Annotated in this window: 63 protein-coding genes and 1 tRNA gene (1 of these 64 cut by a window edge); 28 read left to right on the top strand and 36 right to left on the bottom strand. The window is 51.6% G+C overall.

The features are described 5' to 3' along the window. The 3 genes from cas10 to F7B33_RS02155 form a co-directional block, all read right to left on the bottom strand. Window positions 1–124, bottom strand: the 5' end (the start) of a protein-coding gene (cas10, locus tag F7B33_RS02165; RefSeq protein WP_297072855.1) for a type III-A CRISPR-associated protein Cas10/Csm1. The gene continues 2,228 nt to the left of window position 1, outside the view; the window shows 124 of its 2,352 coding nt (coding positions 1–124); it begins with the start codon at window positions 122–124; its stop codon lies off the left edge, out of view. Window positions 125–128: 4 nt separating this feature from the next. Then, on the bottom strand, window positions 129–842 hold the full coding sequence (cas6, locus tag F7B33_RS02160; RefSeq protein ID WP_297065169.1) for a CRISPR-associated endoribonuclease Cas6: 714 nt from the start codon (window positions 840–842) through the stop codon (window positions 129–131). 189 nt (window positions 843–1,031) lie between these two features. After that, the gene (locus F7B33_RS02155) at window positions 1,032–1,442 is read right to left on the bottom strand and encodes an OsmC family protein (RefSeq protein WP_297065167.1); all 411 of its coding nucleotides are present in this window, start codon (window positions 1,440–1,442) and stop codon (window positions 1,032–1,034) included. 56 nt (window positions 1,443–1,498) lie between these two features. Between F7B33_RS02155 and F7B33_RS02150 the strand changes: the two genes are divergently transcribed. After that, window positions 1,499–2,338, top strand: a complete 840-nt coding sequence (locus F7B33_RS02150; protein WP_297065164.1) for a radical SAM protein — start codon at window positions 1,499–1,501, stop codon at window positions 2,336–2,338. On the opposite strand, the gene F7B33_RS02145 is transcribed toward F7B33_RS02150, so the two are convergent. Further along, a complete protein-coding gene (locus F7B33_RS02145; protein ID WP_297065161.1) occupies window positions 2,268–3,107 on the bottom strand; it encodes a gamma-glutamyl-gamma-aminobutyrate hydrolase family protein in 840 nt (279 codons plus the stop codon). The two genes, F7B33_RS02150 and F7B33_RS02145, sit on opposite strands and share 71 nt — an antisense overlap. A gap of 45 nt (window positions 3,108–3,152) precedes the next feature. Next, a complete protein-coding gene (locus F7B33_RS02140) occupies window positions 3,153–4,409 on the bottom strand; it encodes a PLP-dependent aminotransferase family protein (RefSeq protein ID WP_297065158.1) in 1,257 nt (418 codons plus the stop codon). Window positions 4,410–4,671: 262 nt separating this feature from the next. On the opposite strand from F7B33_RS02140, the gene F7B33_RS02135 reads away from it, so the two are divergent. From F7B33_RS02135 to F7B33_RS02105, 7 genes are all read left to right on the top strand, one after another. Beyond that, window positions 4,672–5,640 (top strand): ribose 1,5-bisphosphate isomerase, encoded by a 969-nt coding sequence (locus F7B33_RS02135; RefSeq protein ID WP_297065155.1) that lies wholly within the window; start codon window positions 4,672–4,674, stop codon window positions 5,638–5,640. A 77-nt stretch (window positions 5,641–5,717) separates the two neighbouring features. Further along, complete coding sequence (locus F7B33_RS02130; protein ID WP_297065183.1) at window positions 5,718–6,977, top strand: C/D box methylation guide ribonucleoprotein complex aNOP56 subunit; 1,260 nt, start codon at window positions 5,718–5,720, stop codon at window positions 6,975–6,977. Between the two features lie 5 nt (window positions 6,978–6,982). Then, window positions 6,983–7,663, top strand: a complete 681-nt coding sequence (locus tag F7B33_RS02125) for a fibrillarin-like rRNA/tRNA 2'-O-methyltransferase (protein WP_297072853.1) — start codon at window positions 6,983–6,985, stop codon at window positions 7,661–7,663. A gap of 99 nt (window positions 7,664–7,762) precedes the next feature. Beyond that, window positions 7,763–8,815, top strand: coding sequence for a hydroxymethylglutaryl-CoA synthase (locus F7B33_RS02120; protein WP_297065180.1), 1,053 nt, complete (start codon window positions 7,763–7,765; stop codon window positions 8,813–8,815). A 10-nt stretch (window positions 8,816–8,825) separates the two neighbouring features. Continuing rightward, window positions 8,826–9,992, top strand: coding sequence for a thiolase domain-containing protein (locus F7B33_RS02115; RefSeq protein ID WP_297065150.1), 1,167 nt, complete (start codon window positions 8,826–8,828; stop codon window positions 9,990–9,992). Between the two features lie 2 nt (window positions 9,993–9,994). Further along, entirely contained in the window at window positions 9,995–10,399 is a 405-nt protein-coding gene (locus F7B33_RS02110; RefSeq protein ID WP_297065147.1) for a Zn-ribbon domain-containing OB-fold protein, read from the top strand. A 47-nt stretch (window positions 10,400–10,446) separates the two neighbouring features. After that, window positions 10,447–10,602 carry a hypothetical protein gene (locus F7B33_RS02105; RefSeq protein WP_297065144.1) on the top strand — a complete coding sequence of 52 codons (156 nt, stop codon included), beginning with the start codon at window positions 10,447–10,449 and terminating at the stop codon, window positions 10,600–10,602. 138 nt (window positions 10,603–10,740) lie between these two features. On the opposite strand, the gene F7B33_RS02100 is transcribed toward F7B33_RS02105, so the two are convergent. Together F7B33_RS02100 and F7B33_RS02095 are read right to left on the bottom strand one after the other, a co-directional pair. Continuing rightward, complete coding sequence (locus tag F7B33_RS02100; protein WP_297065177.1) at window positions 10,741–11,031, bottom strand: hypothetical protein; 291 nt, start codon at window positions 11,029–11,031, stop codon at window positions 10,741–10,743. Window positions 11,032–11,070: 39 nt separating this feature from the next. Continuing rightward, window positions 11,071–11,544 carry a GNAT family N-acetyltransferase gene (locus tag F7B33_RS02095; RefSeq protein WP_297065141.1) on the bottom strand — a complete coding sequence of 158 codons (474 nt, stop codon included), beginning with the start codon at window positions 11,542–11,544 and terminating at the stop codon, window positions 11,071–11,073. A 68-nt stretch (window positions 11,545–11,612) separates the two neighbouring features. On the opposite strand from F7B33_RS02095, the gene F7B33_RS02090 reads away from it, so the two are divergent. Continuing rightward, window positions 11,613–12,146 carry a multiprotein bridging factor aMBF1 gene (locus F7B33_RS02090; RefSeq protein ID WP_297065175.1) on the top strand — a complete coding sequence of 178 codons (534 nt, stop codon included), beginning with the start codon at window positions 11,613–11,615 and terminating at the stop codon, window positions 12,144–12,146. Between the two features lies 1 nt (window position 12,147). On the opposite strand, the gene F7B33_RS02085 is transcribed toward F7B33_RS02090, so the two are convergent. Beyond that, on the bottom strand, window positions 12,148–12,573 hold the full coding sequence (locus tag F7B33_RS02085; protein ID WP_297065139.1) for a DUF356 domain-containing protein: 426 nt from the start codon (window positions 12,571–12,573) through the stop codon (window positions 12,148–12,150). Window positions 12,574–12,710: 137 nt separating this feature from the next. On the opposite strand from F7B33_RS02085, the gene F7B33_RS02080 reads away from it, so the two are divergent. The 3 genes from F7B33_RS02080 (at window position 12,711) to F7B33_RS02070 (ending at window position 16,096) form a co-directional block, all read left to right on the top strand. Then, complete coding sequence (locus tag F7B33_RS02080; protein WP_297072851.1) at window positions 12,711–14,414, top strand: DUF505 family protein; 1,704 nt, start codon at window positions 12,711–12,713, stop codon at window positions 14,412–14,414. Between the two features lie 102 nt (window positions 14,415–14,516). After that, entirely contained in the window at window positions 14,517–15,089 is a 573-nt protein-coding gene (locus F7B33_RS02075; protein WP_042691874.1) for a TATA-box-binding protein, read from the top strand. Between the two features lie 5 nt (window positions 15,090–15,094). Next, window positions 15,095–16,096, top strand: a complete 1,002-nt coding sequence (locus F7B33_RS02070; RefSeq protein ID WP_297072876.1) for a histone deacetylase family protein — start codon at window positions 15,095–15,097, stop codon at window positions 16,094–16,096. A 1-nt stretch (window position 16,097) separates the two neighbouring features. Here the strand turns inward: F7B33_RS02070 and F7B33_RS02065 are convergent, their stop codons facing one another. From F7B33_RS02065 to F7B33_RS02030, 8 genes are all read right to left on the bottom strand, one after another. Beyond that, a complete protein-coding gene (locus tag F7B33_RS02065; protein WP_297072849.1) occupies window positions 16,098–17,204 on the bottom strand; it encodes an ATP-binding protein in 1,107 nt (368 codons plus the stop codon). 62 nt (window positions 17,205–17,266) lie between these two features. After that, the gene (locus tag F7B33_RS02060) at window positions 17,267–18,952 is read right to left on the bottom strand and encodes an AAA family ATPase (RefSeq protein WP_297072874.1); all 1,686 of its coding nucleotides are present in this window, start codon (window positions 18,950–18,952) and stop codon (window positions 17,267–17,269) included. A 43-nt stretch (window positions 18,953–18,995) separates the two neighbouring features. Beyond that, entirely contained in the window at window positions 18,996–20,642 is a 1,647-nt protein-coding gene (locus F7B33_RS02055; RefSeq protein WP_297063390.1) for a DUF2357 domain-containing protein, read from the bottom strand. 80 nt (window positions 20,643–20,722) lie between these two features. Beyond that, on the bottom strand, window positions 20,723–21,331 hold the full coding sequence (locus F7B33_RS02050; RefSeq protein ID WP_297064816.1) for an indolepyruvate oxidoreductase subunit beta: 609 nt from the start codon (window positions 21,329–21,331) through the stop codon (window positions 20,723–20,725). 1 nt (window position 21,332) lies between these two features. Then, window positions 21,333–23,276, bottom strand: a complete 1,944-nt coding sequence (gene iorA / locus F7B33_RS02045) for an indolepyruvate ferredoxin oxidoreductase subunit alpha (RefSeq protein ID WP_297064819.1) — start codon at window positions 23,274–23,276, stop codon at window positions 21,333–21,335. Then, window positions 23,277–23,738 (bottom strand): type II toxin-antitoxin system VapC family toxin, encoded by a 462-nt coding sequence (locus F7B33_RS02040; RefSeq protein WP_297064822.1) that lies wholly within the window; start codon window positions 23,736–23,738, stop codon window positions 23,277–23,279. After that, on the bottom strand, window positions 23,725–23,892 hold the full coding sequence (locus tag F7B33_RS02035; RefSeq protein WP_297064825.1) for a hypothetical protein: 168 nt from the start codon (window positions 23,890–23,892) through the stop codon (window positions 23,725–23,727). The genes F7B33_RS02040 and F7B33_RS02035 overlap by 14 nt, the downstream gene beginning before the upstream one ends. After that, window positions 23,885–25,261, bottom strand: a complete 1,377-nt coding sequence (locus F7B33_RS02030) for a CoA-binding protein (RefSeq protein ID WP_297064840.1) — start codon at window positions 25,259–25,261, stop codon at window positions 23,885–23,887. Before F7B33_RS02030 ends, F7B33_RS02035 begins: the two co-directional genes overlap by 8 nt. Before the next feature lie 165 nt (window positions 25,262–25,426). On the opposite strand from F7B33_RS02030, the gene F7B33_RS02025 reads away from it, so the two are divergent. Further along, on the top strand, window positions 25,427–26,104 hold the full coding sequence (locus F7B33_RS02025; protein ID WP_297064843.1) for a metal-dependent hydrolase: 678 nt from the start codon (window positions 25,427–25,429) through the stop codon (window positions 26,102–26,104). 45 nt (window positions 26,105–26,149) lie between these two features. Beyond that, window positions 26,150–27,157, top strand: coding sequence for a cell wall-binding repeat-containing protein (locus F7B33_RS02020; RefSeq protein ID WP_297072847.1), 1,008 nt, complete (start codon window positions 26,150–26,152; stop codon window positions 27,155–27,157). Window positions 27,158–27,231: 74 nt separating this feature from the next. Here the strand turns inward: F7B33_RS02020 and F7B33_RS02015 are convergent, their stop codons facing one another. From F7B33_RS02015 to speE, 5 genes are read right to left on the bottom strand one after another with little or no spacing between them, the layout of a single operon-like run. Continuing rightward, a complete protein-coding gene (locus F7B33_RS02015) occupies window positions 27,232–27,375 on the bottom strand; it encodes a C2H2-type zinc finger protein (protein WP_297072872.1) in 144 nt (47 codons plus the stop codon). Between the two features lie 46 nt (window positions 27,376–27,421). Then, window positions 27,422–28,234 (bottom strand): hypothetical protein, encoded by an 813-nt coding sequence (locus F7B33_RS02010; protein WP_297072845.1) that lies wholly within the window; start codon window positions 28,232–28,234, stop codon window positions 27,422–27,424. Then, entirely contained in the window at window positions 28,224–28,907 is a 684-nt protein-coding gene (locus tag F7B33_RS02005) for a hypothetical protein (RefSeq protein WP_297072870.1), read from the bottom strand. Before F7B33_RS02005 ends, F7B33_RS02010 begins: the two co-directional genes overlap by 11 nt. 46 nt (window positions 28,908–28,953) lie before the next feature. Further along, window positions 28,954–29,820 carry a lysylphosphatidylglycerol synthase domain-containing protein gene (locus tag F7B33_RS02000; RefSeq protein WP_297072844.1) on the bottom strand — a complete coding sequence of 289 codons (867 nt, stop codon included), beginning with the start codon at window positions 29,818–29,820 and terminating at the stop codon, window positions 28,954–28,956. 5 nt (window positions 29,821–29,825) lie between these two features. Next, entirely contained in the window at window positions 29,826–30,668 is an 843-nt protein-coding gene (gene speE, locus F7B33_RS01995) for a polyamine aminopropyltransferase (protein WP_297064848.1), read from the bottom strand. A 93-nt stretch (window positions 30,669–30,761) separates the two neighbouring features. On the opposite strand from speE, the gene F7B33_RS01990 reads away from it, so the two are divergent. Continuing rightward, window positions 30,762–31,235 carry a hypothetical protein gene (locus tag F7B33_RS01990; protein WP_297072841.1) on the top strand — a complete coding sequence of 158 codons (474 nt, stop codon included), beginning with the start codon at window positions 30,762–30,764 and terminating at the stop codon, window positions 31,233–31,235. Here F7B33_RS01990 and F7B33_RS01985 read toward each other — a convergent pair. Together F7B33_RS01985 and F7B33_RS01980 are read right to left on the bottom strand one after the other, a co-directional pair. Further along, the gene (locus F7B33_RS01985) at window positions 31,229–31,702 is read right to left on the bottom strand and encodes an arginine decarboxylase, pyruvoyl-dependent (protein WP_297064836.1); all 474 of its coding nucleotides are present in this window, start codon (window positions 31,700–31,702) and stop codon (window positions 31,229–31,231) included. The genes F7B33_RS01990 and F7B33_RS01985 overlap by 7 nt on opposite strands. A 72-nt stretch (window positions 31,703–31,774) precedes the next feature. Next, the gene (locus tag F7B33_RS01980) at window positions 31,775–32,899 is read right to left on the bottom strand and encodes a cation:proton antiporter (RefSeq protein WP_297072839.1); all 1,125 of its coding nucleotides are present in this window, start codon (window positions 32,897–32,899) and stop codon (window positions 31,775–31,777) included. Window positions 32,900–33,010: 111 nt separating this feature from the next. Here F7B33_RS01980 and gcvH point away from each other — a divergent pair, with 111 nt between their 5' ends. Beyond that, window positions 33,011–33,415: a glycine cleavage system protein GcvH gene (gcvH, locus tag F7B33_RS01975; protein ID WP_297072868.1), complete on the top strand. Its 405-nt coding sequence runs from the start codon at window positions 33,011–33,013 to the stop codon at window positions 33,413–33,415. A 47-nt stretch (window positions 33,416–33,462) separates the two neighbouring features. Beyond that, window positions 33,463–33,801, top strand: coding sequence for a hypothetical protein (locus F7B33_RS01970; protein ID WP_297072837.1), 339 nt, complete (start codon window positions 33,463–33,465; stop codon window positions 33,799–33,801). A 235-nt stretch (window positions 33,802–34,036) separates the two neighbouring features. Here the strand turns inward: F7B33_RS01970 and gltA are convergent, their stop codons facing one another. Continuing rightward, complete coding sequence (gene gltA, locus F7B33_RS01965) at window positions 34,037–35,485, bottom strand: NADPH-dependent glutamate synthase (RefSeq protein ID WP_297072835.1); 1,449 nt, start codon at window positions 35,483–35,485, stop codon at window positions 34,037–34,039. A 1-nt stretch (window position 35,486) separates the two neighbouring features. After that, window positions 35,487–36,347, bottom strand: coding sequence for a sulfide/dihydroorotate dehydrogenase-like FAD/NAD-binding protein (locus tag F7B33_RS01960; RefSeq protein WP_297072833.1), 861 nt, complete (start codon window positions 36,345–36,347; stop codon window positions 35,487–35,489). A 167-nt stretch (window positions 36,348–36,514) separates the two neighbouring features. On the opposite strand from F7B33_RS01960, the gene F7B33_RS01955 reads away from it, so the two are divergent. Next, on the top strand, window positions 36,515–36,742 hold the full coding sequence (locus F7B33_RS01955) for a hypothetical protein (RefSeq protein ID WP_297066313.1): 228 nt from the start codon (window positions 36,515–36,517) through the stop codon (window positions 36,740–36,742). Here the strand turns inward: F7B33_RS01955 and F7B33_RS01950 are convergent. Then, window positions 36,729–37,490 carry a tRNA (adenine-N1)-methyltransferase gene (locus tag F7B33_RS01950; RefSeq protein ID WP_297072831.1) on the bottom strand — a complete coding sequence of 254 codons (762 nt, stop codon included), beginning with the start codon at window positions 37,488–37,490 and terminating at the stop codon, window positions 36,729–36,731. The two genes, F7B33_RS01955 and F7B33_RS01950, sit on opposite strands and share 14 nt — an antisense overlap. After that, window positions 37,483–38,103 carry a DUF257 family protein gene (locus tag F7B33_RS01945; RefSeq protein WP_297072866.1) on the bottom strand — a complete coding sequence of 207 codons (621 nt, stop codon included), beginning with the start codon at window positions 38,101–38,103 and terminating at the stop codon, window positions 37,483–37,485. The genes F7B33_RS01950 and F7B33_RS01945 overlap by 8 nt, the downstream gene beginning before the upstream one ends. 57 nt (window positions 38,104–38,160) lie before the next feature. On the opposite strand from F7B33_RS01945, the gene F7B33_RS01940 reads away from it, so the two are divergent. Continuing rightward, on the top strand, window positions 38,161–38,493 hold the full coding sequence (locus F7B33_RS01940; protein ID WP_297066318.1) for a signal recognition particle protein Srp19: 333 nt from the start codon (window positions 38,161–38,163) through the stop codon (window positions 38,491–38,493). Here F7B33_RS01940 and F7B33_RS01935 read toward each other — a convergent pair whose 3' ends face one another. Then, window positions 38,494–38,736, bottom strand: coding sequence for an Lrp/AsnC ligand binding domain-containing protein (locus F7B33_RS01935; RefSeq protein ID WP_042691796.1), 243 nt, complete (start codon window positions 38,734–38,736; stop codon window positions 38,494–38,496). Window positions 38,737–38,931: 195 nt separating this feature from the next. Here F7B33_RS01935 and F7B33_RS01930 point away from each other — a divergent pair, with 195 nt between their 5' ends. Genes F7B33_RS01930 through F7B33_RS01910 form a run of 5 tightly spaced genes read left to right on the top strand, consistent with a single transcriptional unit; the run spans window position 38,932 to window position 45,360 of the window. Beyond that, on the top strand, window positions 38,932–41,136 hold the full coding sequence (locus F7B33_RS01930; RefSeq protein WP_297066321.1) for an ABC transporter substrate-binding protein: 2,205 nt from the start codon (window positions 38,932–38,934) through the stop codon (window positions 41,134–41,136). Window positions 41,137–41,192: 56 nt separating this feature from the next. After that, complete coding sequence (locus F7B33_RS01925) at window positions 41,193–42,194, top strand: ABC transporter permease (protein ID WP_366927512.1); 1,002 nt, start codon at window positions 41,193–41,195, stop codon at window positions 42,192–42,194. 11 nt (window positions 42,195–42,205) lie between these two features. Then, window positions 42,206–43,405 carry an ABC transporter permease gene (locus tag F7B33_RS01920; protein ID WP_297072864.1) on the top strand — a complete coding sequence of 400 codons (1,200 nt, stop codon included), beginning with the start codon at window positions 42,206–42,208 and terminating at the stop codon, window positions 43,403–43,405. Next, a complete protein-coding gene (locus tag F7B33_RS01915) occupies window positions 43,398–44,378 on the top strand; it encodes an ABC transporter ATP-binding protein (RefSeq protein ID WP_297066329.1) in 981 nt (326 codons plus the stop codon). Before F7B33_RS01920 ends, F7B33_RS01915 begins: the two co-directional genes overlap by 8 nt. A 10-nt stretch (window positions 44,379–44,388) precedes the next feature. Then, window positions 44,389–45,360, top strand: coding sequence for an ABC transporter ATP-binding protein (locus F7B33_RS01910; protein ID WP_297066339.1), 972 nt, complete (start codon window positions 44,389–44,391; stop codon window positions 45,358–45,360). Here the strand turns inward: F7B33_RS01910 and F7B33_RS01905 are convergent. Continuing rightward, entirely contained in the window at window positions 45,345–45,980 is a 636-nt protein-coding gene (locus F7B33_RS01905; RefSeq protein ID WP_297072827.1) for a hypothetical protein, read from the bottom strand. The two genes, F7B33_RS01910 and F7B33_RS01905, sit on opposite strands and share 16 nt — an antisense overlap. 44 nt (window positions 45,981–46,024) lie before the next feature. Between F7B33_RS01905 and F7B33_RS01900 the strand changes: the two genes are divergently transcribed. Next, entirely contained in the window at window positions 46,025–48,187 is a 2,163-nt protein-coding gene (locus tag F7B33_RS01900) for an ATP-dependent DNA helicase (RefSeq protein ID WP_297072824.1), read from the top strand. Here F7B33_RS01900 and F7B33_RS01895 read toward each other — a convergent pair. Continuing rightward, entirely contained in the window at window positions 48,180–48,512 is a 333-nt protein-coding gene (locus F7B33_RS01895; RefSeq protein ID WP_297064782.1) for a hypothetical protein, read from the bottom strand. The two genes, F7B33_RS01900 and F7B33_RS01895, sit on opposite strands and share 8 nt — an antisense overlap. Window positions 48,513–48,616: 104 nt before the next feature. Between F7B33_RS01895 and F7B33_RS01890 the strand changes: the two genes are divergently transcribed. Beyond that, entirely contained in the window at window positions 48,617–49,186 is a 570-nt protein-coding gene (locus F7B33_RS01890; RefSeq protein ID WP_297072822.1) for a dephospho-CoA kinase, read from the top strand. Here the strand turns inward: F7B33_RS01890 and F7B33_RS01885 are convergent. Then, window positions 49,155–49,964, bottom strand: coding sequence for a ZIP family metal transporter (locus F7B33_RS01885; RefSeq protein ID WP_297064785.1), 810 nt, complete (start codon window positions 49,962–49,964; stop codon window positions 49,155–49,157). The genes F7B33_RS01890 and F7B33_RS01885 overlap by 32 nt on opposite strands. Before the next feature lie 71 nt (window positions 49,965–50,035). Between F7B33_RS01885 and F7B33_RS01880 the strand changes: the two genes are divergently transcribed. Continuing rightward, on the top strand, window positions 50,036–50,452 hold the full coding sequence (locus tag F7B33_RS01880; RefSeq protein WP_297064788.1) for an RNA-binding domain-containing protein: 417 nt from the start codon (window positions 50,036–50,038) through the stop codon (window positions 50,450–50,452). 14 nt (window positions 50,453–50,466) lie between these two features. Here F7B33_RS01880 and F7B33_RS01875 read toward each other — a convergent pair whose 3' ends face one another. Genes F7B33_RS01875 through F7B33_RS01855 form a run of 5 tightly spaced genes read right to left on the bottom strand, consistent with a single transcriptional unit; the run spans window position 50,467 to window position 53,451 of the window. Next, window positions 50,467–51,744 carry an ABC transporter permease gene (locus F7B33_RS01875; protein ID WP_297064771.1) on the bottom strand — a complete coding sequence of 426 codons (1,278 nt, stop codon included), beginning with the start codon at window positions 51,742–51,744 and terminating at the stop codon, window positions 50,467–50,469. Then, window positions 51,741–52,499: an ABC transporter ATP-binding protein gene (locus F7B33_RS01870; protein ID WP_297064774.1), complete on the bottom strand. Its 759-nt coding sequence runs from the start codon at window positions 52,497–52,499 to the stop codon at window positions 51,741–51,743. Before F7B33_RS01870 ends, F7B33_RS01875 begins: the two co-directional genes overlap by 4 nt. Further along, entirely contained in the window at window positions 52,486–52,854 is a 369-nt protein-coding gene (locus tag F7B33_RS01865) for a hypothetical protein (protein ID WP_297072820.1), read from the bottom strand. The genes F7B33_RS01870 and F7B33_RS01865 overlap by 14 nt, the downstream gene beginning before the upstream one ends. Before the next feature lies 1 nt (window position 52,855). Continuing rightward, window positions 52,856–53,053 (bottom strand): helix-turn-helix transcriptional regulator, encoded by a 198-nt coding sequence (locus tag F7B33_RS01860; RefSeq protein ID WP_297064780.1) that lies wholly within the window; start codon window positions 53,051–53,053, stop codon window positions 52,856–52,858. 17 nt (window positions 53,054–53,070) lie between these two features. After that, on the bottom strand, window positions 53,071–53,451 hold the full coding sequence (locus tag F7B33_RS01855) for a DUF2178 domain-containing protein (protein WP_297072818.1): 381 nt from the start codon (window positions 53,449–53,451) through the stop codon (window positions 53,071–53,073). Window positions 53,452–53,553: 102 nt separating this feature from the next. Between F7B33_RS01855 and F7B33_RS01850 the strand changes: the two genes are divergently transcribed. Beyond that, window positions 53,554–53,641: transfer RNA gene (locus tag F7B33_RS01850), tRNA-Leu, on the top strand. Window positions 53,642–53,866: the final 225 nt, after the last annotated feature.

The following is a 53,866-nucleotide window of genomic DNA, read 5'->3' as shown; positions in this document are numbered from 1 at the left end:
CTAGTTGTCCCAAGAACTCCGCTCCCTGCTCCGAGTGGTCGCCCGAATACCGTTTTGCCCTCTGCACGGGCTTTCCGATGTCGTGGAGGAGCCCGCCGAGGGCGACAAGTTCATTGAGTTTCAACCTTTCACCTCCTTAGAGGGTTCAAAAAGCCGAAGCCGAGGCTGTTCTTCTCACCGAGGCCAGCGTCCATTATGAAGCGGTAGAAGCGCCTTTCCTCAGGTTTTATGCGCTCCTTCTCAAGGAGCTCCCAGTTCGAGCCTATCACCGGGAAGGGGATACCGTTTTTGACGACCTTGACGTAGACGTCGAGCTTTCCATTGGTTCTGAGCTTTGGAATCAGCCTGTCGAAGATGGGCCCTTCGAGGAAAAAGTCCTCGCCGTAAAAGGCCTCGTACTTCTTCTCCGCGTTCTCCTTGAGCCTCTGGAGGAAGAAGCGAAGGTCTCTGTGCTGGTGGAGCTTGAAGTACTCGTTTTTCTCGGCGTTTCGGTAGAGGACTATCGGAGAGCCCGTCTGGAATGCCCTTCGCAGAGGGAGTTTGAACTTCTTGAGTTCCACAATCTCCAGCTCCTGCCGGCCGATGTAAACGCTCTCCCTCTCCCTGATGGCACTGTAAAGGGTGTTTATGAACCCCTTCTCAGGGGAAGATATGAGAAGCGTCGGTCTCCCAGTGGAGTCCGTGAAGAAGTCCGAGAAGGTGAAAAACTTGAACCTCGGTTCATCATGCCTTTCACCGTATTCCGAGCCCTTCAGCAGGTTGTAGATAAACCCCTGAACTGCGTGTTTGTTGGGTTGCCTTGCGACATCGCCGTAGGGCTCGAAGGTTATTCTCAACCTCATGTACGAACACCCGATTGAACAGAACCACTTTGGTAAATATCATTTACATTTATAAGAATTGTGACTACTCAAATTTCTACCCGTTGGAGAGAGGAATTACATCCATCATTAAAGAATTAGGGATGGGAAAACTTAAGAATTGGACGGAGCTCAGCTAGTCGGTCCTTTCTTCATCTTTCCGCAACGGATTTACTCATCATCGTCCCCGATTATCTCAAGGGAGTAAGTCAACTCGGCACCGCTTAGCTTCACCTGGGCCGAGGCGGAGCAGTACTTGTTCTGACTGAGCTCTATAGCGCGCTTTGCCTTATCCTCTTTAACTTTTCCATAAATCTTGTAGTGGATGTGAACCCTAGTGTAAACCTTTGGGTATTCCTCTCTCCTCTCGCCCGAAATCTCAACTTCTAAACCTTCAATCGGCTCACGCATCTTCTTGAGAATCATGACCACGTCGTAGGCAGTACAGCCAGCGACGCTTAGAAGGAGGAGCTTCATAGGGCTGATTCCTCCGTCGCCGAGGATTATCGAACACCCGCCGTCCTCCAGAGAACCGACGAACTGCATGTTTTCAACCCACTTAACGCGCCCCTTTACGGTCATGCCATCACCGTAGTTCCTACCGTTTGGGTTTTAAAGCCCTTTTCATAACTCCTCGCATGTACATCCGTCCCTTCGACCCTTGGAAGTCAAAGCTCTGCACGTGTCCGTTCAAGTACACGCTAAACGTCTACACCGGTTGCGACCATGCGTGCGTCTACTGTTACATAACGAGTTATATCCCGAATGCATTCCGGGTGAGAACGAAGGAAAACCTTCTTCTAAAGCTCGAGCGAGAGCTGAGGAAGTTTGACCGGGGATACATAATAGCCCTCTCCTACTCCTCCGACCCGTATCCAACAATCGAGCGGGAGCTTGGAATAACGAGAAAAGTGCTCGAACTTTTCAAACGTTATGACGTGAGATGCCTCCTCCTGACGAAATCGGACATATTTGAAAGAGACCTGGATATTTTAAGCGAAATCCGCTGTGCCGTTGGAATAACTGTCACAACCGTCAACGAGCGGAAAGCCAGGCTCCTCGAGCCCAACGCACCCTCTCCAAAGGCCAGAATAATGGCCCTTAAGAAGGCAAAGAAAGCTGGAATCCCCGTTTACGCCAGGATAGACCCAATAATCCCTTTCTACACCTGGGAAGATTTTGAGGAAACGCTCGACACTTTAAGCTTCGTGAGTCACATCACGGTTTCGACGCTAAAGCTCAGACCTGACTCAAAGAAGAGAATGTTCGCCAAGTTTCAGGAGCTTATGGAGAAGCTATGGCCACTGTACGAGAGGGGCGAGAGGATTGGGGGCTACTACTACCTCCCAAGAGAAATCCGCTTTGAAATCCTCCGCGAGGCTGAGAAAAAGATAACGGAAAGGGGAATCACGTTTGGGTCGTGTCGGGAAGGTTATCGCTCGTTTCCGAGCTGTGATGGCTCTCACCTTGTTCCCTAGCTAGTTCCTCCCGGATTTCTGCCTCTATCTCGCGCCTCCTCATCTCGTCAGTTTCCTCGTGCCTCTTGATTGAAGCCTCGATGAGGGCCCTGTAAATGGACAACATCTCGGGCAGGTGCTCCGGTTGCCACTGGACGCCGATGATAAAGCGCTCCTTACTTTCGATGGCCTCAATCAGGCCATCAACGGCAAAGGCGACCTGTCTGAGGCCTTCACCGACGCGCTTTACGGCCTGGTGGTGGAAGCTGTTCACCCACGTCCAGGCCTCATTGGTTCCCTCAACGTTCAGGCTCTCCTTTAGAATTGAGTAGAGCATTGAATCTGCTTTTATTCTAACCGTGTGAAGCCTCTGCTCTGGCCTCGTGTTCCCAAAGCTCCAGTCGTGCTTTATGGCCTTCGGGATATCGTAGAGGTCCTGGTAAAGCGTTCCACCGAGGGCGACGTTGATTACGTGCATTCCCCTCCCGACACCGAGCACCGGAATGTTCGCATCAACGGCCAGCTTCACCAGCTCAATCTCGAACTCGTCCCGCAGAACGTCAACTTCTCTGAGACTTGGTGAGGGGTCTTCGCCGTAGAAACGCGGGTGAACGTCGGGCCCTTCTATGAGGAGAATTCCATCCGCCACGGCAACGACGTCCTCGGGTTCTATCTCCGGGCTGAAAACTGCTGGAAGCCCGCCAGCTTCTATAATGCGCCTTATGTGTGCCCTCCCGGCGGAAAGGCTTTCGCTCCAGGGGGAACCGATTATCGCTATCAGCGGTTTCATACCACCACCAATAACACAGAGAGAAAAGGAGTAAAAAACTTTCCCTCACTTCTTAAGAGCCTTTATCTCTTCCTCAATGACTTCTGCAAGTCTCCTGACACCCTCTCTAAGTGTCTCCTCAGGAACGTAGGTGAAGTTCAACCTGAGGGTGTTCTTGACGTCCCTGTGGGCAAAGAAGGCCTCACCGGGAACGTAGGCGACTCCCTTGGCAACGGCCTTCTCCATCATGAGCTTTGTGTCTATACCCTCCGGCAGGGTTACCCAGACGAACATTCCTCCATCTGGCTTGGTCCACTCGACTCCCTCCGGCATAAACTCCTCAAGAGCTTCTAGCATCGCATCCCTACGCGGCTTGTAGAACTCGATTATCTTCGGTATGTGCTTGTCGAGGTAGCCGTTCTCTACGTACTTCCATGCTATTACCTGAGCCAATGTATTGGCGCAGAGGTCAACAGCCTGCTTCGCTATTTCCATTTTCCTTATGAAGTGTGGATGAGCTGAAACCCAGCCAAGGCGGAACCCCGGAGCGAGTATTTTTGAGAACGTCCCAAGGTAGAGGACTCTACCCTCCTCGTCAAAGTGCTTTATCGGTGGAACAGGTTCGCCGGAGTATCGGAGTTCGCTGTAGGGGTTGTCTTCAACGATAAGGAAGTCGTACTCCCTTGCCAGCTCAACAAGTCTTTTCCTCCTCTCAAGGCTCATCGTAACGCCCATCGGGTTCTGGAAGGTTGAGACAGTGTAGACAAACTTAACGCGCTTTCCTTCTTTCTTGAGCTCCTCCAGCTTTTCCTCGAGGATATCAATCCTCATTCCGTCGTGATCCATTGGTATGCTCACAAATTCAGGCCCGTAATACTTGAAGGCATTGAGGGCGGCAAGGTAAGTTGGTGCCTCGACAATGACAACGTCCCCGGGGTTTATGAAGACCCTGCCGATTAAATCGAGGGCCTGCTGGCTCCCAGCGACCATCATTATCTCGACCTTGCTCATAGGAATTCCGTAGCGCTTCTCCATCCACCTCGCGAGCGCGAGGCGGAGAGGTGTGAATCCCTTGGTCGTTCCGTACTGCAGGGCCTTGTCGGCGTGTTCAGTAAGGACCTCTTGAGCGATTTTCTTTATAATTTCGACCGGGAAGGTCTCCGGCGCGGGGAGACCCCCTGCGAGGCTTATAACGTCGCTCGTCTCGACGAGCTTGAGAAGTTCCCTAATCTCAGAAGCCTTCATCTGCATGGCCTTCTCCGAAAAGAACGACTCAAAGTTGAGAGGCTCCGACGAAAGTTTTTTCATCAGCTTGTCTTCCATACCTATCACCCCAATGAACATGCCTGAGCACGTCACCAAATCTATACACTAAGAACTTCGGGTCTTTCGTTATAAACCTTTCCCAACGCCCAGATTTAGCCTTTACAAAGGTAAACACGGCTTCCTTCGGCAATTTAAGGACACCAAGGGACTTTTAGAAACATTAATGCACTGAAAATTTCCTGGGTATTTGATTCGTGTGTTCTTCAGAAAGAATATAAACCCTGCATCCAAAAGTTAAGTTTACCCGGGGGTGATAGCGATGCCAGTGGTGAAGGAAGTCCTGGAGATAGCGGAGAAAATAAAGAACATGGAGATACGTGGTGCAGGAAAGATAGCCCGTTCAGCGGCCTACGCGCTCCAGATACAGGCCGAGAAAAGCAGGGCAAAGGACGTTGACGAGTTCTGGAACGAGATGAAACAGGCGGCAAAGATACTCTATGAAACGAGGCCCACAGCGGTTTCCCTGCCCAACGCGCTACGTTACGTCATGCACCGCGGAAAAATAGCCTACTCTAGCGGGGCGGACCTTGAGCAGTTGAAGTTCATCATAATCAACGCCGCGAAGGAGTTCATACACAACTCCGAGAACGCAGTGAAGAGGATAGGCGAGATAGGGGCGAAGCGCATAGAGGACGGCGACGTCATAATGACCCACTGCCACAGCAAGGCCGCGATAAGCGTCATGAAAACAGCCTTTGACCAGGGCAAGGATATCAAGGTCATAGTAACGGAGACAAGACCCAAGTGGCAGGGCAAGATAACGGCCAAGGAACTGGCTTCATACGGCATTCCGGTCATTTACGTCGTTGACAGCGCGGCAAGGCATTATATGAAGATGACCGACAAGGTTGTCATGGGGGCCGACAGCATAACCGTGAACGGTGCGGTGATAAACAAGATTGGAACTGCTCTGATAGCTTTGACGGCCAAGGAGCACAGGGTCTGGACGATGATTGCTGCCGAAACCTACAAGTTCCACCCAGAGACTATGCTCGGCCAGCTGGTGGAGATAGAGATGCGCGACCCGACGGAGGTCATTCCGGAGGAAGAGCTCAAGACCTGGCCGAAGAACATCGAGGTCTGGAATCCAGCTTTTGACGTTACCCCGCCGGAGTACGTTGACGTCATCATAACGGAGCGCGGTGTCATCCCGCCGAGCGCCGCCATTGATATCCTCAAGGAGGAGTTCGGCTGGGCGTTGAAGTACCGCGAACCCTGGGAGGACTGACCTTTTCTCTTTTTCACCGATACCGTTTAAAACTCCTCACCCTTCTATACCTGAGGAAGGAATAGAAGGTGATGCTCATGAAGGCTTACATCGCTGAAAACGTTAGGGGTATTTACGCCTTCGACGAGAGCGGGAAGCTCATCGCGAGCAGACCCTTCGCTGGAAAGCCGGAGGTAAGCCTCGACAAACTCCTAAAAGGCGAGCCGAACGACGAGTTACTGGCTTTCCTCGACGAGCTCAAGGGTGAAGGCTACGACGAGTTCGTCGTTGAGGACACTGAGCTGAGCAGAAAACTAAGGGAGCTTAACTACAACGTCACCGCCGAGTTCCCGAACGTTGCTGGGGAAAAGCTCCGCTCAAATCCTGCTGAATTTCTCGGCAAGAACTGGTTCGACGAGTACTACTCAGTGGGCGTGGCATTGACCAGGCTCCGGATACAGGAGCAGAGCGGTGCAAGGGACAAGATGATAATACAGGCAATCGAAGCACTCGATGACATTGACAAGGTGATTAACCTACTCGTTTCAAGGCTCAGGGAATGGTACGGTCTCCACTTTCCCGAACTCGATGAAATCCTTCCAAAGCATCCACAGTACGTTGCCTTCGTTAAGGAAATCGGCCCGAGAGAGAACGTAACGAGAGAGAGGCTTGAGAAGCTCGGCTTTTCTGAAGGAAAAATCGAGAAGATTCTCAAGGCCTCAGAAAAGTCCATGGGCGCTCCGCTCGGCAAGTTCGACAGCGAAATCATAAGAAAGCTCGCCAGCGAGATAAGCGACCTCTACAAGCTCAGGGAGCAGATTGAGGACTACCTTGAAATGGCCATGGACGAGGTCGCTCCAAACCTCAAGGCACTAGTTGGGGCTAAACTCGCCGCGAGGCTCATGAGCCTTGCCGGAGGTCTCAAGGAGCTCGCCATGATGCCCGCCTCAACAATCCAGGTCCTCGGCGCTGAAAAGGCCCTCTTCAGGCACTTAAGGACGGGGGCAAAACCGCCCAAGCACGGTGTAATATTCCAGTACCCTGCAATAAACCGCTCGCCGTGGTGGCAGAGGGGTAAGATAGCGAGAGCTTTGGCCGGAAAGCTGGCTATAGCTGCAAGGGTTGACTACTTCTCAGGCGAATACATAGGCGAGGAACTCAAGAAGGAGCTCGAGCAGAGAATACAGGAGATTAAGGAGAAGTACCCGAACCCGCCGAAGAGAAAGGCCAAACCCGAGAAGAAAAAGAAGTTCAAGCCTAAGAAGTCCAAGAAAGAAAAGAGGGGTCAGAAGGAGAGAAGAGGTAAGGGCAAACCCAACAAGAAGAAAAAGAAGAAGTCCAAGGGCGGAAAGAGGTGAGGTAGATGAAGGTTAAGAAGCACAGGTTTCCGGGCGTTTACATCGTTATTGACGACGACGGGAGCGAGAAGATAGCAACCAAAAACCTCGTTCCCGGGCAGAGAGTTTACGGCGAGAGGGTTATCAAATTTGAGGGAGATGAATACAGGATTTGGAACCCGAGCAGGTCAAAACTTGGCGCGGCAATCCTCAATAGCCTTAAGAACTTCCCGATTAAGCCCGGTTCAACAGTCCTCTACCTCGGAATAGCGAGCGGAACTACAGCATCTCACGTCAGCGACATCGTCGGCTGGGAAGGTAAGATATTCGGAGTTGAGTTTTCACCGAGAGTTCTCAGGGAACTCGTCCCCATCGTGGAGGAGAGGAGGAACATAGTTCCCATACTCGGCGACGCGACGAAGCCAGAGGGCTACCGCGCGCTGGTTCCGAAGGTGGACGTTATCTTCGAGGATGTTGCACAGCCAACGCAGGCGAAAATCCTGATAGACAACGCGAAGGTATACCTCAAGAGCAGAGGCTACGGCATGATATCGGTCAAGAGTAGGAGCATAGATGTAACGAAAGAACCTGAGGAAGTATTTAAGGAGGTCGAGAGGGAGCTCTCTGAGTACTTCGAGGTCATCGAGAGGCTTTCGCTTGAACCCTATGAGAAGGACCACGCTCTCTTCGTTGTCAGAAAGCCGTGAGCTTTTCTCGGCAATTGTCTAAATTCTTTTTCACTTTTACCGAAAGGCTTTTATAAGGCCCAACCCAACCTCCGGCAGTCAGTTCTAAGGGTGATGCCCATGCGGAAGTTGCTGAAGCCAAAGAGGGAAGTAGGCATCATCGGCTACGGCGCCTACGTTCCGATGTATAGAATCAAGGCCGAAGAGATAGGCAGGGTTTGGGGAGTTTCAAGCTTTCCTATCCAGGAGAAGTCGGTTCCAGGCCTTGATGAGGACGCGATAACGATAGGTCTTGAAGCGGCTAGAAATGCCCTCAAGAGAGCCCAGATAGACCCCAAGCTTATTAGGGCCGTTTGGTTAGGAACCGAGAGCAAGCCCTACGCGGTAAAGCCAAGCGGTACTGTAATAGCGGAGGCCATAGGCGCGACTCCCGACGTTAGCGCGGCCGACTTCGAGTTCGCCTGTAAGGCTGGAACCGAGGCAATACAGGCTGCTATCGGCTTCGTTGGTTCGGGCATGGCAGATTACGCTATGGCCATAGGAGCCGACACCTCTCAGGGAAGACCTGGCGACCACCTTGAGTTCACCGCCGCGGCCGGGGGTGCGGCCTACATAATAGCCCCGAAGAGTTCAGAAACGGTCGCCTACTTCGAGGCGAGCTATTCCTATGTAACCGACACCCCCGACTTCTGGAGGAGGCAACATGAACACTACCCGAGGCACGGCAACCGCTTTACGGGTGAACCTGCATACTTCCACCAGATAATAAACGCCGCCAAGACACTCATGGAGGAGCTTGGCTACACTCCAAACGACTTTGATTATGCCGTCTTCCACCAGCCCAACGTCAAGTTTCCTCTCACCGCTGCAAAAATACTCGGTATCCCAAAGGAGAAGGTCCTTCCAGGACTGCTCAGCGGGATAATAGGAAACACCTACAGCGGGGCAACCCTAGTTGGCGTTTCCGCGGTCTTGGATATAGCCAAACCAGGCGACAGAATCCTGTGGGTGAGCTTTGGTTCTGGAGCCGGGAGTGATGCCTTCAGTCTCGTCGTTCAGGATGCCATAGAGGAGAAGCGCGATTTGGCTCCAAAGACCATGGACTACGTGAACAGGAAGAAGTACATTGACTATGCGCTCTATGCCAAGCATAGGGGCAAGTACATAATGTGAGGTGGTTGGTATGAGGAAGGCCGTCATAATCGGTGCCGGAATGGTTCCGGTTGGGGAACACTGGAGGCTCTCACTTAGGGATATAGCCGTTGAAGCCCTGCTCAACGCGATGAACGACGCTGGGATAGACAAAGTTGATTCCCTCTACGTGGGGAACATGGCTTCTGGTTCCTTCGTCGAGCAAGAAAACTTGGGAGCTCTGATAGCAGACTGGGCTGGCCTGGGTAACATTCCAGCTGTTAAGGTCGAGGCTGCCTGTGCCTCAGGCGGTGCGGCAGTTCAGGAGGGAGCTAAGGCAGTCCTCAGCGGGTTGGAAGATGTCGTTGCCGTCGTCGGTGTCGAGAAGATGACGGACGCCTGGCCGAGCGACGCTACGCGCTATCTGGCTTACGCCGCCGATGCAGAGTGGGAGCTCTTCCACGGCGCGAGCTTCGTCGCTTTAAACGCGCTCATAATGAGGCTCTACATGAAGACCTACGGCTACACCGAAGAGGACCTCGCTCTCTTCGCGGTCAACGCCCACGCGAATGGAGCTAAAAACCCCTACGCGATGTTCAAGAGGCCGATAACGGTTGAAACTGTAATGAAGAGTCCCTACGTAGCGGACCCGCTCAAGCTCTTCGATGCCTCGCCCGTCTGCGACGGGGCAGCGGCGGTGATAATCACGACACCGGAGAAAGCTAAGGAACTTGGCGTTCCCAGGGAGAAGTGGGTTGAGATAGCGGGAATTGGAAGGGCCACCGATACTATAAACCTCGCCAACAGGGAGGACTTCCTTACGCTCAAGGCGGCAAAGATTGCAGCGGAGAGGGCCTACAAAATGGCAGGGGTAACTCCAAAGGACATAGACTTCTTCGAGGTTCACGATGCGTTTACCGTTATGGCCGCTTTAAGCTTAGAAGCCCTGGGCGTAGCGGAGAAGGGCAAAGGTGCCCTCCTGGCTAAGGAAGGCCAGATAGCGATTGATGCTGACTATCCAATCCAGACGATGGGCGGACTAAAGAGCAGGGGGCACCCTGTTGGAGCAACGGGAGTTTACCAGACAGTTGAGGCCGTCTTACAGCTCCGGGGTGAAGCTCCTGAAGGAATACAGGTTCCAGATGCCGAAATCGGCCTGACCCAGAACATAGGTGGAACCGGCTCGAACATAACCGTTAACGTCCTCAGGAGGGTGTGAAGATGACCCGCCCGATGCAGGTTTCCCGCTACTGGAGGCACTTCCGCGAGAAATACAGGCTCATAGGCGGAAAGTGTGAGAACGGCCACGTCTTCTTCCCCTACAGGGAAGTCTGTCCCGTCTGTGGCTCAAGGAACGTCGAAGAATACGAGTTCAGCGGAAAAGGGAAGGTTCTCACGTGGACAATCGTTAGGAACCCGCCGAGCGGTTTTGAATACTACAAGCCCTATCCCTTGGCTTTGGTCCAGCTTGAAGAGGGACCGGTCGTTCTGGCACAGCTCACCGACGTTGAGCCCGAGGAGATACACGAGGGCATGGAGGTCGAGATGGTAACGAGAAAGGTCAGGGAGTTCGAGGAGGACGGAATAATCCTTTACGCCTACAAGTTCAGGCCCGTTTTGAAGTGAGGCGCAAGCCTTATCTACTTTTTCTTCTAACCTTCAGTGGTGGGGGAATGGAAGTCCTAGAAATTAAGCTTCCCCCCAGCGATGAAGAGCTTAGAAAAATACTGAAGGGAAAGGAAAAACGGGGAGTGTGGTCAAAACTGTTTGGAGTTGCCAAGAGCGCCCCAGAGTTTAAAGAGGACGACAGGGTGGATGCGAGGATATAATAGTTGTCCCAGACACATCAGCCCTTGTTGAACTGATTAGGAGTAGCGATGCTGGAAAAGTTGTCGGGGAAAATCTTGGGAAACGCGATTATACTGGAACGCTGAAATGCCAAACGAGAAGGCAGAAAAGCCGGAAGATTATGCCCTCTCAATCCTCATCCTGTCTCCGCTCTCAAACTCAAGTTCGAGCTTTCCTTTCTCCATCCTGACTTTTACCCCGTCCACAACGGCCTCTATCCTCTCCCCTTTCGGCTCAACGCCCAGCATCTCCGCTATTTCCTCCACGCTCTTCAGCCTTCCGTTAACGGTCGTCTCAAGAGTCTCGCTTCCCTCAATCGTAACCCTGAGCTTTCCTTTTCCTTCCTTGATGAAGCTCTCCTCCTTCATGTTCTTCACCTTGTCCGGGCTAGCTGGCTGAATGCACGGCATGGCAACCACCAATAAAGTTTACTCCTCCCTTGACTTTATCTAGCTTTCGGTTCGCCTAACCATCCTCACCCATATACCGTGCTTCCCGACTTCTCTGAATCCATACTCCCTGTAGAACCTCTTGGCCTTTTCGTTCTTTTCGCCGACCCAGAGCTCGACGTCCTTGTCTTTTAGATACTCCAAGCACTTCTCCATGAGTTTCCTCCCTATCCCGTGTCCCTGATACTCTTTGTCAACGGCAAACTCGTGGATTGCGCCCACAGTTCTGCCCTCGTACTTGCTATACCAGTCATTATCACAGACTATGAAGCCGACTATCCTATCGCCGATTTTTGCAACAAAAAAGCCATCTTTGGCCTTGCTCCAGCACCACCTCAAATAACGCTTTGCATAGCTCTCTCCCTCACCGCCGTATTCGCGCATCCCCTCGTAGGCGTTCATGTAAATCTCTATCAGCCTCTCAAGCGTTTCCTGGTCGAGTTCCTTTAGCTTCTCTATTCTAACTTCCGCCATCGGTCTAAGGTAGGAGTGGGGTTTAAAAAGCCTGACTCCGAGGTTTGAGAGGTGAAAAGGTGGTAGCTATGAGCAAGGCCAAGCCCCGCTACTGCGAGATATGTGGTGCCCCAATAAGGGGCCCGGGCCACAGGATAAGGCTGGAAGGTGCCGAGGTTCTCGTCTGCGACCGCTGTTATGAGAAGTACGGCAGGAAGAAGTCCGGGTTCAGCATAATGCCCACGAGAAGGGAACCAAGGAGGAGACCTACTCCCGCTCCTAGGCCAAGGAGAGAACCAAAACCCTACCGTGAGAGGCCCCTCTACACCGAGGAAATCGTCGAGGACTTCGCAGAGAGGGTTTACAAGGCCATACAGAGGAGTGGCAAAAGCTACGAGGAGTTATCGCACGAGATTGGGCTTTCCGTCAACGACCTTCGCGCCATAGCCCACGGTTACCGCGAGCCGACGATAAAGGAAGCTAAAAAGCTTGAGAAGTATTTCAAAATTACTCTCATAGAACGCGTCGAGGAAGAATTCGAGGAGAAAAAGACAATTCCAAAAGACTACGAGCCTACCCTGGGCGATATAGCCAACATCAGGATTAGGAAAAGGAAAAAGTAAGCTAAGGCTCTTCAATCTCCCAATCCTCCCTCCTTTTCTTCTCGGCTTTCCTCCTTACTTCTTCGGCCTTTGTCCTCTTCGGCGGGTGAAAACCGCGAAGCTTTTCAAAGGTCCCCCAGAGGCGCATGAGTTCCTCCCAGACTTCTGTATCAGGCGGGATAACGAGAACGTGGGCCGGCGGATGGATGTCCATGAGCCTCCCGATGGCTTTCCCCGGGGACAGGTCTATCTGGGCAACGACGTGGGCTTTAAACTTCTTCCTCGGCTTCTCACCGCTGATTTTCTCAAAGGCCCAGTCGGACAGAGCGGGAGGAATTATCCTTGGGTCACCGCGAATCTTCATTCCTCCGTACCTCACGAGGTCAGCCAAAGCCACACTCGCCTTCTGAAAGTTGTCGGCTCGTACCAAAACCATCGTGTTTCTCATGCTCTCACCTCCCTATCCTCAGCAGGTAACCTTTTAAAGGTTCGCCGATTTTAGTTACCGAAAGTTTTAAAAACTTTGCGTTTCTAAAAACCCCGGAGCCTTTTTAAAGGAGGATGAGGAGAAGGAGGGGTGATGGGATGTACCTGAAGAGGAGGCACCTTGAGATACTCAGGGAAATGAAGAAAACCGAAAGCCAGGCCGAGATTGAGGCCAAACTGCCGGAGGAGTTCCAGATAAGGGCCATAGAGCTTTACATACTCGGCTTTGCCGAGCTTGAGGGTGGAAGGATTAAGCTCACCGATGCTGGAAGGAAGCTTCTCGAGATTAGCGATTCACTCAACCTCGAGGAATTACCGGACGTTATAGCCGACACCGAGATTCTGAAGATGCTCGAACTCCTTGAGGAGACAGGAAAGATACCCGAAAGCTGGCTTGAAAAGCTCAAGGAGAGAAAGCTCGCAGATGAAAACGGCCTTACGAAGTTTGGAAGGGCCCTCCTCCAGCTCTACCGCGAGACCCACCCGGTTGTCTATTTAACCCCGGAGATAGCCTCGTTCCTGAGGGGAATGCCCAAGCTCGGAACACTCGATGAGCTCGTTACATTCAAGAACTCAAGGCTCTATGGAGACAACATCGTCAACGCCCTCCAAGCCATGCGCCTGCTCCTGATTTCACCGCCAACCGAGAAGGGCAGGGCCTTCACAACGACCCCGGCGGCGAGGCTCGCGCTTAAGGCTCTGAGCATGATTCCGGTTTTCGCCAGGGCGATAGTCCTCAGGAAAGAGGACTTCGAGGCCCTTAAGGCCGGAAGGAGCAATGCCGAGCTTGAGAGTATGGGACTCAGTGACGAGAAGGGAACGACCGAGTTTGGAAAGGCCATGATGGAGACCTACGAGGCAATGGGAAAAGTTGAGGAAAAGGTTCTCCCGATTTACCTGCTCGATGACGAGCTGAGCGTCCTCAGGGCGATTCAGGAGATAGCGAAGAAGTACGAAACCAACCCAGATATTCTGCCCACGGAGAAGGAGATTGAAAAGAGGGTTGAAATCGAGAACCTTGGCGCGGTGCTTCACCTCCTCGAAAGCAAGGAACTCGTCGAGAGAAGACTCGTCAAGAACAAGGACACATACTGGCTTACCGAGTGGGGCAGGGAAGCGATAGACTTCGGAACCGTCAGTCCAGATGCTATGAAGGCGGTAACCTACAGTGAGAGTGGTGACGTCCCAATAGCGGAGTGGGTGATAAAGGCCCAGGAGGAGGGTGTCGTAAAGGCTGGCGTTACGGACAAGGGAAGGTTCTACCTGAGGCTCAGCAGGTCGATTAAGAGAAAGCCATTCCTCACCAAGTACGATACTGCCATACTGGCCAAAACGCCGAGAAAGAGGTACATCCACAGGGATGAGCTCGTTGAGCTCGTTCAGAACTACGTGGGTGGCGACGAGAAGGAAATCATCAGGGCTATAGGAGAGGCCGAAGCTAAAGGCTTCGTCGTCGAGCTCCAGAACGGCATGGTGAAGCTCACGGAGCTCGGGGATAAGGTCAAGACAGCATTAGAGAACGCGAAGCTCCAAGAGATTGTGAAGGTCAAGTTCAGCGTTACACCGACGCTCTACAACGTGCTCAGGGTCATTTACGAGAACTTAGAGACCTTCAACAGAATCTGGAAGGAGAAGGGTGAAGCCAAGGGCTACAAGATGGAGGAAGTTGACGTCATCAGGAAGCACCTCAGCCTAAGCGACGATGAGATAAAGAAGGCCCTAACGATGCTCCGCGAGCTCGGCTTCCTCGGAAGCAAGAGCCTGACTGAAGCTGGTAGGATTCTCGTTGAGGCCTACCTTTGAATTTTCTCTTCTTTAATGTTCCCTTTTGAGCATAAAGCTTTAAAAAGCGACGGTCCTCATTTATAAAGGGGTTTTTAAACCCACCATCCGGAGGTGTAAACCTTGGTGGACATGAGCAATGTAAAGCTCAGGATTGAGAACATCGTCGCTTCTGTTGACCTCTTTACGGAGCTAAACCTTGAGAAGGTGATTGAAATCTGCCCCAACTCCAAGTACAACCCCGAGGAATTTCCCGGAATCATCTGTCGCTTCGATGAACCCAAGGTTGCCCTGCTTATCTTCAGCTCCGGGAAGCTTGTCGTTACTGGGGCCAAAAGCGTTGAGGACATAGAGAGGGCCGTTAACAAGCTCATCCAGATGCTCAAGAAGATTGGGGCAAAGTTCCACCGAGCGCCTCAGATTGACATCCAGAACATGGTCTTCAGCGGTGACATCGGGATGGAGTTCAACCTTGACGCGGTTGCGCTGAGCCTTCCGAACTGCGAGTATGAACCCGAGCAGTTTCCGGGAGTTATCTACCGCGTTAAGGAGCCGAGAGCCGTTATACTGCTCTTCTCCTCCGGTAAAATCGTCTGTTCAGGGGCCAAGAGTGAGCACGACGCCTGGGAAGCCGTCAGAAAGCTCCTTCGTGAGCTGGAAAAGTACGGTCTAATCGAGGAAGAGGAGGAGTGGTGAGGCCTTTGGCCTTCTCCGTTATCTACTCCCCTGTTTTCCTTGAGCACAGACCGGAGAACTATCATCCGGAGAATCCGGACAGGCTGTTGAGGGCAGTAAAAGCTCTCCAGCGGTTGAACCTGTGGAAGCCCGTTGAACCGGTTCCAGTCCCGGAGGAAGAACTCCTAAGGGTTCACTCGAAGGAATACGTGGAGTTAGTGAGGGAGAAGAGTCAATCGTTTTCCTACCTCGACCCTGATACATACGTCTCCCCCGGTACATGGGAGGCCTCCCTCCTTGCCTTCGGTGCTTCCCGCTTGGCGGTTGAGCTGGCCTTGAAGTATGGGGGTCTCCACTTTGCCCTCGTCAGACCACCGGGCCACCACGCCGGAAAATCTGGGAGGGCATTCAACGCACCAACGCTTGGCTTCTGCATCTTCAACAACTCAGCTTACGCCGCTAAAGTTGCCGAAGAGCTCATCGGAAAGGTTCTAGTCATAGATTTCGACGCCCACCACGGCAATGGGACCCAGGAGATACTCTGGGACGATGAAAACGCAGTCCACATAGACCTTCACGAGCGGGACATCTATCCCTGGAGCGGTTACGAGCACGAGGTCGGTGGAAAAGGGGCCGAGGGCACGAAAATAAACATCCCCATGCCCCATTACGCGGGCGATGATGACTTCATTTACGCCTGGAACGAGGTTGTTCTGCCCGTTCTTGCCCAGTTCAAGCCAGAGCTTGTCATCGTATCTGCTGGCTTTGACGGTTTCCTCGGTGAAAACCTGACGACCCTTCGCCTCAGCGAACTCTTCTTCGCCTACGCCGGCTCAACGCTCTCACGCTACCCTCTCGCTGTAATCTTTGAGGGTGGCTACTCTGTCGGTCTTGATAAGGGTCTGCCGGCATTTATCAGGGGCTACTTGTCGGGAAGAATAAGGGAAGTCCCGGTTACGCCTTCATATGAGGCTCTAAGGACGATCTCGGCCATAAAAGAAGTGCAGAGGCAGTGGTGGGGGCTGTAGACTACCAGAGGGTAAGTTGAAGGTTCTTCACGACTTCCTTAACGACCGGATCTGGGATTGAATACTCGTTGCCTCTCTTTTCAAGGTAGCCGTACTTGAGGAGATTCTTGAGGAGGATGGAAAACTTCGCGTCGTTCACCGGCCCCAGCTTAAACTCCACGTACTCCTTTATGGTGCTCCACCTAACGTTTCCCATGGCGACTGCCTTCAATATAACCCCGTACCTCCTGCTGTTCTGGATAAGGGATGAAAGCTCCTCCCAGATTAGCTTTTCGGCCATGTTGAAGAGCTCATCCATGGCCTCGGAGTGGGAAAGTTCCCTAACTCCACGGAGATAACCATACATCGTGAGCCAGCCGACTATACCGTCGAGCCTCTCAACGGCCTCCTCGATCTCTTGCCTACCCGGTTCAATACCAACCTCTTCAAAACCTCTAGCAAGGAAGTCCACGCTCTCCTCCCGCCTGAACCTTTGAAGCACTATCTCCCTCGCGTATCTGCCAAAGAGGGGTTTTTTAGGATTTTCCAGGCCAAGGAAGTCGTGGAGCATCCCAACCTCAGAGCCAGTTAGCACGAAGGTTATCCCGGGCAGATTGTCCACCGCGTAGGCTATCAGGCCGTCGTAGCGAATCCCCGAAAGCCTGAGATACTGGGCCTCATCGAAGGCAATTATTGCCCTTAGGTTCTCGTTTTCAGCCCAAGAGCTTATCTTTTCCAGGATCTCGGCGAGATCAGGCTTCCTATCGAACTCCACGCTCAGGCCTGAAATCCTCAGCCCGCGGATGGAGCTCAAAACCTTTTCAAGCTTAAGCCTTAGTGATTTACGCCCCGAGACAGTTGCGAGGAGGGAATCAAGGATTTTTCGGGCAAGAATCTCTTGAGGTATTGAACCGTGGGTGAAGTAGAGGGAGCGAACATCTATTTTTGCATAGGGCATTTCCGATTCTGCGAGGGCAACATTTAAGAGGGAACTTTTTCCGAGGCGCCTTATGCCGAGCAGGAGGATCAGATTTTCCCCCAAGTTCACCGCGTTCTGAAACTCCCTCAGTTCATTTTCCCTGTCGTATAAGTCCTCACGCCGGGTTTTCGGTTGCAGGTCGAACAGCAACTTACCCCACCGTAAGTTACTTACCCCCGGGTAAGTTATAAGGGTTTCGAAGAATGAAAGGATTAGCTGAAGCTCGCAAAGCCTATCTCATAGAGCTGCCTGAGCATGCGAAGGACTTTCCTGGCGGTGTGTTTGAAGCGGAAGTTTGTTGTCTGGTTTTCCCAGTCTCCCAGCATTTCAACGATATCCGCACTTCTAAGCTCGTCAACTTTGAGGCCTGAGCCCTTCACGAGGCAGAGCCTCAACACTTCCTTCAGGGGCTTCTCAAGCCTCCTCCTGTTGCCGTGGAACTTGGGCAGGACTTTCATCAGGAGAGCTAGGTCGAAGATTTCGTCATCACCCTCGAATTCAACAATGCCCGCCTCCTCGCTTTCCTTTGCGCTATTGAAGAAGAGGGCAATCTCGTCGACGACACGGTAGCCAAAGTGCATGTCGTAGGGTTCGAGGGCTTTGTTGAGGTTTATCAGGATATTCCAGTAGTCTGGATGCTCACCCTTGAATTCTCTTACAGCTTTGTTTATCCCGTCCTTTGAGCGAGCGAGGAACATTCCTTCCGGACCGGCCAAATCTTGTAGAATGACGGTTCTGAGGGCGTCTTTAATCCCATCGGCCTCTTCACTATGGGACGATGCCGGAGGATAGTCTTCAAGATCAACATCGTGGAACTCCACAACGAAGGCCCTGTCGAGAACCTTTGGGCTGAATGCGTAAGTTGTCTCATCCATGTTGACCGTTCCTATGATGTAGAGGTTCGGCGGGAAGCGGAGGTTCTTGGGAATTCCCTGTTTCTTTGTAATCTCCTCATTCTCGTGGAGGGGTATTGCCTCTCTGGTGAAGCCTTTGTACTCGCCTTCCTCCTCTCGTCCGCTCTCTAAAATACTTAGGAAATCTGCAAAGTAGTACTCGACATGGGCGAGGTTCATCTCATCTAGGAGGACGAAGTAGGGCTTTGCATTCTCCCGGTTTTGCTCGTAGTCCCTCTTGGCTTCCAGGATGAAGTCGAGGAGTTTAGTCTTATGATACTCTCCCGTTAGTGGGTTGTAGTATCCAAGCAAAGCCTTGGAATCGCGCCAGTCCGGGCGAACGGCGAGGAAGAGGAAGTTATTCCCTGAATCGTCCAGCAGTTCCGCGAGTTCTTGGGCGATCTTTGTCTTCCCGGTCCCGGTGAGACCCGAGAGGATAACAAAGCCCTTAGTTTTGAGGGCGGTGTAGAACTGGGAAACTAAATGGGAGGGATAGAGATAACCTTTTGAGGCAAAATATTCATCCAACTTAACAAACCTTGTATCAGTGCCTCTCTGGGCTATCTTCAGATTCTTCAGGACTTCAGGAGGTAGGTCGATCAGATACACCCCTTGAAGTTCCCATGGAGCTGGTAAACCTGTGACTTTAGTGTATCCAATAGGTCTATCTAGTTCCCTAAAGTCACTAAGTTTAACAACATAAAACTTTCCATTTTGAGACTTTTTGAACCAGCTTTCTGCAAATTCTTTGTACTTTTCATTCCAGATCCCAATTTTTTCAAAAAGTTCTATAACTTTCTCCTTTGTTAGTTCTTTAGGGGGCTCTGCTACGACTGAATATCCGACAATCTTTCCATGAACATCATGGAGAATTATATCGCCCACCTTCAAGAGGCCAATCTTCCCATAGCGACCATTCCAATACTTTCCATCTGCAGGGGACCAGAGAAAACGACCAACATGGTTCTCCGTGTAGATCTTGCCAGGAGGTTTTGTTATTTCCATGTAAACTTTCCTTGCCCTATTAATCCCAGTCCCAAATGACTTATCACCAATCACATTTTTCCACCTCCGGAACAAACCTCAGATAACCAACGCCGCTTAATTCTCCAATCAAAACTTCATCCAGGGTGTATTTCTTAACCCTACCTTCTTTTACGTCAAAAAATAGACTTTTCTTCCCGGGATAAACCACGACTGCAAACCTACCCCCAAGAGCATCCCGGTACGTGTGCATTTTGTAAACATCCTCCAGCTTCGCCCAGGTCCCATAATTCCCCGTTTTTTCTGCGGTTTCAGTTTCCTCGTCGAATTTTTCTATCTCTTTTGGCTCATCCACCACCTCAAGCTTGAACTTTGCATCGAAGACTCCAATGAGTTCCGTGCTTTTCTTTGAGGGATTTCCGTTAAAGAGCGAGAAGTCTGGTCTGAGCGTCACAGAGTAGCTCCACCTCCTTGGGGTTAGCCGCTTGTTGTAGTAGAGCCTCCAGCCGTTGTCGAATTCAGCGTAAACATTTCCTTTCTCAGAGAGCTCACCTGCAGGAAGCACGTGGATTTTGAGCTCTTTCTTTCCAAGAATCTCTCCGAGTTCGTCAACGAGCCTGAAGAAGGCCCAGTACTCGTACAGCTTGGCGATGTCCTTATTGTCTATCGCCCTCTGCAGCTCCTCGAAGAAAGGAAGGTGGGAAGTGAATTCCCTGTAAAGCTCCAGCAGTTCACGGTAGCCGTCACCCTTCAGAAGGGTTTGTGAGGTGTATGGAAAAAACGTCATCTCGCCAATGTCCTCCCAGAGTCCATTGCTCCTTATAAACTCAAGCTCCCCGAGGAGTTCCTGTATCCTTTCGATGTCTGCATCTCTCTCGCCACCAAATGCCTCAAGAACGCGCTCGCTCCACTCAATTAGCAAGTTGAGGAAATACTTGGCAAACCGATTCTCGGGAGTGTCGAAGCTCTCGTACTTCCTGTATCCCAAGACCCTAGTTGGGGTATAGCCGTTCAGGTAATCCGCTATCAGAACACCCTCCCCCGCGGGAGCCAGGTATTTTGGGTGCTGGACGATGGACAGGAGGGTCTCAGGGGTTATCTCATCCACTTCGTCTATTCTCATCCATTCCCCTTCAACCACAAGCTTCCTCTTCATTCTGCGGAGTACGGTTTCAAAGGCCTCGACGATTCTTTCACCGTTCGAGCGAAGGAAGTGGTAGGCGAAGAGTTCGTTGATCGGCTCATCGCTTTCCAAGGTCGAGAACCCAGTGGGAGACTCCAGCTGAAAGGGGATGGAACTCGAATACCGAAGAATTTCGCCTGTTAATGTCCCTACAAAAGCGTTCTGGAGGCGTGAGAGCCTTTCAATACCGTAGCCTTCAAATGACGAGAGAAGCTCTGGGTACATCCTTGAAACTTTGAGCGAAAGAACCTCAACGGGAACTTTTGTTGTTTTGCCGCCTTCAAACAGAAGAACCAATTTAGAAAGGCCAATAAAATTCCCGAAGGATACAACAAAGAGTCCGTTTTTGAGCATTCTCGCGGGTTTGCCGTTGATTAGAACTGTCTTGAGACTGTTGTTCTCCCCTTCGACATAATAGTCCGTCCATTCGATTAGATAGATTCTATCTTTCCCTTTAAATGCCCGACAGCCTGCTTTAGCGGAGAATATTTTCCAACCATCGAGCGGCGTTCCATCAATGCACCCCATGGCTGCACCGAAAAGTTATTCCAGTTGAGTGCTAATAAGCATTTTGGAAAGAACAAAAGAGGCAAAAGGGTGAGGGGCAATCAAAGCCCCAGCATCTCTTTCGCGGCCTTAATTCCTAGGTCGAAGGCCTTCATGTTCACGTCTATCGTCTTCGGCGGAACGCTGACCTTTATGACTTCCCTTACGTGCTCGGCCGAGAGTGGAAAGCCGGGCGTTTGAGTCAAAGCCCCGATGAGGACGACGTTGGTGGTAACGATGTTCCCTGCCTTGAGGGCCAGCTCTTCAGCGTCGAAGGCCATAAACTTGCCTCCAAAGTCTTCCTCGATGATTTTTCTCATCTCTTCTAAGCTCGGATAAGTGGCGAGGCCCATAGAGACCTGGACAGGTGGAATAGGTCTCGCGTTGGTGAAAACCAGACCACCCTTCTTCAGATAGTTAATGTAACGTAAAGCCTCAACCGGCTCAAAGCTGAGTATGACGTCAGCCTTTCCCTCTGGAACCATCGCGCCGTAGACATCTTCGCCAAAGCGGACGTAGGCTATGACCGAACCAAAGCGCTGGCTCATTCCGTGAACCTCGCCAACGCGAACCTTGTAGCCAGCCCTCAAAGCCGCCCAGCCTAACAGGTTTGCTGCCGTGAGGATTCCCTGGCCGCCAACTCCCGTGATAACGATGTTATACTCCCTCATCTCACTCACCCTCCTCCATGGGCTCGAAGGCTCCAAACGGACACACTTGAGCACAACCACCGCAGCCCCAGCACATCGTCGGGTCTATCTTAGCTTTCTTCTTCTCGGCGTCCCAGTATATCGCCGGACAGCCGTAGGCGTTGATACATATCTTACAGCCAGTACACTTGTCCTCGATGACGTGGTAGATGGGCCACTTCTCTCCAGCGCGCCTCATCTGACCTATCCTGTAGAGTGCACAGGGCTGTCTGGCAACGACAACGCTTACGCCGTCAACGGCCAGAGCTTCTTTGATTGCCTTCTCAGTTGCCTTTATGTCATATGGGTCCACAACTTTAACAAAGTCCGCCCCCATGGCCTTTGCGACTTCCTCTATGAGTATCCTTTTACCGGGCCCGTGGGGAGTGTCTCCGGTTCCAGGGTTGGGCTGGTCACCAGTCATTGCCGTGACGAGGTTGTCAAGGACGACTATGACCACATTGGAGCGGTTGTAGATGGCATTTGCCAAAGCCGGAAGTCCTGTGTGGAAGAAGGTCGAGTCTCCTATGGTGGCAACGATTATCTTCTTTTCTTTCCCTGTCTTCCTCTCTTCCTCACCTGGAACGCCGTTCAAAGCGACGTCGAGGCCATGGGCCATACCTATGGAGCCACCCATCGCTATCGTGGTGTCAACGGTCTTGAGCGGTGGCAGAACGCCGAGGGTGTAACAGCCTATATCGCTCGGGAATATGGCCCTTGGAGTTGCGGCGCGCCTAATCGCGTAGAATGTGTTCCTGTGCGGACAGGCCGGACAGAGGCTCGGGGGCCTCGGCGGGACTATCTTTGAGACCTTCTCGTACTTTCTGTCTATCTCCTCGAAGTCTATCGGTGTTTCCAGGCCGAGGAACTTTGCTACGGCCTCTACAGCTCTCCTCGTCGTCATCTCGTAAACGCGGGGAACAAGGTCCTTCCCGTGAATCGGAATCCTCAGGCCTTTGTCGTAGGCCCAGACCTTTACCTGCTCCTCAACGACCGGTTCAAGCTCCTCAACTATGAGGACCCTTTCAAGTCCCTCAAAGAACTTTTCAAGCAGGCCGTATGGAACCGGATACGGCGTTCCGAGCTTGAGCAACTTGACGTTCTCGACACCGAGCCATGCTAGGGCCTCTTTCACGTAGGCGTAGCTGAGACCCGGAGCGATTATACCGACCTTCGCGTTCTCATCGCCTTCAATCCAGTTGAAGGGGCTCTCGTTGAACTCCTCGCGGAACTTCTCGATAGTTTCAAGCAACCAGGGGTGCTTCTTCCTCTGGAAGGCTGGTATGTCAACGTACCTCTCGGGGTTCTTCTTGAAGTTCCCGAACTTTCTCTTGGCTTTTCTTATCTCCTCGGGCAGTTCTCCAAGAACAACGTCACCACGCATGTGGGAACTTCTGGTTGTTGTTCTAAGGATTACCATCTGCCCGTACTTCTCGCTCACCTCGAAGGCGTACTTTACCATGTCCTTCGCTTCCTGAACGCTCGAGGGTTCCAAAACAGGAATCCCCGCGTTTTTGGCTATCGCCCTTGTGTCCTGCTCGTTCTGACTGCTCCACATGCTCGGGTCATCTGCCACCATAACTATCAGCCCGCCGTTGACTCCCATGTATGTTGCTGTCATGAAGCTGTCCATGGCGACGTTAAGGCCAACGTGCTTCATTGCCGTCATTGCTCTAAGGCCACTCCATGAAGCGGCCAAAGCAGTCTCAAATGCCACCTTCTCGTTGGTGGAGTACTCCATGTAGACACCAGCCTTTTTGGCAACCATTGCCATCGTGTCGGTAAGTTCTGAGCTCGGTGTTCCGGGATACGCTGCGAAAACCGCTATGTTGCCCTCTAAAGCACCGCGCGCTATGGCCTGATTCCCGAGAAGGAGCACCCTCTCCCCTGGCTTGTCCCATAACACTATATCCGTAACCTTTGCCATCTAAACGGCACCTCCGGATATCTCATCAAGGTATTCGTTAAGTTGTTTTTCATCCAAAATATAAAACGCTTTAATACCCATCTTCTTAGCATGGGCCACCATATCTTTATCGGACGATATGAGTATTGCGTTGAACTTTTTGGCAGTGGCTATGAAGTAGGAATCCGCAGCCCTTGGATGAATCTTCCGGGCTATCGTCTTCGCATCCTCGAAGATCCAGTCTTCAGAGACTTGCAGAACCTTTGCCTCAAGGTATTCCACTGTTAAATCAACCGCCTCCTCTTTGCCGGTTAGTCTCTTCACTAAACTTATGGTTTCAACTACCCCTAGGCGAGGCATTAGTACGGGAATTCCACTGGCCTCAGCGGCAGAGATTGCCCTTCTCGCCAGTCTGTTCCTATCTTCTTTACCTTTAACTGGAATGATTGAGTCGATGAATGCCGATGTGTCAACCACGAGCATTCCGCATCTCCCGTAGGATTCTGTGGGGATCCTCTTTAATTTCCCCCACCAGAGTCTTCATTCTCTCATAGAGGTCGTCTATAGTAACTGGATTGGTGGGAATCTTGGGAACTTTTCTTTCATGGGGATCCGCTTTGACCTCCATCTCACTCATCCTCCAAAACACCAGCGTTCTTCGCCTGCTGAACGAGGGCGTAGGCACCAGCGGCCACATCCTCCGGTCTCTCATAGCTCGGGATTCCGTTAGCCTCGAGCAGTTCCTTGGCCTTCTCGCTGACGTAACCCGCCATGAAGAGCGCCAGAACTGGCTTTCCGTTGTTGACCTCCTTAACAGCTTTGATTACTCCCTCGGCGTGCTCCGTGGGCGTCATTCCCGCGAAGGTTGGGACGACGCATATCGCTATGAGCATGTCAACATTTGGGTCTTTGAGCAGGGCCTTCGCCGTCCTGTAGTAGTCCTCTCCCCTCGCGGAGGCTATCATGTCAACCGGGTTCTTAACTGCCGCCATCGGCGGGAGGAAGGAGCGCAGTTCCTCTATCGTCTTCTCCTCAAGGTCGGCCAGCTTCAACCCGCGCCTGTCAATCTGGTCCGCGGTGAGAACTCCCGGACCACCTGCGTTCGTCATTATCGCGATGCGCTTTCCTCTGGGCAGTGGCTGTGTGAAGGCCCTTGCCATGCTGAGCATGTCGTCTATGGTCTCGGCTATAAGAACGCCGCTCTGCTTAAAGGCCGCCTCATAAATCTTCCAGCTTCCCGCTAAAGAGCCGGTATGACTTGAAGCGGCCCTTGCCCCGCTCTCGCTTCTCCCGGCTTTTAGCGCTATAACGGGCTTCTTCTTGGTGACGCGCTTGGCAACTTCAATGAACTTCCTTCCGTCCTTTATTCCCTCAATATAGAGCGCTATTGCCTTGTCCTCCTCTGTGTCGGCCAGATACTCCATGAGCTCCGCGAAGTCAAGGTCGGCCATGTTGCCGACGCTTACGAACTTCGAGAACCCTATCCCCTCTTTAACCGTCTTGTAGACGATTCCCGCTCCCAAGGCACCGCTCTGGCTGACGAAGGCTATGTCTCCCTTTCTCGCGTCCATTATGAAGGTCGCGTTCATGTCGTTGTGAGTGTTCATAACGCCGACGCAGTTCGGACCGATGAGCCTCATCCCATATCTATGGGCAATCTCCACCAGCTCGCGCTCCTCTTTTTTGCCTTCCTCGCCGGTTTCGCCGAAACCAGCGGTTATGATAACCGCCCCTTTGACGCCTTTCTCTCCACAATCGATGAGCGTTTGCTTGACGAACCTCTTTGGAACAACTATTATGGCGAGGTCAACCTCGTCCGGGATGTCCTTGACATTCTTGTAGGCCTTAACCCCCTGAACGACCTCGTCCTTGACGTTGACGGGATAAACCTTGCCGTCTTTGTACTTCTTGAGGTTCTTAAAGACCTCATAGCCGAGTTTTAACGGGTCGTTCGATGCACCAATAACGGCTATGGCCTTCGGTTTGAAGAAGTAGTCTATGTCCATGAGCCTCACCGTTAAAATCTCCGTGGAATCGTATATAAGCTTTCCCAAAGAGAGCATCGGGGAATTTTGGGACATTATTGAGCTATTTGCGTTCATGAATGGGCGTTTTCCACCATCGAAAGCTTTAAGTAAGCTCCGGTTATTTTAATTCCGGAGGTGGTGAAAATGGTGAAGGTTCGCTTTTTGGGACATGCCGCTTTCTACATCGAGGGGAGCAAGAGAATCCTGATAGACCCCTTCCTCAGCGGAAACCCGCAGGCCGCTGTAAAGCCGGAGGAAATTGAGGCCGACCTTATTCTGGTCACCCACGCCCACGGCGACCACATTGGAGATGCCATAGAGATAGCCAGGAGAACTGGGGCGAAGATTGTTGCCATGTTCGACGTAGCGAACTACATCAACCAGCAGGCCAACGGTTCCGTTGAGACGATAGGCATGAACTACGGGCCAACGGAGATAGACGGCGTTGGAATCATCCAAGTTCCAGCCTGGCACTCAAGCAGTGACGGGGTTCACAGCATAGGGAACGCCTCCGGCTATATCGTCAAGCTCGACGGAAAGACCATCTACCACGCTGGGGACACCTTCGTGTTCCTCGACATGGGACTTTTCAGCGAGCTCTACGGACCGATTGACGTGGCTTTGCTTCCAATAGGCGGCCATTTCACGATGGGGCCAAGAGAAGCGGCAAAGGCAGTTGAGCTCCTCAAACCGAAGAAAGTCGTGCCGATGCACTACAACACATGGCCACCGATTTCAGCCAATCCAGAGGAGTTCAAGAAGCTCGTAGGGGACAGGGCTGAGGTTATAATCCTCAAGCCCGGCGAAGAGCTCGAGCTTTGAAAAACCTTTTAAAAGCCTCTCCTAATTCCCTTTTTAGGTGGTGAAATGGGCAAACGTATGTGGTTCTTTGTCTTTGCACTGGTTCTAATGTCCCTAATCTCACTCGTTCATCCCGTTCATGCCCAAACAGAAAGCTCTCCCTACGACATTATAATCGTTAGAAACGACAACCTGATTGACTACATAGTTGCCATCCCATATTCAAAGCTCCTTGGTGTCCCTATTCTTCCCGTTAATCCCAACGAGCTCGATACGGCAACTCTTGCTCAGCTCCAGAGCTACGAGCAGTTTGGCTGGTATAAGGTACTCGTAATAGGTGACTATAAAGCCATTAGTCAGAAAGTGCAGGAGCAGTTAATCAGCCTCGGGTTCCAAGTGACCAGAATAGGTGGAGCAACAAGGGTAGACACCTCTGTTAAGCTTGCCGAGGAGTTTTACCCAAACGGTGCTAACACCGTTGTCCTTGCAAGTGCCAGTGACTACGGCTCGGCCTTAGCCGCCGCTAGGTGGGCGATGACATACAATAACCCCCTTCTTTTAACGAATCCAGATAACCTCTCGAAGTCAGTAATTGAAGGTCTAAAAAAACTTCATCCACGACAAGTCGTTCTAATCGGCGCGGGCATGTCCAAGAACATCGAGAAAGAACTCCAGGCATTAGGTTATCAGACCTACTGGGTGAAGGAGAGCATAACGATAACGGTTTCATCCTCCACGGTGCCGGCTAAGACCAATTGGACCCTCGTTATAGGTGCCGTGATAGTCACTCTCGCGATAGCAATTCCGGCTTCCCTCTACTACGCCAAGAAGAAGTGGTCGGCCAACAAGGTCCCTATTGAGGTCTTAACCGAGAAGGAGCGCATAGTGGTGAAGGCAATTCTCGACAGAGGGGGAACCGTCAAGCAGGAGGAGTTGCCTGAGTTAACCGGCTACTCAAGGCCGACGATAAGCAGAATCATCCAAGAGCTCGAGAAGAAACAGCTAGTCGAGAGGGAAAAGGTTGGAAAGACGTTCATAGTCAGGCTGACCAAGGAGATAGTTATGCGCGAGTAGCGGTCGGCTAAGCCCTCCGCTCATCACTTCTCAGGATCCTGGCTGTTTCTTCATCCCGCAAGAAAAGAAGGAAATCACTTGCGGAAGAGATAGCCATGGGCCCTGTTCACGTGCCTCGTGAAGGCCTTGGCATCGCGGAAGACCATTCCGCACCTCGGACAGCGGAAGAGTATCTCCCCGTCCCTGTCCTTAATCTTTATGGCCTTCAGCACCGCCATCTCCTCCACCCCCGAGCGGAGTTTTGATTCCTGTTTTTAAACTTTGCTAAACCCATATCCTGTTGCCCTTGACCTTGAGGTAGCCGAGTGTTTGGAGTGTTTTGAGAAAGTCCTCCATGGCATCTTCGTCGTAGTAGATGTTTATCCTCTCGTTTCTGCCCTCGACGGTTATTGGCTCAAGCTCCATGATTGCCTCGATGAGCTCGTTCTTCCTCCTGTACTTCTCGGCGAGCTCAAGTATTTTTTCTGCCAGAACGGAGCGGGCTATTCCATCGAACATCGCTTCAACGTAGCTCTCCTCTGTTGCGTAGCTTTCCGCAATTTCAAGGGCAGTCTCAATGAGCTCCCTTTCAACTTCAAGAACCTCGACGTAGTAGTGCTTTTCGAGGGTGTATTCAGTTACAAGAGTCGCGCTGAGCTCTTCCTCCAGCTCTTCCAGTTCCTCACCGATTTCCTCCACCGGGAAGCGGAGCTCCAGGGTGAGCGTGTCTAATGGAAGCTTTTCCCTAAGGAGGAAGCCCCCCTCGGTTTCCTCGATGGCGTTCGCCTCAATCAATGCACTCACAACCGAGAGCTTTGGCAAATCTGGCTCCTCGAAGAGAGTTCCAAGCTCTTTGGTTTCGCCCGGTTTCCAGTCCTCAATGAGTTCATCGTAGGCTAGCTTAACTGCCTCAAGCTCCTCCCCAATGGCAGGAACACTGGAAGCTATTTCCACGAGTTCTGCGTAGGTTCCCCTAATTACGACGTAGTGTTCAATCTCCGCCCTGGTTTCCTCCCGGGTCTTGTTCATTATTCCCGCCCTACTGAGCTCCCTTGATAGGGCGTTCATGTCATCTTTAGTGAGCACCTCAAACCTCATCTTCTTCCCCTGTATCTGAAACCCCTTCGCCGTTATAACCTTTCCCCGACCCATCCAACAGGGTGGTGAGGAGTGCCTTCAAGGGTTTGTTGTGCAGTCTCGCGATTGTCTCCTTCACCTCATCCACAAGGTTACGCTCAAACCTCGCGTAGAGCAACAGCCCGTAGGCCATCAACTTTGGGTTTCCCTCGCCGAGACGCTCTATTGCGCTCGCTAGTGAGGGGTTGTTCAGGAGCTCTTCCGCTAGGGTTTCCAAAGCTTTCCTGTCATCGCTTTCAACGGCCCTCTTCAGGGGCTCATAAAAGGCCTTGAGAACTAGTCTAGCCATCCTCTCCCTCTCAAGAAACTCCCTTCCCGGTTCTTCTTTTTTTTCCCGGGTCAGGAGGTAGTAGATTAGGGGCACGCTGAAGGCAACTATCATCAGGATGTAGAGACCTGTGGGTATTGCAACTCCTGAGGGAGACCTTTTTGAGATGAACACTATTATGACAAGGCCAATTGTAAACCACAGTAACATACCCGCAAGGTAATAAATTGAGTAATCCTTAACCTTGAGGCTCTTAGCTCTAGCACCGAATTCTTCTATTCTTCTCAGGTTCGCTTCGGCTATATCAATCTCCGCCTGAAGGCGTTTTATCCTGCGGTCAATCTCGATGATAGTGTCCCTTTTCATTAACTTCACCGATAGTTTTGTTTTGGGGCTATTACTTAATTAGTTTTTACTCGGTCACCAGGCGGTAGAAGGCGATTGCACCTACGAGGGCGTAGGCGTACTGGGTTATGAACTTGTAGAGAAACGCAACGACTATCGCCGTTGGACTGTCCCCTATCGCGAGTGTAATACCAAGCTCGTTTGCCCCTATTCCGCCTGGGGTTCCAAGGATACCCCCTAGGAAGTTTGAGTATAGAATCGCCTCAAGGAAGCTGATATATCTCTCATGAATCCCAAAGGTTCTGGCCGTTAGGTAAAGGGTAGCTGAGTTAGTCAGCGCGAGCAGGATTCCAGCGGTGATGGCCAGAAGAACGGTCTTCGTATTCCCCCGGGCACGGTGCCATCCAGAGTACATCTCCTCAAGAGTTTTCAGCCGGTTAATTGGTCTGAGAAGGGAGTATATGAAATAGTACGTCGTTTTGTCAAACACTATTGCAATAAAAAGAACGAGAGCAAGGATTAGGGCGGTAACGTTCTTCCCAATGATAGCAATAAGGAGAAGCCCCGACAAAAACTCAGTGGCTATGGCCAGCAATCCAACCCCCATAGTGTACCAGTAGTCGGTTCCAAGTAACTTGACTTTCACCAGAACGCCCACTGCAGTGTTGAGTGAGAACCCCAAATAAGTTCCCGAGAGCGTTGCCAGAAGAGTCCTTCTAAACGAGACTCTCGAGGCATGGTGGACATAGATATACCAGAGGATTGTGTAGAGCATGTACCCTATAAAACCAGTGGCTACGGCCGTCAGGAAGTACGGAGATAGCAGAGAAGAAACACTCAGATTTACTTTAGATGCTTCCGAATAGACTTTATGCACTAAGTATGCCGTTATGAGGGCCGTAACGAGGAGAGTCCAGAGCTTTCTCCTTTTCACGGTTTTCACTCCTTCTCAAGGAGTTCCCTGACGTATCTTGGCATCTGGAAGAGGGTCTCATGCCTCTCCGGGTCGTAGTAGTAGAGCTCCTTGGGGGCCCTGCTGATGTCAATCTTTCCAAAGTCTATCTTCCCCTTAACCCCAACGAGGAAGCTCCAAGGAGATGCATAGCCTATCACCGGGAAGCTGAAGTAGTAGACCCTGTCGAAGACCTTTTTCATGGCCCTGTACGCATCAAGGAGCTCGTTGGTGAAGAGGTAAACGCTCCCCGCCTGAGTGATATATATTCCGGGGTCGTTGAGCTTCTCGTAAGCAGTTCTGTAGAATTCCTCCGAGAACAGCAACTTGGCCGGCCCAACGGGGTCTGTTGAATCAACGATTATGGCATCGAAGTGCTCTCCGGTTTCCTCCAAGTATTTCACGCCGTCTCCAATTATCAGTTCGGTCCTCGGGTCCTCAAAGGCCCCCCTATCAATTCCGAGGTAAATCCTCGAGACCTCCACCACCATCTCGTCTATCTCAACCATAGTAACCTTTTCGACGTCGTATCTGAGAACTTCCCTTAGTGTTCCCCCGTCGCCGCCGCCTATGATGAGGACTCTCTTCGGGCTCGGGTGCGCGAGCATTACTGGGTGAACGAGGACCTCGTGGTAGCTCTCCTCGCCGACCTCGACGAGCTGGACCGTGCCGTCGAGAACGAGCAGTTTACCGAAGCCCTCAGTCTCGTAGAGTTCGAGCCTCTGGTATTTTGTCTGGGTCTCGAAGAGCCTCTCCTTGACCTTGAATCCAACGCCGTAGCCCCGGGGATACCACTCGATAAATGCCCTCTCCTCCTCGCTGTAGCCCATAAGCCTCACCTGAGGTTAGCTCAGCTTTGTGGTTTTAAACCTATGGGTTTTCACGGGACAAAGTTATTAAGGCCCCTCTGAGAGTTAGTATTGATGTCTGAGACGGAACTTAGAAGAAGGCTCGCTCAGAGGATAACCACTCTATGGAGTGAAATAACGCGGGACGATAATGGGATACCTCACATAGTTGGTGAAATAAACGCTAACCCTAAGTTAGACGTTGACATTAACGTAGCCTTTTTCGATGACTATCGTTTAGAGCGTTTTCTCGATGATGGAGTGCTTTTCTTTGTCTTTCCTGCTGATGATGACAGTCCCAGGGCGTTGTTCTTTTCTCTCTGGCGTTTTCTCCAGGGAAAAGGTGTTCCAAAGCTCCTAATTCCAGGAGCGAAAATTGAGGGTCCCCTGAGCGAGTCGCTGGTAAAGCTCGGCTTCGAGGTTCTGTGGATGACTGGCGACTCGATAGTCGAAGTCTGGGCCACAAAGGGAAGGCTTCGATACGAGATGGTCTTTCAAAGAACTGGGGAAAACGAGTTCACGCTGGTTGAAAGGAAAAGGGTTCAGTAGGGGAACATGACAACAACGGCTATCGCTGCCGCTGGCTTGTCCTTAACGGTGATTTCGGCGCTCGCGACCTTGAATTCCGCCAGTTCCCAGCCCCTGCTGGCAAAGCCCTCCTCTACCATCTTCCTGACTATCCTCTCAGCTTCTTCCTTGGTGCAGTAACCCGCGTACTCATAGATTAATCCCCCTTCGTTGTTCTTGCTTATCCCGACTCCCAAAGCGGCGCTGATGGTCATTCCAGGCTCGTCGCTCTCGATGTGGGCATAGACCGTTGGGAGGAGCATTCCAATCGGAACGTCGTGGACTTTGTCCATCCACTCGATGTGCGCAGGAATGACACTGCTGAGCTTGACTAGGTTAACGTTGCCTATGCCCAGCTTGAGGAGAGCGTTGTCAAAGGCGTTGAGCTTGGTTCCGCCTTCGGCGGTGGCCGCTCCAAGGAAAGCCCTCTTGGGTGTCGTCCAGCTCATTTTCACCACCCTAAAAGCCCTTCAATCACACCACCGCTTAGCTTCAAGCTTATAAACCTTGCCCAAAATTCATTAGTTTTCCACTGCCGTCAAAATCCTCCCAATGGTTGCCGAGAGGAATATTCCCGCGACGGAGGTGAAAGCCGTTATCGAATAGAGCTCGCCGGTCAGAACGCCATAGCTGTTGCCGAGGTCGGCAACGAGGAGTCCAAGGATTCCGAAGCTGACTAATCCAGTGGCCTTCGCGAGGGAGCTTACTGGTTTTCCGTCCCACTCGAGGATTATAGTTAGGAGGAAGCGGATAATGTATACAACGAAGAACCCGTAGAGGACCATGATGGTTATCTCCGCCCTGAAGTTCATGCCACGCCAGGCGAAGAAAATCGGCGCGAATATTCCACTCGTTACACCGCTGAGTATAGTTTCCAGCCTCTCGTACTGTTTCGTACCTACTAAATCGCTGTGGAGGAGAAGTCCTGCCAGAAAACCGCCGATTGTGAAGTGCATTCCAACTTCCTCGCTTATGAATCCGAGCGTTGCTGCGAAGACCATGAACAGGCCGAAGACGGCCTCATCGCTCTTCAGCTTCCTCAGCTGGGTTACGAGCCAGACCTTGTGCTGGATTCCAATCTTGTAGTTGATGTAGAGGACTCCGCCTATGAAGAGGGCCTGCTTCGCTATTGTAACAAAGAGGTTCGTCATGCTCTCCGCGCCTTTGAAGTTCGCGAGGATGTAGACGAGGATAAGTATTGCCACCTCGCTGATTATCGCGTATGAGAGTGCCACGTGGAGGTAATCATCCCCAAAGAAGCGCTTGAGCTTCACAACTATAGGGGCGCTGGCCACCGCTAGTATTGAAGCCGCCAGCAGGTTGCCGGTTCCAATTCTATACCCTGTAAAGGGCAGGGTGACGAGTAGCATAACCCCCAGCGTGGCGAGGTAAACGGGAAGGGCCTTTCTTCCACCCATATGAAGCTCTTCCGGCGTTATCTCAAGCCCAGCAGAAATCATAAGGAAGAAGATTCCAAACTCCGCGAGAAGGTTCATTTCCTCGGCGGGAACGTTGGTGAGAACGTAGCCGAGGATTAAACCCGCTGTTATCTCACCCACTATTCCCGGGTAGCCGAGCCTTTCGAAGAGCTCCGCGAGGAACCTGCCCAGGGCGATAATTATGAGGACGTAGCCTATTATCTGCATTCCCTCACCCCGCCTTAGAGTCCCCTAAATTCTGTGCCCGGCACGATATAAGCGTTTCCATTTCGAGAAAGGTTTAAATGCTCAAACCTGTTACATCGAGCGGTGATGTTCATGATTGAGGTCGGTGAATACAGGGTCAAGGAGGGCCTCTACTACACCAAGGACCACGAGTGGATTCAGGTTCTTGAGGACGGAACTGTTTTGGTGGGCATAAGCGACTACGCCCAGAAGGAGCTCGGCGACCTCGCTTATGTCGAGCTCCCCGAGGTTGGGAAGGAGGTTAGCAAGGGCGACGTCCTCTGTGAGCTTGAGAGCGTTAAGGCCGTAAGTGAAGTCTACGCTCCGGTCAGCGGTGAAGTAGTTGAGGTCAACGAGGAACTTGAAGATAGCCCCGAGTTGCTCAACGAGGACCCCTACGAGCACTGGATAGCCAAGCTCAAGCCGAGCAACATTGAGGAGGAACTCAAAGAACTCATGGACGCGGAAGCCTACGCCAAGTACCTTGAGAGCCTCTGAGCAAGGCTTTAATACTTTTCTCTCCTATTCTCCCCCGGTGTTTTGCCATGAAGGTTCTCAAAGAGTGGGACGTCAAAGTAAAGCTCGTCAAGACAAGGAGGGGAGCGATTCTCCACATGATAGAGCTCGAGCCCGGGCACTTCTACCTCGAGCAGAACCCCCTCAAGGACTCCAAGTACGGAGTTGCCTACAGGAAGATTAAGGAGAACTTCCCGGAGTTCTACATGTTCTGGGAGATTAAGAACAACCGCTACACGGGGAAGCTTCTGGCGGGGGCTTTCTTAGAAAAGAAGGAAATAGATGACTTCATAACGCTGTTGGCACAGACAGAGGACTTCAAAAAGTTCGAAGAAATCCTAGAGGAGATTGAAGAGATAGAGGAGTGAGCTCGGCTTCATTTTTTCATCATTTTGTCAGATACCCTAGAGGTCGTCATCGCTCATCCTCTCTTTTTAGAAAAGGGATATTAGAAGAGGGATAAAAACCTGACGGCTCAGTCAGTATACCCCTCATCACGCTTCAGCTACCGTGAGGTTCGTCATTGCCGTTTGAATTGTGAAATTGGGCTGAAAAAAACTAGCGCCAACTTCTGGAGAAAGTATTGGTGGAAAAATGAAAACCTCAGGCGTTAGCCTTTCCTTCCCTCTTCTTCGTGAGGTACTCGTGTATCGCCTTTGCGGCTTTTCTTCCGTCGCCCATAGCAAGTATAACCGTTGCCTCTCCCCTTATCGCGTCGCCACCGGCGAAGACTCCAGGAATGCTGGTCATCATGTTTTCATCAACGACAATCCTTCCGCGCTCGACTTTAAGGCCTGGTGTGTTAATGATGAGCCTGTTCGGGTGCTTTCCGATGGCTATAATGACAGTATCGGCCTCAATCGTCACGTATTCACCGGTTCCCTTTATCTTCCTTTTTCCTCTTGCGTCTCTTTCCTCCAGGGGCATCATCTTCTCGAACTTCACAGCCTTAACGTTGCCGTTCTCGTCGCCTATGAACTCGACGGGGTTTACGAAATAGACAAACTTTATGCCCTCTTCCTTGGCGTGAGCAACCTCTTCCTCTCTAGCCGAGACGTCCTCCTCGCCGCGGCGGTAGGCTATTATTACCTCCGCCCCAAAGCGCCTGGCACTTCTCGCTGCGTCCATCGCGGTGTTTCCGGCGCCTATGACGATAACGCGCTTTCCGACCTTAACTGGGGTATCGTACTCCGGGAACAGGTAGGCCTTCATGAGGTTGACCCTTGTGAGGAACTCGTTGGCGGTGTAAATCCCGTTGAGGTTTATACCCGGTGCGTTGATTAGCCTCGGCGTTCCAGCACCGGAGCCTATGAAGACAGCATCGTACTCCTGGAGGAGTTCCTCAATCGTTACGGTCTTTCCGACAATGTGGTCGGTGAGTATTTTAACGCCGAGCTTCCTGAGCTTGTCTATCTCGCTTTCAACTATGCTCTTTGGCAGTCTGAACTCGGGAATGCCGTACATCAGGACTCCTCCGGGCTCGTGGAGGGCCTCGTAGATAGTAACGTCGTAGCCGAGCTTGGCCAGTTCGCCAGCGGCGGTAAGTCCCGCTGGCCCGGCACCTATGATGGCAACCTTCTGCCCCTTCTTCTCTATCCTCGGCACCATCTCGAAGAGGAGCTGTTCGTCTATACCCTTCTCACGGGCGTAGTCGGCCACAAACCTCTCGAGCTTGCCGATGTTTATCTTGTCACCCACTCTGCCCATGACACAGTTCATCTCACACTGGTCCTCCTGCGGACAGACCCTTCCCGTCGTAGCTGGAAGGGAGTTGCAGGCCCAGATTACCTGAAGGGCCTCCGTTACAGCTTTGTCAGGGTCGTCGCGGTACTCGACGAGCTTTCCTATGAAGCCCGGAATGTTGATGTGAACGGGACAGCCCTTGATACAGGGCGCGTAGTTAGCTGGACACTGCAAACAGCGCTCGGCTTCCTTAACAGCTAACTCGAAGGTATAGCCGAGGTTGACCTCTTTGAAGTCGTGTATTCTCTCCTCAGGAGGTCTTTCAGGAGTGGGAACGCGCTCCTTGATGAGCTTTCTCTTAACGGCCATTTCACTCACCCCTCAGGGACTTGAGGTACTCCTCAAGGGCCCGCCTCTCCATATCGGTGTAGAAGCCAACCCTATGGATAAGCTCATCCCAATCAACCTTGTATGCATCGAACCCTGGTCCGTCAATGCAGGCGAACTTGACTTCTCCCCCAACGGTAACACGGCAAGAACCGCACATGCCCGTTCCATCCACCATAATCGGGTGGAGGTCAGCGTGCATTGGAACGCCGAATTCTTTAACGACCTCGAAAACAGCTTTCTGCGCACCTGCAGGGCCAACGGTAAGAATGAAGTCAAAGTGTTCCTTACTAAGGAGTTCCCTAACCCTCTCTGCTCCCCTCTTGGCTATTTCGTTTACAATCTCCTTTGTACCCCATCCCTCTTGTATGTCAAAGCCCTCAACGAGATGCCTCGATACTGACTTCTCGAATTCGTTCTTGAGAATAACCATGGGCCATGGCGTGACGTGAAGAGCAGTCACCTCGTTTCCGGCCTCTTGGAGGGCTTTGGCTATTGGGAAGACCTCAACTATACCGGCACTTAGGCCAATGGTAAGAACCCTGCCAAAATTCTCTATCGGTGCGGGATTCCCAAGCGGACCGGCAACGTTTAGAAGGTAATCCCCGGGCTTGAGCTCGTTGGCCATCCTCATCGTCGTCTTCCCGCGGACGAAGGTTATCAGGACAATCCAGCCCTCGTCCCTGTCCCACATAACTGGTGTGAGGGGAATCCTTTCACCGTTTGGAAAGGCCCTGACGATGACGAACTGGCCTGCCTGAACCTTTCTAGCCACGTGGGGAGCTTCAATTTTGTACATAACATGCTTCGGGGCAATTTCCTTCTTCTCAAGTATTCGATACACGATGAACACCTCCGTGCATGAGCCCAAAGTTGGACATCTAAATGTTCAGAACCCTCAGTGTTTATAAACCTGTGCTCAACCTAAGGTTTAAAACTCCGAAGGGATTTCGATGGACAATTCTGAAACCCGGAGGAAACGCTTTTTAACCAGGGGGAAAAGCCCATATGGTGTTGGTAATGGAGGGCAAAAGATTAGTTTATCACATCTCAGTTATTACAACCGCCCTTGGCATGTTCCTCCCGCTGCTTTACGGTGCCGTTGGACCCATCAGGGAAGTTTTGGGGAGCAACCCGCTCCTGAAGTCGCTCGCAATAATCGTTCTCAGCTGGGTAATCGCCTACTTAATCTTCGAGGAGAAAGGGGAGAGCAGAGAGGATACGTTCACAGCTTCCTGAGAAACGTTATGTAACCCGTATGAGCCAGCATGGTCGTCTTCGGCCTCATGCAGTCCCTTTTAACTTCCTGTTCCCTGACAAGGACCTCAACCACCTTTGGCTTCATGAAGTGCTCTCTGTACTCCTCCAGCGCCCTGAAGAAGCGGTGGACCTGGTTCATGCATGGCGTATAGGCCACGAAGTAACCCCCGGGCCTTAAAACGTCAACCGCGTGCGGAAGAACGTTCTCGGGCTGGGGAAGGTCGAGGACGATGTGGTCTGCCCTTTCTTCATCTATCCCATCGTAGATGCTCTTGTTTTTTAGAATAACTCTGTCAGAGAAACCGGCGAGCTCTATGTTCTTCTTCGCTATCTCGTAGAAGTCCTCCCTCACTTCGTAGCTTACCACCTTCCCAGTCGGCCCTACAGCGTTGGCGAGAAAAATCGTTAGGGCCCCGCTTCCGGCGCCAGCCTCTATGACAGTATCCCCAGGCGAGATTCCGGCGTAGGCTATGATTACTCCAGCGTCCTTTGGGTGGACTATCTGCGGTCCACGCTTCATCTTTGCTATTATGTCTTTGACGTCCGGCTTTAGCGCTACGAATGTTTCCCCCTTGTGGCTCTCTATTCTAGTTCCATAGGGCTTTCCTATGAGCTCACCCAGGTTGAGTATTCCTAAATCGGTGTGGAACTCGCGTTCCTCAACCTTCACGAGGTAGCGCTTTCCGCGCCTGTCCACGAGAAGAACTCTGCCCCCCCTCTCAATCACCGGCCCCACCGTCCCTGTAAACCCGTAGAGTTCCCTCCAAGACCTCTACTATGGCAGTGCTAAGCTCCTCCAGCATAGCCAGGTGAGAGCGCTTTATGACGTCGGAGTTCACGAAGTTTATCACTATCAAATCCTCAGCTGGAATCGTGCTGACTGCCGTGAGGATTGACTTTATAGCGTTTTCGGGGTTGAAATGTATGTAGTTGGCCAGTCCAAAGGTCACAAGGTATCTGGGCTTCTTTGGGAGTCTAGATATCTTGCTCATAATCGAGTGGTAGCTCCTCAGGAAGGTGTGGGGGTCGTAGCTCGGGACGATGTCCTCTAGAATATCGCCGTAGGTCACCGTTCCGGGGCCGACTCTAACTACCTTCAGCTCCTTCAGGAGCTCCAGAACCCGGGAGTAATCAACGTCACCCCGCCTCATGAACTTTCTGAGGAGAATCTCGCCCATTCCAAAGAAGTCAACAACCACTATCCCATCGTCGCTTACGGCCGGCAACAGCTCTCCCCACGCAACGTTCTCTATGGGTTCTCGCGAGTGATACTCGATTAAAACAATGTCTCCGGGAGTTATGAGGCCAAGCACGTCCTTTTCAAGGTTTTTAACGACCATGACCTTCACCAAAAGGGTTTTTAACGGTCTATCTTTTAAAGCTTGTTGGGTGAGAGTATGAAGTTTGCCGTGTGGCCCAGCGAGCTCGACTCAAGACTGAGCAGGAAGTACGGGAGGATTGTCCCCAAGAACGTCGCGGTCAACGCTCCAAAGCTTTCTGAGATTGAAGATGCCGCTGTGATTCTCGGAATGAAGGTTGTGGAGAAGGACCACAGCAAGCTTAACCCGAGACTTTCAGGCCTCGACGAGGAGCTTAGAACCTACGGCTTCCTCAGGATTGAGAGCCCCCACGGAAAGGGTAAGAGCCTCAAAATGATTGCAGAGAAGATTAGGGAACTCCGTTCAAGGGCAAAGTCCGGGAAGGGCAAAGCTAAGAGGAAGAGAAAATGATTACTCCTCTTCCATTTCAACTACTATCGCGGTGGTAGTGTCTATAACGCCGTCTATGTTATGTATGTCGTGGAGGATTCTCCTGGTGAGCTCTCCGAGGTCTTTAGCCTCGATGTGGACGATGGCATCGTAGGGGCCGGTGACGGCATCTGCCTTTGTAACGCCCGGTATCTGCTTGAGAGCCTCGATAACGCTCTCAACTTTTCCGATTTCTACAGTCAACAAAACATACGACCTAACCATTGGCATCACCGCCGAAATTCTCTTCGCCCTTTAGTTGGAGCTCCGCTCATTTAAGCTTTTCGTAGTTTGGCCATTTCGACAATATCAGTTATTGGTGTTGCTAGATGTTCATCATCCATACAAACAGGATGTCGAAAAATTTATACGGTGTTTAAAGTTAGGACTAAGTGCTCCACTCAACAGAGGTGGACGTTTATGAAGGGAAAAGTGGCAGTAACACTTCTGCTGGTTTTTGTTGTAGCGTTTTCAGTGGTTGCCAGCGGCTGTATTGGAGGAGGAAGTAATGCCACGACCACCACAATAAGCCCCGCGGGAGGTTCTACTTCCACCTCTCAGGCATCGTCCACTCAAACGACATCAAGTTCTTCAACAACCGTACAGTCGTCCAAAGCAGTAACATACATTGAGGAGCACCTATCCAATGCAACTGTTATAGAAACTCCGAAGTACGTCGTCGTCGTTGGGCCCGAGGGAAAGGGGGCCAAAGTTTCGAACCTTCCCAACAAGCCGGTCATAGTGGTCTCTTACAAGGTCGATGAGAAGAAGACTCCCAGCATAGAGGAGCTCATGAAGAACCAGCAGGGCTTCGGTCAAATAAACCCCGCTTTCCTCCGTGACCCAAGGATGGACGCTTTAATCCAGCTCGGCAGGAAAGTGACTGACCCCAACATTAGGGAGGCAATATATAATGCCCTCTATATCCTCGCCAACAAGGAGGTTCCCGAGATAATCCTCGGTGATACAAAAGCCACCCGCGTCTACTGGAACTGGGTTCACAACTGGTACTACAACCCCGTTCTTGCACCGCGCTGGGATCTCGTTTTGGAGGACAAGAACGCACCGACGGTCAGCATTGGAATAGGCAACTATAAGAACGAGCCCGGAACAATCGTCGAAACAACCATAGGATGGCCGAGCTCCTTTGACCCGGCATTTGACTACGAGACCTTTGGATGGGCCCTCTACCACAACGTTGGTGATACCCTCGTTACATACTGGGAGAACGAGACCAAGAAGGTTTCACCCGACTTGGCTGTTGCGTGGGCTCACAACAAAGACGGAACCGTCTGGTATTTTGTTATAAGGGGTGGGGTTAAGGCCTACGACCCCAAGACTGGCAAGCTCTATCCGATTAACGCTACGGACGTTGAATTTGAGTTCTGGCGCGTTCTCAGGGCAGGTTACTCCGTAAACTGGATGCTGGCAACCTACACTGACCTTAACAAGAGCTATGCAATGAGCGATAATGAGTTTGAAAAGGTTCTCCAGAACGGTGGAATAATAGCCGACTTCAACGGCAAGACAAAGGAAGTTAAGAGCCTCAACGAGCTCCTCCAGTTCTTCGGCTACAGCGGACCAACTGCTGGAGTGTACAAGCTCGTTCTTCCGCACCCATACGGTGGAATACTGAGTGTTCTTGCAGACCCATACCTGATGGTCATCCCCGCGAAATACATGCTCGGAGACAAGTACGAAGAGGCCATGAAGGCTTCTGACTGGGGCAGGAAACCATGGGAATGGGCCAAATACGTCCAGCCGGGTTCAAAGGACCCAATACACCAAATGCTCCAGGACAACTACATTGGAGTGTTCACCGGGCCGTTCTACATTAAAGACGCCAAGCAGAACAGCTACATAATCCTCGAGAGGAACCCCTACTACTGGAACTCCAGTGTCTGGAGCAAGCTGGAAGAGAAGTATCCGAACTACGTCACGACCAAGCGTGTCATATACGTCCTCTCGGACGATGCAACAACGCGCATAAGCCTCTTCCAGAAGGGTGTTGCGGATATAGCGGCGGTTCCAGTTGACAGGCTTGATGCAGTCAAGAACCTCAAGCTCGACAACTTTGAGTCAAAGATTGACTCCTTTGTCACACCTGATATGGTGTTCATAGTTCTCAACGCCGCGAAGAAGCCCTTCGATAACGTCAAAGTGAGGGAGGCCCTTGCATGGGCAACACCCTACGAGCAGATTTACCAGGCGGTTTACAAGGGTTACATGGTGCCGAACTACGGCCCGATTCCAATTGGATGGCTCGGCTACACCGAGTGCTGTGTCATCAAGTACAAGTACAACATCGCAAAGGCACTCCAGCTTATCAGGGAGTCCGGCATAAACCCAAGCGATTACACCATAACTATTTATTACAACACCGGAAACACCCAGCGTGAAAAGATAGCAACGCTCCTCCAGAACACGTGGGGACAGCTTGGTTTCAAGATTTCAGTTACGCCTCTCTCGTGGCCGACACTCCTGAGCAAGACAGCCAGCGGAGACTTTGACGTCTACATCGTTGGATGGGCACCCGACTTCCTTGACCCCGATGACTACGTTGGTCCGTTCCTCCAGAGTGCTGTTGTTTTCGACAGCCTCAACTACGAGGTTATTGAAGGGTGAACCCTTTCTTTTCTTTTGCTCCTCTTTTGGTTCTCAACGGCAGGGAGGGAAACGACGTGGCAGGGCTTGGAAAATTCCTGGTGAGAAGGGCGCTGACATTTATCCCAACTCTCATTGGAGTTACGCTCATTGTTTTCGTTATAGCCTACGTGATTCCCGCCAATCCAGTCCGTGCCTGGGCGGGGGGTGAAAAGGCTTCCCAAGCCGCGATTGAAATGATTAAGAAGGAGTACCATCTTGACCAGCCGTGGTACGACCAGTACATCTTTCTTGTGAAGGGCCTCTTTACGAACTCTCTCCTTGACCCATTAAATCAGGAGCCCGTCTTTGACAACATAGGGAACAGGTTCGTTGTGACTTTTCAACTGGCATTGTTTGCATTCTTCTTTGTTGTACTTATGGGATTGCCACTTGGAATAATCTCAGCTCTCAAGAGGAACAGCACAGTGGACATGGTGCTCAGAATAATAGCCTTGGTTTTCATATCAACTCCGATTTACGTCATAGCTTACCTGTTTATATGGCTCTTCTTTATCCACTGGAACGCGACAACACTCGCAGGAATACCTCCGGGACCACCACATAAGATAACCCATATCCCTGTGATAGACGACATCCTAACCCTCAACTGGAGCAACTTCGTTCAGCAGGTAAAACGTTTCTGGCTCCCGGGCTTTACCCTTGGAATAGCGGCAGCTGGTGTTCTAATGAGGTTCACCAGGAACTCCTTCCTTGAGGCATACAGTAGGGACAGCACGCTATTCCTCAAGGCCAAGGGAGTCCCCAAGGGAAGGCTTTACAGGCACGTCCTTAAGAATGCTCTAGTCCCTGTGATAACCATACTGGCCCTCCAGTTCGGTGGGCTTCTGGCTGGAACACCGATTACGGAGACCGTTTTCAACCTCCCAGGAATAGGTCGCTACGCACTCCAGGCAATAATGTATCTGGACTTCCCGGCTTTGATAGGTGTCACGTTCCTCTATGCGATAGTCTTCGTCACGGCAAACCTGATAGCTGACATACTCTACGCGATAATCGACCCGAGGGTTAGGTTCTGAGGGTGGTGGGCATGGCCGAACAGGGGGAGTACGAACCAAAGGAAGAGTACGAGATGAGCATACTGGATAGAATCAGCGACAGGCTCATAGATGGCCTTGCATCCTTTATAAGCCTCTTCAAAAAGGACTGGAAGAGAAGGAACCAGTCGAGAATTAAAGAATGGAAGCTAATGGCATACGCCATAAATCGGTCTCCTCCAACGTTGCTAGGGCTTTTCATAGTCATCATTTACATCTTCATTGGCATCTTTGGACCGTACCTGGCTCCCTGGTCGTATGACTTCTTCCCGGTAAACTACAACTACTCAACCCAGCTTGCACCACCGGGCTCGACTTACTTCCTCAACGTTACGGAGCTCAAAAACGGGTACATAATCCACTACACAACATACATCCACTATCCCCTCGGTTCAGACACCTATGGAAGGGACGTGTTGAGTCTTCTTCTCGCGGGAGCCAGAACGGCACTGGTGCTGGACATATTTATCATCCTCATAGGCCCGACAATAGGAATAATTCTCGGACTGATTTCCGGCTACTACGGGGGAAAGGTTGACGAGACGATAATGCGTATCACGGACATGTTTCTGGCATTCCCAGGGCTTATACTTGCCATTGCCCTCTCAGCAGTACTCCCGAGCAGGATTCAGAACTTCCTGAATGCGCACACATGGGCCCAGACGTTCGTTTTAAAGCTCTTCGCATTGCACCCGAGGGACGTCAACAACCTTGGAAAGCTCTTGGCAGTTTTCGTCGCTCTAGTTATAGTCTGGTGGCCCGGTTATGCAAGGGTAACGCGTGGTTCAACGTTGACTGAGAAGGAAAACCTATACGTCGAGGCGGCTCGTGCGATAGGCCTACCAACCAGAACGATACTCTTCAGGCACATACTTCCCAACATCATAGGCCCGATTTTGGTCATGATTACGATGGATTTTGGCGGAATAATCCTTACTGAGGCTGGCCTGAGCTTCCTTGGACTCGGTGCAGTTCCGCCAATACCGGACTGGGGTAACCTCATCAACCAGGGTTCACAGCAGTTCCCGCAAGCTTGGTGGCTGGTTGCATTTCCGGGACTGGTCATAGTCACCGTCGTTCTCGGTTGGAACCTCCTCGGTGATGGTTTGAGAGACGTCCTTGACCCGAGGACAAGGAGAAGCCTTGAGTTCAAACTCAAGAAGAAGTCCGGTGGGGGTGAAGAGAATGCCTGAGCCCATCATAGAAATCAAAAACCTCAGCGTTTACTTCTACACCTATGCAGGTGTTGTCAAGGCGATAGAGAACGTGTCCTTTGACATCTACCGTGGCGAAACGCTGGCCCTCGTCGGTGAGACCGGCTGTGGAAAAAGTGTCACCTCAAGGGCGATAACCAAGCTCATCGAGAGCCCCGGTAGGATAGTGAACGGTCAGGTGATTTACCACCGGGATGACGGTTCAAAGATAGATTTGCTCAAGCTCAGCGAAGAGGAGATAAGGGAAATCAGGGGTAACGAGATAGCATATATCTTCCAAGACCCACATTCTTCCCTCGACCCCCTATACACCGTTGGTTATCAGATAGGTGAGGCCATGGAAGTTCACGGCAAGGTCAGGAACATAAAAGAAGGTATAGCGAAGGCCGTAAACATTCTTAGGGAAGTTCTCATCCCCGACCCCGAAAACAGGGTGAAGAACTACCCACACGAGCTTTCTGGAGGTATGAAGCAGAGGGTTGTGATTGGAATTGGGATAGCCAACAACCCAAGATTGCTCATAGCTGACGAACCCACAACCGCGCTCGACGTTACCGTTCAGGCCCAGATACTCGAGCTTCTCAACGAGCTTAAGAAAAAGTACAACGCGACAGTTCTCCTTATAACCCACAATCTGGGTGTGGTTGCAGAAACGGCCCAGCGCGTTGTTGTTATGTATGCAGGAAAAGTCGTTGAGATAGGCAGTGTTGACCAGATATTCCACAACCCCCTACATCCGTACACTATTGCACTTCTCAGGGCGGTTCCAAACCCCCTAAAGAGGATAGAAAAGCTCGAGAGCATTCCCGGAACAGTCCCGAACCTTATAACTCCACCGAAGGGCTGTCGCTTCCACCCCAGGTGCCCCCTGGCGGAAGAGCGTTGCAGAAAAGAGGAGCCCAAACTCAAGGAGATAGAACCGGGCCATTTTGTGGCCTGCCACAGGTACTGAGGTGGTGACGATGGAACCAGTGCTCAAGGTTGAAAACCTCAAAAAGTATTTCCCCGTTAGAAGCCTCCTGAGAACTGTTGCGTGGGTTAAAGCCGTTGATGGGGTCAGCTTCGAGATAATGCCAGGCGAAACCTTTGGACTAGTTGGGGAAAGCGGTTGCGGGAAGACAACCACGGGAAGAACAATACTAAGGCTCATCGAACCGACTGAGGGCAAGATTACCTTTATGGGAAAGGACGTGACCGAGCTAAAGGGGAAGGAACTCCTATGGTTCAGGCGACACGCCCAGATAATGTTTCAGGACCCATATTCCTCCCTTAACCCGAGACAGACCGTTTTCAACATTATAATGGAGCCAGTCAAGTTCCACGGTATCGAAGTTGATGACCCAGAGGAGTTCGTTATACGGCTGTTGGAGAGCGTCGGTCTTAACGAGATGCACCTCTACCGCTATCCCCACGAGTTCTCCGGAGGACAGAGGCAGAGGATTGCATTGGCCAAAATACTCGCACTTCAGCCCGACTTCGTCGTCCTTGACGAACCAACCTCTGCCCTCGACGTTTCAGTTCAGGCTAACATTTTAAACACCCTCAAAGAGCTCCAGAAGAAGCATGGCTTTTCGTATCTATTCATAAGCCATGACCTCGGCGTTGTCAAATATATGAGCCACCGCATGGGAGTGATGTACCTCGGAAAGCTCGTGGAGTTAGGGCCAGCCGAGAGAATCTTTGAGAACCCACTACATCCATATACCCAGATGCTCCTCTCAGCCATACCAATCCCTGACCCAGAACTCGCAAAGAAAAAGAAGAAAATGGAAATCAAGGGCGAACCTCCGAGTCCAATCAACCCACCGAAGGGCTGTCGCTTCCACCCCAGGTGCCCCCTGGCCAAGGAAGGACTCTGTGACAAGAAAGAACCCCCTCTCGTCGAAGTCGAGAAGGACCACTACGTAGCCTGCTGGCTCTACGCAAAGTCCTGAGCCCTTTTCTTTATTTCCTTCGTTACTCCAACGTTTTTAAAAAGCGCGGAGAAAAATGCCGTCCTGAAAGCCGGGTCGATTTTGAGGAGGTTGGTGTAGACCTTGTCAACTCCATCCTCTCCGAGAACCTGTCTATCGCCGAGCCAGAGCTTCCTGTAAAGAACTCCCAGTTCCGTAATTTCAACACCTCCAAGTTCGTCTTCATCTTTAATGTCCAATATTCTCTCCAGCAACGCAAGGGCAAGCGAATACTCCCTCTCAACCTTCGATAGCTCCTCGTCTATTGCAACGTGTCTGCTGTGTCCTGTTGGGATTCCAAGTATTCTCCAGACGTTCCAGCGCCTCATGTGGGTTATCCTCTTTTCCCTAACTTCCTTTGAGTTTTCTAAGAGTTCTCGGTAAAGCCCCTTCAGGAGTTCTCCAACGGGTTTTTCCAGAAGCTTAGGGAGCGCATCGTTGGCCTTTTCACTCAGGACTACCGCCGAGGTATCTTTTATCATAACAACTTTCCTGGGCTCAAGGGAGACGAACTCGATGAAGTAAGTGTCAATCGCAAAGGTTCCCCTCTTTTTCCCGTCTCTTCTTACTTCAAAGAGAACGTATGGAACGTTCATGGCCATCCCAAACCTATTTAACTACCTCCTCAATAAGGCTTGCGGTTGAGATGAAGGTTGAGAAACTCCCAGTGGACGAGAGGATAAAGGGCATCATCAAAGGCAGGGGCATAAAGAAACTCTATCCACCGCAAGCTGAGGCTTTAAAGAGCGGTGTTTTAAAGGGCAGAAACCTGGTCCTTGCAATTCCCACCGCCAGCGGGAAGACCCTTGTGAGCGAGATAGTCATGGTGAACAGGCTCCTCAGGGAGGGGGGCAAAGCGGTTTACCTCGTTCCGCTGAAGGCCCTGGCCGAGGAGAAATACCGCGAGTTCAAGGAGTGGGAAAAACTCGGCCTTAAAATTGCCGCGACAACCGGCGACTACGACTCAACGGACGAATGGCTTGGAAAATATGACATAATAGTTGCTACCGCCGAGAAGTTCGACTCCCTCCTGAGGCATAACGCCAGATGGATTGACGATGTAAAACTAGTGGTTGCCGACGAGGTTCACCTTATCGGTTCGTACGACAGGGGAGCGACGCTGGAGATGATTCTAACGCACATGCTCGGGAGGGCTCAAATTTTGGCCCTGAGTGCCACCGTCGGAAACGCTGAGGAGCTGGCGGAATGGCTTGATGCAGAACTTGTAGTTAGTGACTGGCGCCCCGTTGAGCTAAAGAGAGGGGTTTTCCATACGGGAACACTCATCTGGGAGGACGGTAAGGTAGAGACTTACCCCGAGAACTGGTATTCACTCGTTGTCGATGCCGTAAAGAGGGGTAAAGGGGCCCTCGTCTTCGTAAACACAAGGAGGAGTGCAGAGAAGGAAGCGATAGCCCTCTCAAGGCTGGTATCAAGTCACCTCACCAAACCAGAAAAAAGGGCCCTTGAGAGTTTGACTTCCCAGCTTGAGGACAACCCCACGAGCGAGAAGTTAAAGAGGGCTCTTAAAGGCGGTGTTGCTTTCCACCATGCCGGACTAAGCAGAGCCGAGAGGACTTTGATAGAAGATGCCTTCAGGGAGGGGCTGATTAAGGTCATAACGGCGACGCCGACACTATCAGCTGGAGTAAATCTTCCCTCATTTAGAGTAATAATCCGTGACACTAAAAGATACGCGGGCTTTGGCTGGACGGACATTCCAGTCCTTGAGATACAGCAGATGATGGGTCGTGCCGGAAGGCCGAAGTACGACAGGGTTGGAGAGGCAATAATAATAGCGAGAACTGACGAACCCGGCAAGCTGATGGAGCGCTACATACGGGGGAAGCCGGAGAAGCTGTTCTCAATGCTCGCCAACGAGCAGGCCTTCAGAAGCCAGATTTTGGCCCTAATCACGAACTTTGGAGTGGAGAACTTCGGAGAGCTGGTTCGATTCCTCGAAAAAACCTTTTACGCCCACCAGAGAAAGGATTTGAGTTCCCTGGAATACAAGGCCAAGAACGTTGTTTACTTCCTAATTGAGAACGAGTTCATCGACTTGGACCTTGAGGAGAAGTTTATGCCCCTGCCCTTCGGCAAGAGGACGTCCCAGCTCTACATAGACCCCCTCACGGCTAAAAAGTTCAAGGACGCCTTCCCGAAACTTGAGAAAAACCCGAACCCCTTTGGAATCTTCCAGCTCATCGCCTCAACTCCAGACATGGCGACTTTAACAGCCAGAAGGCGTGAAATGGAGGACTACCTCGACCTGGCATACGAGCTTGAGGGGGAGCTCTACTCGAGCATACCCTACTATGAGGATTCCCGCTTCCAGGGTTTCCTGAGCCAGATAAAGACAGCTAAAGTCCTCCTCGACTGGATAAACGAGGTTCCTGAGACGAGAATTTATGAGACCTACGCGATAGACCCGGGCGACCTCTACAGACTCCTGGAGCTGGCCGACTGGTTGATGTATTCTCTCATAGAGCTCTACAAGCTCTTTGAACCAAGAGAGGATGTCCTCCAATACCTTAGGGACCTGCACCTAAGGCTCAGACACGGCGTTCGCGAGGAGCTCCTTGAGCTGGTTAAACTTCCGAACATCGGAAGGAAGAGGGCTAGAGCACTTTACAACGCCGGCTTCAGGAGAGTTGAGGAAATAGCCAACGCGAAACCAGCGGAGCTTCTCGCCGTTGAGGGAATCGGAGCTAAAATCCTCGACGGAATATACAGATACCTCGGGATTGAGAAAAGGGTAACCAACGAAAAGCCAAAGCGGAAGGGAACCCTTGAGGACTTCCTCAGATAGCCTCTCCTTCTCCCCCCGTCCAGAGAACAAAGACGTTTCTTCCCGGGTTGAGGCCGTTTTCGTGGGCCTTAATGTAGAGCCTCCCGCCGGTTCTCTGGCCGAGGAAATACATCAGGACAAAGGCCAGTATAAAGGGAACTCCCGAGGCGTTCCAGCTGAGTCCAGCTAAGTGTCTCATAAGCACTACGAGGGGAACCGGAAGGTGAACGGCCAAAGCCCATTCGAGTTTGTTGCCCGTTCTCTTTGCATGTGCCCTCCAAAACCCGAACGGAATATTTACGAGGAATGTAACTATGAGTCCGATAATGAACCAGCTCACGTTCATCGTTCTCACCAATATCGTTCTTGTGACAAACCTTAAAAAGTTTTGCTACCCTAATTGAACCTTAACTTTTTTAAAGCTCCTCCCCGCTACTCGGGGTGGGCTCGATGATTGTAATAGTGACAGGAATGCCAGGTTCTGGAAAGAGCAAAATCGTGAAAGAGTTTGAGAAGAGAGGTTTTCCAAACGTTTCTCTCGGCGATATCGTGCGCGAGGAGACTATAAAGCGGGGCCTTAAGCTTACCAAGGAGAACGTTGCCAAGGTGAGCATAAGGCTGAGGCAGGAGCTAGGCCAGAATGCCGTGGCTAAGCTCGCCGTTAGGAAGGTGGAAGAGCTCCTGAAAAAAAGTCCAATCGTCGTTATTGATGGGGTTCGTTCCCTGGACGAGGTGGGAACGTTTAGAGGAGCCTTTCCGGATGAGGACATCGTCATAGTGGCCGTCCACACCCCGCCAAAGCTTCGCTTCGAAAGGCTTAAAGCCCGCGGAAGGCACGATGACCCCAAAACGTGGGAGGACTTTGAGGAGAGGGACTGGAAAGAGCTTCGCTTTGGAATCGGTGGCGTTATAGCGATGGCTGACTACATGCTCGTTAACGATGGGGGCAAGGAGGATTATGAGAAAAAAGTCAGGGAACTCGTCGAGGTTATCCTAGCATTGAGTCGAGGAGAAGCATAACGTAGAAGCCCGCGAAAAAGCCCAGTGTGACCAAGGTCTCATTCTTCTCACTTTCGTATATCTCTGGAATCATCTCCTTCACCGTGACGTAGAGCATCGCCCCGCCGGCCATTCCAAGGCCGTAAGGCAGGAGCCAGCTGAAGAGCGTGAAAAAGTAGGCACCGAGCAGAACCATAGCCATTTCCGCAAAACCGCTGAGGATTCCCATCAGAATTGGTTGGAGGCGTTTCTTCTGGAGTGTGGCGAGCGGAAGGGAGACAACTGTTCCCTCCGGAAAGTCTTGTATTCCTATGGCTATCGCCGTAACGAGGCCGACTTCAAGGTTGTAGACGAGCGACGTTCCAACTGCCATACCCTCGGGCAGATTGTGGATTATGACCGCTATCACCAAAAGCCAGACTTTCCTGAGGCGGTTTTTCATGGATTTTGGGCCCTCGTAGCCTTTAACGAGGTGCTCGTGTGGTAGGAGCCGGTCTATTGCATAGATGAGGAGAACCCCAAGGGCTATCCCAATTCCAGCGGGGGCAAAAGAGTCAGTGCTCTCTATCGCGGGGAGAATTAAGGAGGTGAAGGAAGCGACTATCATTACTCCAGCGGCAAAGCTCAGGGAGAAGTCAACTCCCTCCTCGGGTATCCTTCTGGCAAAGATTGCAACCATTGCACCGAGTGATGTCATTATCGCAACGAATAGACCGGCGTAAAAGGCCACCCACATTATCTCACCGTTTGAAACCGAGAGCATCCAATCCGCAAGGTTCTGGATGAAGTTTTCTAACATCATTAGGCCACCCTAATAAATTTGGTGGTTGGGTTTATAAGCCTTCTTCAGAGCTTAAACCGGTGAGTGAGATGGAGGAGCTCTTTGAAGAGGTTGAGCTCGAGGCGTACGTTTATCCCACGGAGGACATCGAGAAAGTCAAGAGGGCCATGCTGAACCTCGTTCCGGACCTTGAGTTTGAAACGTTCGAAAGGGATGAACACGTTATCCTGACAGGACGAACGAGGAGCAAAAAGGCCCTAAGCAGACTCTACGAACTCTTCCGCGGACAGGCGATACTCGATACAGCGAGGAGTTTTCTTGAGGAGGGCTACTTCGGGGAGGAGATAATCGTCAAGGTTAACAAGCAGGCCGCCTACGCCGGCGTCGTCAACTTCAACGAGGAGAGTCCGCTCGGGCCGATAACGATAATCATCAGAACAAAAAATCCAAAGAAACTCATGAAGTGGCTTGCCCCGAGGACGAAGGACGGCGTGCCAATAGAATAAAAAGAGATTAGGTGTTATTCCGGTTTCCTTTTTCGTCCCCAGCTTATCCTTGCCGTCAGGATTTTCTCGCTTGCGAAGACCCTCGCGGTTACGTAAAGGGTAGCCCCCGCTACGACCGTCAGGTAGAGTATGCTCATTCCAAGTGCCGTGTAATCCTTCGCTATAAGGTAGCGGTAGTCAACGATTGGATGGGCGAAGGGACTTGAGAGGAGCAGATACTTTCCAACGGCTGGAAGCGCGTTGAGGTCCACGAACATCAGGATGAAGGACGGAAAAGCTAGCGGTAGTATAACCGAGCTGACGATGGTGTTTGCGCTCTGCACGTCCTCCGCGAAAACAGCTAGAAGCATCGCCAGGCTCAGGGAAAAGGCTATCGTCAGGAACACCACGACACCGAAGAGGAGCGTTCCAAAGGGAGTTATTGAGAGGCCGAGCTCGCTTAGTGAGACGCCTGTTTCAGTCCCAAAGCCAGCCATGTACTGCTTAAGGCCAATCATGTAGGCAAGAGCCGCAATCATTCCCATAACGGCAGTTCCTGTTATCTTTGATGCGACTATCGTCGTTCTCTTCACCGGGAGCGTCAGAAGGGTTTCCAGAGTCTTGTTCTCCTTTTCGCTCGCCACGGCCCCTGCAGACATCTGGGAGGTTATCATGACCATTAGAAAGACAATGAGAGGCAATCCGTAGGCCTGAGAGGCCAGAACCTGGGAAACAACTGTTGGAGGAACGTTCACGATTCTACCGAGGAGATAGGACCTGCTCTCCACCCTTATCGGGTGTAGAATCGCGTCGGGATTTTTAGCCCCGAGTTCCTGAACTTTGAGCTTCGCTATCTCCTCCGAAAGGACGTTTATTACGGCGTTAATTCTGCCCTCGCTCACGCTCTCCTTCATTCCAGAGCCGATACCTTTAAAGACTCCGTATATTTGGAGGGTGGCAACCTTGTTCTCCTCTATGCTCTCGCTGAAGTTATGGGGAATCACAACTAACACGTTCTGGTTTTCTTCGAGGGCTTTTTTGAGCGCTTCATCCATGGAGTTGGCCTCTATCAGTGTAACCGACACGCTCGGCGTGACGTTAAGGGCCCTTATCAGCAACTCCCCGTACTTTCCGTCGTCGAAGTTCACAATTGCCACGTGGGTCTCTTTAGTTGCGCTCTCAAATCCAAACTGCATCATCTTTCCGAGTGCCGGATAAACAATCAGCGGGACGATTATAAGGCCAAAAATGAGCTTCTTATCCCTCATCAGGTTCTTGACTTCCTTTTTGGCCAGAACGAGAAAATCGCTCATGAGCCCTCACCTCCAACGGGTTCCGGAATGGAAACCCCGACGGCCCTCATGAAAACCTCCTCAAGGTTCTCCGCGTTGTATCTCCCCTTCAGCTCCTCCGGCGTTCCAGCTTCAACTATCCTCCCGCCTGAAATCATCGCCACCCTATCACAGAGGAACTCCACCTCCAGCATGTTGTGGCTTGAGATTAGAAAGGTCGTCCCCTCCTCCCTTGCAAAACGCCTTATCGTCTTCCTGATTTCGTAGGCGTTCACTATGTCAAGTCCGCTCGCGGGTTCGTCGAGTATGGCCAGCTTTGGCTTAACCATCAGAGCTCTAGCTATCAACAGCTTGCGCGTCATTCCCTTTGAGTACGTTGAAACTTTGTCGTCGAGCCTCTCCCCCAGGCCGGAAAGTTCAATGCCCAGTTTCAGCATTTTTCTGGCCTTCTCCTCGTTCTTGGCGTAAAGTCTCGCCATGAACTCAAGGTACTCCCTCCCCGTCAGGTTCTTGTAGGCACCGGCCTCCTCGGGGAGGTAGCTTATGAGGGCACGGACTTTCTCGGGGTCTTTAACCACGTCGTAGCCGGCTATCTTTGCAGTCCCGGAGGTGGGCTTGAGGAGGGTTGCAAGAATCTTGAGGGTAGTGCTCTTCCCGGCACCGTTGGGCCCGATTAGGCCGAATATTTCGCCCTCACCTATGGAGAAGCTTATTCCCCTGAGTGCCTTGATTTTGCCGTAGTCCTTCTCAAGGTTAATTACTTCAACTATCCCCATAAGCGACCCTCCCGAGGTTGTAGACAACGAGGCCGAGAGTGGCTAGAACCACGCCAAAGAGGAGAAGACCCTCTATCCCAGCGTATCCGGCTATGATTGCCGTTCCCAGGCCAGAGGAAACGGCGAGCCATCCGTTGAGCCGGTGAGTGTTTTTGAAGCCGTGGGAAAGCCCGATGAGGAGTGAGCCGAGCATCATAAGGCCCAGCTCCCCGGTCAGTAGGGAGACGTTTACACGGGTGGGAACCTTTCCGCTTGGAATTGCCATGCACGCCAGCCGCTCAACGGATGGCTTAGCAATCCCCAGCCCTATGCCCAGGAGATACAGGACCAAACCCATGGGTTTCTTCCAGTTCATCTCACTCACCCTCGTAGATGAAAACGTCCTCGATTTTAACGCCGAAGAACCTCGCAATCCTGAAGGCGAGCCTCAGGGAGGGGTCGTACTTGCCCTTCTCAATCGCTATAATCGTCTGCCTCGTAACGCCCAAGGCTTTGGCGAGCTCCTCCTGCGTTAGGCCTTTCTTCTCCCTCAGCTCGCGGAGGCGGTTTTTCATGGGACCACCTCGTTTCGTTACATCACTCTCTCATAGTAGTGTCTCAGGCTCAGTTTCAGGGCGGCGACGAGAACCATGAGGCCGGTTGCCAGATAGTAAGCGCTCCTGAGATAGGGCTTCTTTTCAGAAAGAAAGGCAAGGGTCACCACGAGAAAAGCCACAGTCAAGACAAGAACCTGAAGGGTTCTCCTTGAGGCAGCCTCCTCTATGCGGAGCGTTCTCTCATCGCTGAGAACCTCTCCCCGGCTCTTAAGCCACTCAGAGTAGAGAAGAATCGCGCCGATGGTCCCTATGAGGACACTAAAGGCAATGAGAGCGTTCCCTATCCACAGCGCTACGGCCAGCAGAGTGGTCGCTATGGCAGAAATCGTGTATCCGGCAAGTCTCCACTTTTCCACCGCCACCACCATGTAAAGTTTCCTTTACGTAAAGCTTCCTTTACATTCTTATAAGCCTTGCCCCCAAAGTTTTTTAAATCGAGGAGGAAAACTCAAAACCGCGCGGGGGTTGCCGAGCCTGGCCAAAGGCGCGGGATTTAGGGTCCCGTCCCGCAGGGGTTCCCGGGTTCAAATCCCGGCCCCCGCACCATTACAGCCCTTGCTTCGCAAGCGCTGGCGGAAGATTACGTGCATTTTTCTAAAGGTTTGATTTTTAGGGGGTTTAGCTTCATTTGCTCCTTGGAGAGTGTTTCACTCTAAAACGGCGTCCTTCGGACGCTAAAAACAAAGTTGAAACTGATTGAGGGTTTCGTTTAGTGTTAAACCCTAACTTGAATTGCCTTTTGTTAATGCACGACTAATCTTTGCCCTTTTG

The sequence above is a fragment of the Thermococcus sp. genome (assembly GCF_015523185.1).
GTDB lineage: Archaea > Methanobacteriota_B > Thermococci > Thermococcales > Thermococcaceae > Thermococcus.
This window is presented reverse-complemented; position numbering and strand designations above follow the sequence as displayed.

What these genes read in the sequence shown, in the direction of transcription:
- F7B33_RS01945 (WP_297072866.1), bottom strand. Translation starts at nt 38,103, where the DNA reads ATGGTCGTTAAAAACCTTGAAAAGGACGTGCTTGGCCTCATAACTCCC.
- F7B33_RS01980 (WP_297072839.1), bottom strand. Translation starts at nt 32,899, where the DNA reads ATGCAGATAATAGGCTACGTCCTCATAATTATCGCCCTGGGCAGGTTC.
- F7B33_RS01900 (WP_297072824.1), top strand. Translation starts at nt 46,025, where the DNA reads ATGAAGGTTGAGAAACTCCCAGTGGACGAGAGGATAAAGGGCATCATC.
- cas6 (WP_297065169.1), bottom strand. Translation starts at nt 842, where the DNA reads ATGAGGTTGAGAATAACCTTCGAGCCCTACGGCGATGTCGCAAGGCAA.
- F7B33_RS02040 (WP_297064822.1), bottom strand. Translation starts at nt 23,738, where the DNA reads ATGCTCGTGGTTGACACATCGGCATTCATCGACTCAATCATTCCAGTT.
- F7B33_RS02025 (WP_297064843.1), top strand. Translation starts at nt 25,427, where the DNA reads ATGGTGAAGGTTCGCTTTTTGGGACATGCCGCTTTCTACATCGAGGGG.
- F7B33_RS01910 (WP_297066339.1), top strand. Translation starts at nt 44,389, where the DNA reads ATGGAACCAGTGCTCAAGGTTGAAAACCTCAAAAAGTATTTCCCCGTT.
- F7B33_RS02090 (WP_297065175.1), top strand. Translation starts at nt 11,613, where the DNA reads ATGAGCAAGGCCAAGCCCCGCTACTGCGAGATATGTGGTGCCCCAATA.
- speE (WP_297064848.1), bottom strand. Translation starts at nt 30,668, where the DNA reads ATGGGCTACAGCGAGGAGGAGAGGGCATTTATCGAGTGGTATCCCCGG.
- F7B33_RS02105 (WP_297065144.1), top strand. Translation starts at nt 10,447, where the DNA reads ATGGAAGTCCTAGAAATTAAGCTTCCCCCCAGCGATGAAGAGCTTAGA.
- F7B33_RS02155 (WP_297065167.1), bottom strand. Translation starts at nt 1,442, where the DNA reads ATGACCGTAAAGGGGCGCGTTAAGTGGGTTGAAAACATGCAGTTCGTC.
- F7B33_RS01875 (WP_297064771.1), bottom strand. Translation starts at nt 51,744, where the DNA reads ATGAGCGATTTTCTCGTTCTGGCCAAAAAGGAAGTCAAGAACCTGATG.
- gcvH (WP_297072868.1), top strand. Translation starts at nt 33,011, where the DNA reads ATGATTGAGGTCGGTGAATACAGGGTCAAGGAGGGCCTCTACTACACC.
- F7B33_RS02080 (WP_297072851.1), top strand. Translation starts at nt 12,711, where the DNA reads ATGTACCTGAAGAGGAGGCACCTTGAGATACTCAGGGAAATGAAGAAA.
- F7B33_RS01860 (WP_297064780.1), bottom strand. Translation starts at nt 53,053, where the DNA reads ATGAAAAACCGCCTCCGCGAGCTGAGGGAGAAGAAAGGCCTAACGCAG.
- F7B33_RS01970 (WP_297072837.1), top strand. Translation starts at nt 33,463, where the DNA reads ATGAAGGTTCTCAAAGAGTGGGACGTCAAAGTAAAGCTCGTCAAGACA.
- F7B33_RS02125 (WP_297072853.1), top strand. Translation starts at nt 6,983, where the DNA reads ATGAAGGTTAAGAAGCACAGGTTTCCGGGCGTTTACATCGTTATTGAC.
- F7B33_RS01890 (WP_297072822.1), top strand. Translation starts at nt 48,617, where the DNA reads ATGATTGTAATAGTGACAGGAATGCCAGGTTCTGGAAAGAGCAAAATC.
- F7B33_RS02050 (WP_297064816.1), bottom strand. Translation starts at nt 21,331, where the DNA reads ATGAGGGAGTATAACATCGTTATCACGGGAGTTGGCGGCCAGGGAATC.
- F7B33_RS02120 (WP_297065180.1), top strand. Translation starts at nt 7,763, where the DNA reads ATGCGGAAGTTGCTGAAGCCAAAGAGGGAAGTAGGCATCATCGGCTAC.
- F7B33_RS01905 (WP_297072827.1), bottom strand. Translation starts at nt 45,980, where the DNA reads ATGGCCATGAACGTTCCATACGTTCTCTTTGAAGTAAGAAGAGACGGG.
- F7B33_RS02145 (WP_297065161.1), bottom strand. Translation starts at nt 3,107, where the DNA reads ATGAAACCGCTGATAGCGATAATCGGTTCCCCCTGGAGCGAAAGCCTT.
- F7B33_RS02095 (WP_297065141.1), bottom strand. Translation starts at nt 11,544, where the DNA reads ATGGCGGAAGTTAGAATAGAGAAGCTAAAGGAACTCGACCAGGAAACG.
- F7B33_RS01985 (WP_297064836.1), bottom strand. Translation starts at nt 31,702, where the DNA reads ATGAGCTGGACGACACCCAAGAGGGCTTTCCTTGGAGCGGCCACCGCC.
- F7B33_RS01940 (WP_297066318.1), top strand. Translation starts at nt 38,161, where the DNA reads ATGAAGTTTGCCGTGTGGCCCAGCGAGCTCGACTCAAGACTGAGCAGG.
- F7B33_RS02085 (WP_297065139.1), bottom strand. Translation starts at nt 12,573, where the DNA reads ATGAGAAACACGATGGTTTTGGTACGAGCCGACAACTTTCAGAAGGCG.
- F7B33_RS01930 (WP_297066321.1), top strand. Translation starts at nt 38,932, where the DNA reads ATGAAGGGAAAAGTGGCAGTAACACTTCTGCTGGTTTTTGTTGTAGCG.
- F7B33_RS02055 (WP_297063390.1), bottom strand. Translation starts at nt 20,642, where the DNA reads ATGGGGTGCATTGATGGAACGCCGCTCGATGGTTGGAAAATATTCTCC.
- F7B33_RS02100 (WP_297065177.1), bottom strand. Translation starts at nt 11,031, where the DNA reads ATGCCGTGCATTCAGCCAGCTAGCCCGGACAAGGTGAAGAACATGAAG.
- F7B33_RS01885 (WP_297064785.1), bottom strand. Translation starts at nt 49,964, where the DNA reads ATGTTAGAAAACTTCATCCAGAACCTTGCGGATTGGATGCTCTCGGTT.
- F7B33_RS02135 (WP_297065155.1), top strand. Translation starts at nt 4,672, where the DNA reads ATGCCAGTGGTGAAGGAAGTCCTGGAGATAGCGGAGAAAATAAAGAAC.
- F7B33_RS02060 (WP_297072874.1), bottom strand. Translation starts at nt 18,952, where the DNA reads ATGGAAATAACAAAACCTCCTGGCAAGATCTACACGGAGAACCATGTT.
- F7B33_RS02020 (WP_297072847.1), top strand. Translation starts at nt 26,150, where the DNA reads ATGGGCAAACGTATGTGGTTCTTTGTCTTTGCACTGGTTCTAATGTCC.
- F7B33_RS02115 (WP_297065150.1), top strand. Translation starts at nt 8,826, where the DNA reads ATGAGGAAGGCCGTCATAATCGGTGCCGGAATGGTTCCGGTTGGGGAA.
- F7B33_RS02005 (WP_297072870.1), bottom strand. Translation starts at nt 28,907, where the DNA reads ATGAAAAGGGACACTATCATCGAGATTGACCGCAGGATAAAACGCCTT.
- F7B33_RS02035 (WP_297064825.1), bottom strand. Translation starts at nt 23,892, where the DNA reads ATGAGTGAGATGGAGGTCAAAGCGGATCCCCATGAAAGAAAAGTTCCC.
- F7B33_RS01870 (WP_297064774.1), bottom strand. Translation starts at nt 52,499, where the DNA reads ATGGGGATAGTTGAAGTAATTAACCTTGAGAAGGACTACGGCAAAATC.
- iorA (WP_297064819.1), bottom strand. Translation starts at nt 23,276, where the DNA reads ATGGCAAAGGTTACGGATATAGTGTTATGGGACAAGCCAGGGGAGAGG.
- F7B33_RS02010 (WP_297072845.1), bottom strand. Translation starts at nt 28,234, where the DNA reads ATGAGGTTTGAGGTGCTCACTAAAGATGACATGAACGCCCTATCAAGG.
- F7B33_RS02110 (WP_297065147.1), top strand. Translation starts at nt 9,995, where the DNA reads ATGACCCGCCCGATGCAGGTTTCCCGCTACTGGAGGCACTTCCGCGAG.
- F7B33_RS02150 (WP_297065164.1), top strand. Translation starts at nt 1,499, where the DNA reads ATGTACATCCGTCCCTTCGACCCTTGGAAGTCAAAGCTCTGCACGTGT.
- F7B33_RS01915 (WP_297066329.1), top strand. Translation starts at nt 43,398, where the DNA reads ATGCCTGAGCCCATCATAGAAATCAAAAACCTCAGCGTTTACTTCTAC.
- F7B33_RS01920 (WP_297072864.1), top strand. Translation starts at nt 42,206, where the DNA reads ATGGCCGAACAGGGGGAGTACGAACCAAAGGAAGAGTACGAGATGAGC.
- F7B33_RS01880 (WP_297064788.1), top strand. Translation starts at nt 50,036, where the DNA reads ATGGAGGAGCTCTTTGAAGAGGTTGAGCTCGAGGCGTACGTTTATCCC.
- F7B33_RS02030 (WP_297064840.1), bottom strand. Translation starts at nt 25,261, where the DNA reads ATGGACATAGACTACTTCTTCAAACCGAAGGCCATAGCCGTTATTGGT.
- gltA (WP_297072835.1), bottom strand. Translation starts at nt 35,485, where the DNA reads ATGGCCGTTAAGAGAAAGCTCATCAAGGAGCGCGTTCCCACTCCTGAA.
- F7B33_RS01990 (WP_297072841.1), top strand. Translation starts at nt 30,762, where the DNA reads ATGTCTGAGACGGAACTTAGAAGAAGGCTCGCTCAGAGGATAACCACT.
- F7B33_RS02130 (WP_297065183.1), top strand. Translation starts at nt 5,718, where the DNA reads ATGAAGGCTTACATCGCTGAAAACGTTAGGGGTATTTACGCCTTCGAC.
- F7B33_RS01895 (WP_297064782.1), bottom strand. Translation starts at nt 48,512, where the DNA reads ATGAACGTGAGCTGGTTCATTATCGGACTCATAGTTACATTCCTCGTA.
- F7B33_RS02140 (WP_297065158.1), bottom strand. Translation starts at nt 4,409, where the DNA reads ATGGAAGACAAGCTGATGAAAAAACTTTCGTCGGAGCCTCTCAACTTT.
- F7B33_RS01865 (WP_297072820.1), bottom strand. Translation starts at nt 52,854, where the DNA reads ATGAACTGGAAGAAACCCATGGGTTTGGTCCTGTATCTCCTGGGCATA.
- F7B33_RS01935 (WP_042691796.1), bottom strand. Translation starts at nt 38,736, where the DNA reads ATGGTTAGGTCGTATGTTTTGTTGACTGTAGAAATCGGAAAAGTTGAG.
- F7B33_RS02015 (WP_297072872.1), bottom strand. Translation starts at nt 27,375, where the DNA reads ATGGCGGTGCTGAAGGCCATAAAGATTAAGGACAGGGACGGGGAGATA.